Origin of the sequence: Psychromonas sp. SA13A, from assembly GCF_011378715.1 — a bacterium.
In the GTDB taxonomy this organism is placed as follows: domain Bacteria; phylum Pseudomonadota; class Gammaproteobacteria; order Enterobacterales; family Psychromonadaceae; genus Psychromonas.
On the sequence record NZ_WTKU01000021.1, the window covers coordinates 1 to 57671 of the forward strand.

56 protein-coding genes and 2 tRNA genes are annotated in these 57671 nt (G+C 37.2%); 35 read left to right on the forward strand and 23 right to left on the reverse strand.

Annotated features, from left to right (window positions below; all coding sequences use genetic code 11):
* Positions 1 to 74: 74 nt before the first annotated feature.
* Positions 75 to 680 (reverse strand): short chain dehydrogenase, encoded by a 606-nt coding sequence (locus GQR44_RS15645; RefSeq protein ID WP_166371663.1) that lies wholly within the window; start codon positions 678 to 680, stop codon positions 75 to 77.
* Positions 681 to 820: 140 nt separating this feature from the next.
* On the opposite strand from GQR44_RS15645, the gene GQR44_RS15650 reads away from it, so the two are divergent.
* On the forward strand, positions 821 to 1708 hold the full coding sequence (locus GQR44_RS15650) for a LysR family transcriptional regulator (RefSeq protein ID WP_166372646.1): 888 nt from the start codon (positions 821 to 823) through the stop codon (positions 1706 to 1708).
* Between the two features lie 23 nt (positions 1709 to 1731).
* Here the strand turns inward: GQR44_RS15650 and GQR44_RS19875 are convergent, their stop codons facing one another.
* Positions 1732 to 1869, reverse strand: a complete 138-nt coding sequence (locus tag GQR44_RS19875; RefSeq protein WP_240923673.1) for a hypothetical protein — start codon at positions 1867 to 1869, stop codon at positions 1732 to 1734.
* A gap of 349 nt (positions 1870 to 2218) precedes the next feature.
* Positions 2219 to 2422 carry a transposase gene (locus tag GQR44_RS19665; protein ID WP_205963096.1) on the reverse strand — a complete coding sequence of 68 codons (204 nt, stop codon included), beginning with the start codon at positions 2420 to 2422 and terminating at the stop codon, positions 2219 to 2221.
* Between the two features lie 172 nt (positions 2423 to 2594).
* On the opposite strand from GQR44_RS19665, the gene GQR44_RS15660 reads away from it, so the two are divergent.
* The gene (locus GQR44_RS15660; RefSeq protein ID WP_166372647.1) at positions 2595 to 4067 is read left to right on the forward strand and encodes an NAD(P)/FAD-dependent oxidoreductase; all 1473 of its coding nucleotides are present in this window, start codon (positions 2595 to 2597) and stop codon (positions 4065 to 4067) included.
* A 198-nt stretch (positions 4068 to 4265) separates the two neighbouring features.
* Here GQR44_RS15660 and GQR44_RS15665 read toward each other — a convergent pair whose 3' ends face one another.
* Entirely contained in the window at positions 4266 to 4442 is a 177-nt protein-coding gene (locus tag GQR44_RS15665; RefSeq protein WP_166372648.1) for a hypothetical protein, read from the reverse strand.
* A gap of 875 nt (positions 4443 to 5317) precedes the next feature.
* Here GQR44_RS15665 and GQR44_RS19880 point away from each other — a divergent pair.
* From GQR44_RS19880 to GQR44_RS19890, 3 genes are all read left to right on the forward strand, one after another.
* Positions 5318 to 5614: a transposase gene (locus GQR44_RS19880; protein ID WP_240923676.1), complete on the forward strand. Its 297-nt coding sequence runs from the start codon at positions 5318 to 5320 to the stop codon at positions 5612 to 5614.
* Positions 5615 to 5701: 87 nt separating this feature from the next.
* Complete coding sequence (locus tag GQR44_RS19885; protein WP_240923678.1) at positions 5702 to 5941, forward strand: hypothetical protein; 240 nt, start codon at positions 5702 to 5704, stop codon at positions 5939 to 5941.
* A 50-nt stretch (positions 5942 to 5991) separates the two neighbouring features.
* The gene (locus tag GQR44_RS19890) at positions 5992 to 6156 is read left to right on the forward strand and encodes a hypothetical protein (RefSeq protein ID WP_240923680.1); all 165 of its coding nucleotides are present in this window, start codon (positions 5992 to 5994) and stop codon (positions 6154 to 6156) included.
* 154 nt (positions 6157 to 6310) lie between these two features.
* Here GQR44_RS19890 and GQR44_RS15675 read toward each other — a convergent pair whose 3' ends face one another.
* From GQR44_RS15675 to GQR44_RS15685, 3 genes are all read right to left on the reverse strand, one after another.
* On the reverse strand, positions 6311 to 7324 hold the full coding sequence (locus tag GQR44_RS15675; protein ID WP_166372649.1) for a LacI family DNA-binding transcriptional regulator: 1014 nt from the start codon (positions 7322 to 7324) through the stop codon (positions 6311 to 6313).
* A 182-nt stretch (positions 7325 to 7506) separates the two neighbouring features.
* Positions 7507 to 8523, reverse strand: coding sequence for an ester cyclase (locus tag GQR44_RS15680; RefSeq protein ID WP_166372650.1), 1017 nt, complete (start codon positions 8521 to 8523; stop codon positions 7507 to 7509).
* A gap of 91 nt (positions 8524 to 8614) precedes the next feature.
* Positions 8615 to 9925: an MFS transporter gene (locus tag GQR44_RS15685; RefSeq protein ID WP_166372651.1), complete on the reverse strand. Its 1311-nt coding sequence runs from the start codon at positions 9923 to 9925 to the stop codon at positions 8615 to 8617.
* A gap of 328 nt (positions 9926 to 10253) precedes the next feature.
* On the opposite strand from GQR44_RS15685, the gene GQR44_RS15690 reads away from it, so the two are divergent.
* The 3 genes from GQR44_RS15690 (at position 10254) to GQR44_RS15700 (ending at position 14219) form a co-directional block, all read left to right on the forward strand.
* On the forward strand, positions 10254 to 11795 hold the full coding sequence (locus GQR44_RS15690; RefSeq protein WP_166372652.1) for a sodium/solute symporter: 1542 nt from the start codon (positions 10254 to 10256) through the stop codon (positions 11793 to 11795).
* Positions 11796 to 11806: 11 nt separating this feature from the next.
* Complete coding sequence (locus GQR44_RS15695; RefSeq protein ID WP_166372653.1) at positions 11807 to 13177, forward strand: L-serine ammonia-lyase; 1371 nt, start codon at positions 11807 to 11809, stop codon at positions 13175 to 13177.
* 322 nt (positions 13178 to 13499) lie between these two features.
* Positions 13500 to 14219 (forward strand): IS6 family transposase, encoded by a 720-nt coding sequence (locus GQR44_RS15700; protein ID WP_240923681.1) that lies wholly within the window; start codon positions 13500 to 13502, stop codon positions 14217 to 14219.
* A 175-nt stretch (positions 14220 to 14394) separates the two neighbouring features.
* Here the strand turns inward: GQR44_RS15700 and GQR44_RS15705 are convergent, their stop codons facing one another.
* Positions 14395 to 15651: a GGDEF domain-containing protein gene (locus GQR44_RS15705; protein WP_166372654.1), complete on the reverse strand. Its 1257-nt coding sequence runs from the start codon at positions 15649 to 15651 to the stop codon at positions 14395 to 14397.
* A 214-nt stretch (positions 15652 to 15865) separates the two neighbouring features.
* On the opposite strand from GQR44_RS15705, the gene GQR44_RS19990 reads away from it, so the two are divergent.
* Positions 15866 to 16000, forward strand: a complete 135-nt coding sequence (locus GQR44_RS19990; protein WP_277344393.1) for a hypothetical protein — start codon at positions 15866 to 15868, stop codon at positions 15998 to 16000.
* A gap of 265 nt (positions 16001 to 16265) precedes the next feature.
* Positions 16266 to 17738, forward strand: a complete 1473-nt coding sequence (locus GQR44_RS15715; RefSeq protein ID WP_166372655.1) for an exonuclease domain-containing protein — start codon at positions 16266 to 16268, stop codon at positions 17736 to 17738.
* A 418-nt stretch (positions 17739 to 18156) separates the two neighbouring features.
* Here the strand turns inward: GQR44_RS15715 and GQR44_RS15720 are convergent, their stop codons facing one another.
* The 5 genes from GQR44_RS15720 to GQR44_RS15740 all read right to left on the reverse strand — a co-directional run bounded on the left by GQR44_RS15720 (position 18157) and on the right by GQR44_RS15740 (position 22783).
* Positions 18157 to 19590, reverse strand: coding sequence for an anti-phage deoxyguanosine triphosphatase (locus GQR44_RS15720; RefSeq protein WP_166372656.1), 1434 nt, complete (start codon positions 19588 to 19590; stop codon positions 18157 to 18159).
* A gap of 374 nt (positions 19591 to 19964) precedes the next feature.
* Positions 19965 to 20528 (reverse strand): YceI family protein, encoded by a 564-nt coding sequence (locus GQR44_RS15725; RefSeq protein ID WP_166372657.1) that lies wholly within the window; start codon positions 20526 to 20528, stop codon positions 19965 to 19967.
* A 49-nt stretch (positions 20529 to 20577) separates the two neighbouring features.
* The gene (locus GQR44_RS15730) at positions 20578 to 21105 is read right to left on the reverse strand and encodes a cytochrome b (protein WP_166372658.1); all 528 of its coding nucleotides are present in this window, start codon (positions 21103 to 21105) and stop codon (positions 20578 to 20580) included.
* Positions 21106 to 21335: 230 nt separating this feature from the next.
* On the reverse strand, positions 21336 to 21968 hold the full coding sequence (locus GQR44_RS15735; RefSeq protein ID WP_166372659.1) for a glutathione S-transferase: 633 nt from the start codon (positions 21966 to 21968) through the stop codon (positions 21336 to 21338).
* 179 nt (positions 21969 to 22147) lie between these two features.
* Complete coding sequence (locus tag GQR44_RS15740) at positions 22148 to 22783, reverse strand: cation transporter (RefSeq protein WP_166372660.1); 636 nt, start codon at positions 22781 to 22783, stop codon at positions 22148 to 22150.
* Between the two features lie 109 nt (positions 22784 to 22892).
* On the opposite strand from GQR44_RS15740, the gene GQR44_RS15745 reads away from it, so the two are divergent.
* The 4 genes from GQR44_RS15745 to GQR44_RS15760 all read left to right on the forward strand — a co-directional run bounded on the left by GQR44_RS15745 (position 22893) and on the right by GQR44_RS15760 (position 25156).
* Complete coding sequence (locus tag GQR44_RS15745) at positions 22893 to 23300, forward strand: helix-turn-helix domain-containing protein (RefSeq protein ID WP_205963097.1); 408 nt, start codon at positions 22893 to 22895, stop codon at positions 23298 to 23300.
* A gap of 321 nt (positions 23301 to 23621) precedes the next feature.
* Positions 23622 to 24098 (forward strand): acyl-CoA thioesterase, encoded by a 477-nt coding sequence (locus GQR44_RS15750; protein ID WP_166372661.1) that lies wholly within the window; start codon positions 23622 to 23624, stop codon positions 24096 to 24098.
* A 184-nt stretch (positions 24099 to 24282) separates the two neighbouring features.
* Complete coding sequence (locus GQR44_RS15755; protein WP_166372662.1) at positions 24283 to 24606, forward strand: DUF2007 domain-containing protein; 324 nt, start codon at positions 24283 to 24285, stop codon at positions 24604 to 24606.
* 127 nt (positions 24607 to 24733) lie between these two features.
* Positions 24734 to 25156 (forward strand): GNAT family N-acetyltransferase, encoded by a 423-nt coding sequence (locus tag GQR44_RS15760; RefSeq protein WP_166372663.1) that lies wholly within the window; start codon positions 24734 to 24736, stop codon positions 25154 to 25156.
* A 402-nt stretch (positions 25157 to 25558) separates the two neighbouring features.
* On the opposite strand, the gene GQR44_RS15765 is transcribed toward GQR44_RS15760, so the two are convergent.
* The gene (locus GQR44_RS15765; protein WP_166372664.1) at positions 25559 to 25870 is read right to left on the reverse strand and encodes a hypothetical protein; all 312 of its coding nucleotides are present in this window, start codon (positions 25868 to 25870) and stop codon (positions 25559 to 25561) included.
* Between the two features lie 383 nt (positions 25871 to 26253).
* On the opposite strand from GQR44_RS15765, the gene GQR44_RS20075 reads away from it, so the two are divergent.
* Together GQR44_RS20075 and GQR44_RS15775 are read left to right on the forward strand one after the other, a co-directional pair.
* On the forward strand, positions 26254 to 26949 hold the full coding sequence (locus GQR44_RS20075; RefSeq protein WP_166372665.1) for a PilZ domain-containing protein: 696 nt from the start codon (positions 26254 to 26256) through the stop codon (positions 26947 to 26949).
* A 106-nt stretch (positions 26950 to 27055) separates the two neighbouring features.
* Positions 27056 to 28042, forward strand: coding sequence for a lipid A deacylase LpxR family protein (locus GQR44_RS15775; protein ID WP_166372666.1), 987 nt, complete (start codon positions 27056 to 27058; stop codon positions 28040 to 28042).
* Positions 28043 to 28054: 12 nt separating this feature from the next.
* Here the strand turns inward: GQR44_RS15775 and ggt are convergent, their stop codons facing one another.
* From ggt to leuS, 5 genes are all read right to left on the reverse strand, one after another.
* Positions 28055 to 29848 carry a gamma-glutamyltransferase gene (ggt, locus tag GQR44_RS15780; protein ID WP_166372667.1) on the reverse strand — a complete coding sequence of 598 codons (1794 nt, stop codon included), beginning with the start codon at positions 29846 to 29848 and terminating at the stop codon, positions 28055 to 28057.
* A 34-nt stretch (positions 29849 to 29882) separates the two neighbouring features.
* Complete coding sequence (nadD, locus tag GQR44_RS15785; protein WP_166372668.1) at positions 29883 to 30530, reverse strand: nicotinate-nucleotide adenylyltransferase; 648 nt, start codon at positions 30528 to 30530, stop codon at positions 29883 to 29885.
* 24 nt (positions 30531 to 30554) lie between these two features.
* On the reverse strand, positions 30555 to 31553 hold the full coding sequence (holA, locus tag GQR44_RS15790) for a DNA polymerase III subunit delta (protein ID WP_166372669.1): 999 nt from the start codon (positions 31551 to 31553) through the stop codon (positions 30555 to 30557).
* Between the two features lie 5 nt (positions 31554 to 31558).
* A complete protein-coding gene (lptE, locus tag GQR44_RS15795) occupies positions 31559 to 32086 on the reverse strand; it encodes an LPS assembly lipoprotein LptE (RefSeq protein ID WP_240923682.1) in 528 nt (175 codons plus the stop codon).
* A gap of 211 nt (positions 32087 to 32297) precedes the next feature.
* Positions 32298 to 34886: a leucine--tRNA ligase gene (leuS, locus tag GQR44_RS15800; protein WP_166372670.1), complete on the reverse strand. Its 2589-nt coding sequence runs from the start codon at positions 34884 to 34886 to the stop codon at positions 32298 to 32300.
* A gap of 224 nt (positions 34887 to 35110) precedes the next feature.
* Here leuS and GQR44_RS15805 point away from each other — a divergent pair, with 224 nt between their 5' ends.
* From GQR44_RS15805 to GQR44_RS15845, 9 genes are all read left to right on the forward strand, one after another.
* On the forward strand, positions 35111 to 35749 hold the full coding sequence (locus GQR44_RS15805) for a PilZ domain-containing protein (RefSeq protein WP_166372671.1): 639 nt from the start codon (positions 35111 to 35113) through the stop codon (positions 35747 to 35749).
* 131 nt (positions 35750 to 35880) lie between these two features.
* A tRNA-Ser gene (locus GQR44_RS15810) sits at positions 35881 to 35971 on the forward strand.
* Positions 35972 to 36382: 411 nt separating this feature from the next.
* The gene (locus tag GQR44_RS15815) at positions 36383 to 36643 is read left to right on the forward strand and encodes a DUF4282 domain-containing protein (RefSeq protein WP_166372672.1); all 261 of its coding nucleotides are present in this window, start codon (positions 36383 to 36385) and stop codon (positions 36641 to 36643) included.
* 462 nt (positions 36644 to 37105) lie between these two features.
* Complete coding sequence (locus tag GQR44_RS15820) at positions 37106 to 38092, forward strand: hypothetical protein (protein ID WP_240923683.1); 987 nt, start codon at positions 37106 to 37108, stop codon at positions 38090 to 38092.
* A gap of 215 nt (positions 38093 to 38307) precedes the next feature.
* Positions 38308 to 38398: transfer RNA gene (locus GQR44_RS15825), tRNA-Ser, on the forward strand.
* 214 nt (positions 38399 to 38612) lie between these two features.
* Positions 38613 to 39128 (forward strand): DUF1003 domain-containing protein, encoded by a 516-nt coding sequence (locus GQR44_RS15830; RefSeq protein ID WP_166372673.1) that lies wholly within the window; start codon positions 38613 to 38615, stop codon positions 39126 to 39128.
* A gap of 158 nt (positions 39129 to 39286) precedes the next feature.
* Positions 39287 to 39754 carry a DUF2127 domain-containing protein gene (locus GQR44_RS15835; protein WP_166372674.1) on the forward strand — a complete coding sequence of 156 codons (468 nt, stop codon included), beginning with the start codon at positions 39287 to 39289 and terminating at the stop codon, positions 39752 to 39754.
* A 96-nt stretch (positions 39755 to 39850) separates the two neighbouring features.
* Positions 39851 to 40411: a bifunctional adenosylcobinamide kinase/adenosylcobinamide-phosphate guanylyltransferase gene (locus GQR44_RS15840; protein WP_166372675.1), complete on the forward strand. Its 561-nt coding sequence runs from the start codon at positions 39851 to 39853 to the stop codon at positions 40409 to 40411.
* Positions 40412 to 40578: 167 nt separating this feature from the next.
* A complete protein-coding gene (locus GQR44_RS15845) occupies positions 40579 to 41193 on the forward strand; it encodes an FKBP-type peptidyl-prolyl cis-trans isomerase (protein WP_166372676.1) in 615 nt (204 codons plus the stop codon).
* 340 nt (positions 41194 to 41533) lie between these two features.
* Here the strand turns inward: GQR44_RS15845 and GQR44_RS15850 are convergent, their stop codons facing one another.
* Both GQR44_RS15850 and mtnN read right to left on the reverse strand, forming a co-directional pair.
* Positions 41534 to 42520 (reverse strand): cobalamin biosynthesis protein, encoded by a 987-nt coding sequence (locus tag GQR44_RS15850; protein ID WP_166372677.1) that lies wholly within the window; start codon positions 42518 to 42520, stop codon positions 41534 to 41536.
* Complete coding sequence (mtnN, locus tag GQR44_RS15855) at positions 42520 to 43215, reverse strand: 5'-methylthioadenosine/S-adenosylhomocysteine nucleosidase (protein WP_166372678.1); 696 nt, start codon at positions 43213 to 43215, stop codon at positions 42520 to 42522. The genes GQR44_RS15850 and mtnN overlap by 1 nt, the downstream gene beginning before the upstream one ends.
* A gap of 421 nt (positions 43216 to 43636) precedes the next feature.
* On the opposite strand from mtnN, the gene tyrS reads away from it, so the two are divergent.
* From tyrS to GQR44_RS15905, 10 genes are all read left to right on the forward strand, one after another.
* The gene (gene tyrS / locus GQR44_RS15860) at positions 43637 to 44908 is read left to right on the forward strand and encodes a tyrosine--tRNA ligase (protein WP_166372679.1); all 1272 of its coding nucleotides are present in this window, start codon (positions 43637 to 43639) and stop codon (positions 44906 to 44908) included.
* A gap of 11 nt (positions 44909 to 44919) precedes the next feature.
* A complete protein-coding gene (locus tag GQR44_RS15865) occupies positions 44920 to 45600 on the forward strand; it encodes a hypothetical protein (protein WP_166372680.1) in 681 nt (226 codons plus the stop codon).
* A gap of 458 nt (positions 45601 to 46058) precedes the next feature.
* A complete protein-coding gene (locus GQR44_RS15870; RefSeq protein WP_166372681.1) occupies positions 46059 to 46475 on the forward strand; it encodes a cupredoxin domain-containing protein in 417 nt (138 codons plus the stop codon).
* A gap of 4 nt (positions 46476 to 46479) precedes the next feature.
* Positions 46480 to 47352 (forward strand): FTR1 family protein, encoded by an 873-nt coding sequence (locus GQR44_RS15875; RefSeq protein WP_166372682.1) that lies wholly within the window; start codon positions 46480 to 46482, stop codon positions 47350 to 47352.
* Between the two features lie 124 nt (positions 47353 to 47476).
* A complete protein-coding gene (locus GQR44_RS15880; RefSeq protein WP_205963098.1) occupies positions 47477 to 48808 on the forward strand; it encodes an imelysin family protein in 1332 nt (443 codons plus the stop codon).
* 136 nt (positions 48809 to 48944) lie between these two features.
* Positions 48945 to 50345, forward strand: a complete 1401-nt coding sequence (locus tag GQR44_RS15885; RefSeq protein WP_166372684.1) for a di-heme oxidoredictase family protein — start codon at positions 48945 to 48947, stop codon at positions 50343 to 50345.
* On the forward strand, positions 50342 to 51373 hold the full coding sequence (locus GQR44_RS15890) for a hypothetical protein (protein WP_166372685.1): 1032 nt from the start codon (positions 50342 to 50344) through the stop codon (positions 51371 to 51373). Before GQR44_RS15885 ends, GQR44_RS15890 begins: the two co-directional genes overlap by 4 nt.
* Positions 51357 to 52271 (forward strand): sterol desaturase family protein, encoded by a 915-nt coding sequence (locus GQR44_RS15895; RefSeq protein WP_166372686.1) that lies wholly within the window; start codon positions 51357 to 51359, stop codon positions 52269 to 52271. The genes GQR44_RS15890 and GQR44_RS15895 overlap by 17 nt, the downstream gene beginning before the upstream one ends.
* Before the next feature lies 1 nt (position 52272).
* Positions 52273 to 53433 (forward strand): cytochrome c peroxidase, encoded by a 1161-nt coding sequence (locus tag GQR44_RS15900; protein WP_166372687.1) that lies wholly within the window; start codon positions 52273 to 52275, stop codon positions 53431 to 53433.
* Between the two features lie 305 nt (positions 53434 to 53738).
* Positions 53739 to 54335 (forward strand): PEP-CTERM sorting domain-containing protein, encoded by a 597-nt coding sequence (locus GQR44_RS15905; RefSeq protein WP_166372688.1) that lies wholly within the window; start codon positions 53739 to 53741, stop codon positions 54333 to 54335.
* An 85-nt stretch (positions 54336 to 54420) separates the two neighbouring features.
* On the opposite strand, the gene ettA is transcribed toward GQR44_RS15905, so the two are convergent.
* Entirely contained in the window at positions 54421 to 56100 is a 1680-nt protein-coding gene (gene ettA / locus GQR44_RS15910; protein WP_166372689.1) for an energy-dependent translational throttle protein EttA, read from the reverse strand.
* 468 nt (positions 56101 to 56568) lie between these two features.
* Complete coding sequence (locus GQR44_RS15915; protein ID WP_166372690.1) at positions 56569 to 57255, reverse strand: hypothetical protein; 687 nt, start codon at positions 57253 to 57255, stop codon at positions 56569 to 56571.
* Positions 57256 to 57671 lie beyond the last annotated feature (416 nt).

A 57671-nucleotide genomic window follows, 5' to 3' on the forward strand; every position in this document is an offset into this window, starting at 1 on the left:
GATAACATAAAAAGCTGAGGATAACGTGATGATTTATAATAAAAAGCGACCCAAATGGATCGCTTTTAACTTATTTAAGCATCAACAACAATGACTTCACCATTAATGAAACCATCAACTGATCGCTCAAACGCTTTACCAACTAACTTCCCTGGTACGGGTTCAAAGCCAGGCATCATTTCTCCGTAGACATCCCATGCTTCAACTAACACAGTTGGATTGACTACATTGATACGTATATTTCTTGGCATTTCTAAAGAAACAATTTTAACGAAAGTATCGATTGCACCACTCGTTGTAGCATCTGCAATAGCGTAAGGGATAGGTTTTTTATTTAAAATACCACTAATTAAAGTAAATGAGCCTGCATCTGAGATGTATTCTTGTCCAATACGTACTAAGTTAATTTGGCCCATCATTTTACTCATCACGGTGGTCATCCATTGTGCCTCAGTCATCTCTGTGAAATTAGCATATTCACAAAAGCCAACAGTATTAACAACCGCGTCAAAAGCACCTACTTTTTCATAAAGCGCTCTAATTGATTGTTCATTCGTTATATCTACAATGTGGTCAACATCGCCAGAGCGACCTGCTGTAATCACATTATGATTGCCTAAACCAGTTAACGCGGCTTGACCCATTTTACCTAGTGCACCAATTAAAATTACTGTTTTCATTTTCTTCTCCGTTGATTTATTTTGATGGGATGATATTAAACAAAAAATTAAACAATTAAAAACAAACCTTTTTTGTTAGTGTTACAGGTATTAATGGTTAAGTGTTATCTTATAAATAACATAACAAGAGAGAGATAAATTTGAGTAAATTAGATAGATTAGATATTAAGCAGCTACGTGTGTTTCAAGCGATAATTCGTGAGCAAAGCGCATCGAAAGCAGCAGCTCAATTGGGGCTTACACAGCAAGCTGTGAGCGAGCACTTAAAAAAATTACGTGATGTTTTTGAAGATAGGTTGTTTCTTCGAAAAACCAGTGGATTTATTGCTACCCCCTTTGCACAAACGCTATCGTTTAGTGTTGATAAACTCCTTAATGATTTTAATGCTTTATTATCACCTACCCACTTTGACCCTAATACTGTAGAAGGGTCATTTGTTATTGCTGCAACCGATTATGCACAGCAAATAGTATTGCCTGCGTTGATTTCAATAATAAGGATACAAGCGCCTAATTTAAAATTGATAGTTAGAGATTTTGAAATTGATAAGCTCAATGAATTGATGGAAAGTGGCAACGTTAACTTAGCGATTGCCTTTCCGGATTATATTCCAGATAGTTATCCTATTTTAAAATTATTTGAAGAACACCATGTTTGTGTCGCTTCACAGGGCGCTTCTATTTTACAAAGTCAGCCCTCGTTAGCTGAGGTTGCTCAATATCCAAGCATTATCGCATCTCCTTCAAGGCCTAACTTTAAAGGCTCTATTGATGATTGGTTCAAAACATTTGGTTTTAAAAGAAATGTAGTGGTTTCTGCACCTTGTTTTTCAATAGTGCCAATGTACCTTGAAACAACGGACTCTATTGCTTTTTTGCCCTCGCGTGCAATTAAAGGATTGGATTTAATTGAAATAAAACTTGAAGAGTCTCCCGATAAATTCGATGTTATCGCTGCTTGGCATCCGCGCTACACTGAAGATGCGTTGCAACGTTGGGTGATATCTATGCTTCAAGTTGAGCCATAAAATAAATGGGGTCAGAGTAAACTTTATTTTATTATCTTAAAAGGGCGTCCCATTTTCTTTGGATGCATGATGTTACCCGTTAGTTTTTCTATTTGGTCTTTAAATGTGTCGCTGCCGATTACCATGCCTTTATTGGTTGCTTGACGAATATCGTTAATCATTTTTGCATCTAATTGATGTTGAAATAGGGCTCGGTAAGATGATTGCCTTGCTTGAGAGTCGTTGCTTATTGAAGTAAACCTGATGTGGAGTACAAAGCTGAGAGGTTTTACCTAGGGCGTTGATTTGATAGCTTGACCATACGTATTCGGCAGGGGCATTAACCATATTGCTCTCACAGGGTTGAGTTCAATATAACGATATAGTTGGATTAAGTATTCTTCGGTTTGCACTAAACAAGATTTGAAACGACGTTCCCAAAGTGTTCTGGTACGTTTGTATGTGTAATTAAAATATCTGACATATTGTCTACCAAGTGATTGCATCATAAGGCTAACAGCATTGGCTTTTTTAAGGAGTAAAAAGCAAATGAACATGATTTGTCATCAATACCCACGCGTGAATTTCAACATTAAATTTACGTGAATGCTCTTTTAGCCATCTAGCATATGCTTTAAAGTCTTGTTCAGACGTGAAGCAAAGGTGGCGATTATTACCTCGTTGAATAACGTGTTGAGGAATACCGATGGGGCAAATTCTTTGGGATCTTGGCATGTGCAACTTCCCTGTTAAAATGACTTGAACTAGAGAGTATAGCTGATAAATTTAAGTTTACTCTGACCCCATTTATTACAACTGACTTAAATTAACAGCTAGCCTCAACGTCAGTCGTATCGGCTGATATTTTTCTTATTGAAGGGAATTAAATAAAGAGTGGGTAGAATTGATGAGAAATGAAGATGATAACTGGACTATTTGTCCTGAATGTCAGGGATGTGGCACAAAAAGTAAGGGGCTGCGCAAGAAAGTGAGACTCCGCTACCAGAGCGAGTTAGCGCAATTTGAAAAAACCAACAGCCAAGGGGCAGCACCCGTTCGTCCTAAGAGTCACCGCGATACATGCGTGAACTGTAAAGGATCAGGGTTGATTCATTCTGCGACTCTTCCTTTAGCTGATAAAGAAAACTACCCACACCTTGCCATTATTGGCGCGGGAATGGGCGGGGTGGCTCTTGCCGTAGCTTGTTTGCACCGTAGAATTCCTTTTACTCTTTATGAACGTGATAGCGCCTTCGATACTCGTTCTCAGGGCTATGGGCTCACGCTGCAACAAGCGGCTAGAGCGATCGATGGATTGGGAATTTTATCGTTAGAAGAGGGAGTCATTTCAACTCGACATGTGGTTCATACGATAGAAGGCAAAGTGGTCGGTGAATGGGGAAAAAGAAAGTTGGGGCTGTCAGATGAGAAAACTTCACCGAAGCGCACCAATGTGCATATAGCCAGGCAGTCGTTGCGCTTGGCTCTGCTTGAGCAGTTAGGTGGAGATGATGCGGTGCAGTGGGGGCACCATTTGGTGGATTTTACAGAACGTCAAGACGAAGGTGTGGATTTGAGCTTTCAAGTAAATGGGCAGATGAAGCTCGCCAATGCGGATCTTGTTGTGGGGGCGGATGGCATTCGTAGTTCGGTGCGCAGGTTGTTGATTGGTGAGGAGGTTTCCCCATTATGTTACTTAGGTTGTATTGTGATTTTAGGGATTTGTCCTTTGGCTGATATTGAAGGTGCGGGAGAAGGTATTGATAGTGCTTTGCTGGATTCGGCCACGGTATTCCAAACAGCCAATGGTAATGAGCGGATCTATATGATGCCTTATACATCAAACTCGGTGATGTGGCAGCTGAGCTTCCCACTGTCAGAAAAAGAGGCTAAGGCGTTGAGTGCTCAAGGAACTCAAGCACTCAAGGAAGAAGCATGTCGACGATGTCAGTGGCACGATCCTATTCCCCAGATTTTAACAGCGACGCGGGTAAATCAGATTTCTGGTTATCCCGTTTATGATCGAGCACCAATCGAGGCTGACTTATTGGCGAAAGGGGATAAGGTGACCTTGATCGGAGATGCGGCTCACCCGATGAGTCCATTCAAAGGGCAGGGTGCAAATCAAGCTTTGCTGGATGCGCTGGCACTGGCTAGGGGGATCAAAAAAGGGTGTAGACCCTTATCGAAATGGCGAAAAGCAGGCGTGAGGGAAAGTGTATTGACTGGGTTTGAAGCAGAAATGTTAGAGCGCAGTGCTATTAAAGTTAAGGGTTCTGCAGAGGCTGCACAGTTTCTGCATTCAGAAGTCGTGCTCCATGAGGGCGACGAACCGAGAGGACGGTGCCTAAAGAGAAAAGGAAAAAATGCAAAAGAATAAAGAGCAACATGACGGTGAACCGAAATAATTGCTATCAATAGATCATTAAATGAGCATAGTCTTTACCAATAAAAGTGACAATGTTGCTTATTTTCTTGTGTTGTTGGCATGAAATAAAACTAGCTACGGGGGGGGCGTTAGTGAGTTAGCTTTGTAAGGCGGAGAGGAGAACATTGCTACTTAGAAATTTTGCATTATTTATTTATTGAGATCACCATATTTACGCTCGCTTTCTCCCAATAGAGAGCGTAAGTAGCAAAAGGCAAGACACGACCCCATTGATTCTCGTTTCTCAAAAAAAATACCAAACTCATCGCGAAGACGCTTCGCTTCACTGAGGGCACGAAGAAAAGGACTCGATCTTGGTTGATTCATAATTGTGCATAAGAGACAGCGGAGACCATGAGAATGAGAGTATATTCAATTAATGAATCGGCAAAAAATTTCCACGGAGACCATGGGAACGAGAAAAATAGTTATTTCTGTATTATAGTATCTCAGTTTATTTTTTATTATTTCGTGTAACCAATTACTTCCTAGATTCGCATAATAAGTGCAATTTTAGTTTTTTTAATATTTGAAATAATTGAATATATAATTCCATGCAACGCATGATGTTACGCCAAAAATAAGACATAAATGGTTTCATTACTTGTTAAAAATCACTTAGGTTTTTCTCGGGTATGTTAGGTTTTATTGGTGAAGAGTGTAAATAAGTAGGGGCAAAGTAAACTTTATTCTATTACCTTAAAAGGGCGTCCCATTTTCTTTGAGTGCATACTTTTACCCATTATTTTTTCTATTTAGTCTTTAAATATGTCGCTGCCGATTACCATGCCTTTATTGGTTACTTGACGAATATCGTTAATCATTTTTGCATCTAATTGATGTTGAAATAGGGCTCGGTAAGATGATTGCCTTGCTTGAGAGTCGTTGCTTATTGAAGTAAACCTGATGTGGAGTACAAAGCTGAGAGGTTTTACCTAGGGCGTTGATTTGATAGCTTGACCATACCTATTCGGCAGGGTCATTAACCATATTGGCTCTCACAGGGTTGAGTTCAATATAACGATATAGTTGGATTAAATATTCTTCGGTTTGCACTAAGCAAGATTTGAAACGACCTTCCCAAAGTGTTCCGGTAAGTTTGTATGTGTAATTAATGCACAATGGGGTCAGGTCTTTCATTTTGAATTTGTTGATTATTTAGCCTATATTTGCGATGTGACTGTTAATTTATAGGGGTATTTATGAGTCGTCCTTTACGTTTAGAATTTTCAGGTGCGCTTTATCATGTTACATCGCGTGGTAATGAAAGAAAGGTTATTTACCTGGAAGGCAGTGATTTCGAGATATTCCTTAATTTATTAAATACCCTTTGTTCACGTTTTAACTGGGTTATTCATGCTTATTGTTTAATGGATAACCACTACCACCTACTTGTTGAGACTCCCGATGCTAATTTGAGTAAAGGAATGCGCCAGTTAAAGGGTGTATTTACGCAATCAATTAATAGAAAGCACGGCCGAGTAGGACACCTTTTTTAAGGGCGCTATAAAGCTATTCTGGTTGATAAGGATGCTTATTTATTAGCACTCTGCCGTTATATTGTTTTAAATCCTGTGCGTGCAAAAATGGTTGATACGCCTGATGAATGGTTGTGGAGTAGTTGGCATTGTATGGTTGGAAAACAAGCCTCCCCAAACTGGTTAGCAACGGATGCATTGTTAAATTATTTTGATAAAAATCGGTCAGTAGCGGTTGCAGAATATATTCACTTTGTAGGAGAGAGGGTGAATAAAACCATCTGGGATGATTTACAGCATCAAATATATTTAGGTGATGATGCCTTTGTAGAAAACATCAATTATTAAAAGAGTTATTTGAAGGGGATGTATCTGAAATCCCGTTTAAACAACGTTCTATGTCGCCACTGACGTTAAAAAGTTATCAAGAACAATCAGATACTCGTAATGAAGCGATTATGAAAGCTTACCAGTCAGGTAGATATACAATGGAAGAAATTGGCACTCATTTCAAAATACATTATTCATTAGTTAGCCGTATTATATCGGCAGATAAAAAGTGATCGTTAGAAAATTAAAAATGAAAGACCTGACCCCATGTTAAAACGTGTCTTTGACCCGTATTCGGACTTTAGTCCGTAAAACTAAACCATCTATTTTAGTAGGTGATTATTGATTTTCGTCGCTAGTAGGAACATAAATCTTTCGAAGTCTTGGTTATCTTTTATATTGGGTTGTTTTTCGTTCTATAAGAGTTGCTGGAATCATTAGTTTTACAAGACTCGTTTCTTTTTTTGTGATGTGATCAATTACAATTTTAACTGACTCTCGTGCTAAACGTTTAAAGTCTTGTTTAAAGGTTGTAAGTTGATAATTAAGCCATTCTGTTTGTGGTACATTATCGAAACCAATTACTTGTATATCTTCTGGTATACGTAGCCCAAATTCTAAACGTGCGATATCCATTAAAGCCATTGCTAAATTATCCGTAGCACAAAAGATTCCATCAGTGTTTTTATTCTCAGACAAAAATGTACGGATCATCTCTAATGAATCAAGGTAATCGTAATTTGCTTCAATGACACATGTTTTTTGACCAGTCAGATCTTCGAATTCGCTAGAGAATCCTGCATTTCGTTCATCATTAGTAAACGTTGGCACATTACCTGTCAGATAAGCTGCAGACTTCACTCCGCAATGATAGAAGTGATTTGCAGCGATTTGTCCTGCTGCATAATTGTCACTAATCACATGGCTACCTTTAGTTCCTTCGACAACACGCGCAAATTGAACAATCGGAATATTAAACTCTTCACACTCTTCGTATAACGATTTATTAAGAGTTGCTGACGCCGCTATTACACCATCAACACGGTATTGAAATATATTAGGAATGGAGTGCTGCTCTTGTTCATTCACCATCCATGGAATCAAAACTGCTGAATATCCAATTTTTTGCAGTTCACTGGAAATTAACTGAAGTGTTTTCATATGAATTGGGTAATCGGCATCTGGAAAAACTAGGCCAATTAGCTTTGACTCACTAGTCGTTAAACTACGTGCGAAAGCATTCGGACGATAGTTTAAAGTCTTAGCTGCTTCAAAGACCTTTTTTTTTGTTTTTTCTGCAACTGAACTACCAGAAATAAAAACACGAGATACAGTAGATTGGGATACACCAGCGAGTTTCGCAACATCTTTTGAAGTAATAGGAGGTGGAGATATGTTCATAAATATATTAACTTTAAATAGATAGACGGAGAATAGAATAGCATAAAAAGGGTGCGTATTCATAAAAATAAAAGCCCTATTCTTCGTGAAATAAGGCTTTTTGGTTGTGACAAATTTCTTTATAAATTTTACCCATAATTAAATCTAAAATGAGTAAAACCCTACATCTAACTTTTTAGATTTTAAAGAGAAGGATTTAAAATTGATGCAGTCCGTTCAAACACATCTAAACCTTGTTGTTGTAACCAGTAGGGGAGATCGATAAGCACCCAATTTTCAGATAATTTATCGCCGTCACGATAATAAATATCAACTACTTGCATATTCGCTCTAACTTCCCCCCCTGTCATACCTAAGAAACCACCTGTCGGTGTATTTGAAAGATTTGGCCAACCGAAGAAACAAGAAAAATTACCTTCAGCAAAACGGCAAACGTGACCATTGAATTTTTTATCTTTTAAGTTATTACGAAAAGGTAATTGATGCTGTTGTTGATAACGAGGGATGGTATAAGACGCTCCAATACCACATGGGCCATACCAAATCATATCTTCAGACCAGCTTTTGGCGAGAACTTCAGGCGGGCATCCCATCGCACCACTGTCGTTCAAGGCTGATAAATCATCAACCATTTTATTCACAAGTGCTAGTGTTGCAACGCCTTCTTCAGGTTCTGCATCCGCAAAAAGTAAACCATCATGATTTCGTGGTCCAGGGTAAATAAAATGCTTACCAGTTGATGGAGGAAGTGGGTAACTCCCTGCTTGATCCATCATACCTAATAGATCTAAGAAAAGACCTGTTTTGGTTATTTTTCCATCTTCTACACAATTAAATTCTGCATAGCGAATATTCATTATCTTACCCGTAGGTCGCACCCCTAAAAACTCTCCATCAAAGAGTCCCATAAAGTGCCCCATACTCATTACCCAAGTTTCTCCTTCAGTCACTTCATTTTCTCCAGCAATAAAAATGTCTTGACGGCGTTGCATACGCGTCATTGATTTCATTAAAGGAGACCAGAAAACATCAGCCGTGGCTTGTGCACCTTCTTGTTCACGAAATGGATAAACACCACGCCATAAATAATCTTCAGAAGTATGATTTTTTAATACTTCTCCCACGTTTGCATGATTTGCATTTTCAATAGCATCAAAGTAATGACGTACGATGCGTTTAGCTTCTTGGAATTTAGACATTGAATTTACTCTAATTGTTTATGAACCATAATTTTGATTCAACTTGAATTTTTTGTGGCAAGCATCATGCTTACCACACCTTTATATTCGATTAATCACTTACTAATTCAGCATTTTTTGCCTTAGAAGACTTTTCTTTATGAAATATGCCACCTTTTAATGTTTCAGGTAATGTCAGCCATAATAACCCCGCCGCGATCCAAACGATTGGAGAGCCCCACATTGCCGTTTCTAAGTCTGAACGTTCTTTGATAAAGACCAAAACCATTGGTGCCCACATTCCTATAATACGTCCACCATGGAATAAAGCTGCGCCATAATTACGCAAGTGCGCAGGGAATAGCTCAGAAAAGTAACCTCCCCAAACTGCTGATGCGGAAAGACCGAAATTATAAACAAGCCCCAAAATAGCTAACATGTTAAAGCTACCAATCATTACATCACTTGGTGCAACAAAAAATACCGACGCCATAATGCCGGCAAGAATAAAACCAAAAGCGTTAATTTTACGTCCGTATTTATCGGCAATTGCTCCCCATACCCATGCTCCAAATAATGAGCCAAATGCAGATATAGAGAAAATGATTCCGATCGTCGCACCATCAAATTGTCGTACGTCTTTTAGGTATGTTGTTACAAACCCACTAAAAAATTGATATCCGTAGAAGTTAAGACCCGCAAGCAATAAACAAGTGACTGTGATTTTTCGATATGGGCCACTTAACATTTCTCCCCAAGAACCTTTCTTTTGAGTGATACCTGCTTCACTTTGTTTTTCAGATTCTTCTTCACCATATGCAATTATTTTTTTATCGCTTGGGAGGATAAAAATCATAATAATAGCGGCAACTAAAGGAGGGACACCACCAACCCACATCAAACTTTGCCATGGTGCATCGATACTAGTAATAAATGCGGCATAAGCGCCCATTACCATTAATGCAACCGAAAACATACTTGATGCGAAAGCAGTTAATTTGCCACGAACACCTGGCGGAAATAGTCCAATCATCATAGACACTGCAACTGTAAAGTACCCTCCTAAGGAAATACCAATAATTAACCGCATTAAGGCCCATGTGGCGTAATCAGTGAACATCATATTAATAATTGTTGCACCACCATTTAATGCAGTGATTGCAATTAAAGTCGATTTTTTACCAAAATTAGTTGCGACCCATGCACACCCAAACGCCCCGATTAGCGCACCTACAGATTGCCAGGTATAAAACTGAGCAGTATCAGCGAGGGTGATACCTTCGTATGACTCAACAATGTAAGGGCGTACGTAGTCAATAATTACAAAGTTGTAACAGTAAAAAAAGTAACCTACCAAAATGGCAAAGTAGGCAGTGGCTCGTTGAATTAGTGGAACTTCACTCATGTGCTTACGTTTAATCATCCTAAATAAACCTTTTAATCAAGTAGTTATTTGTTAGTTTAGAGTTAGATAGGACAGTTTAATTATCCTTTCCCCTCCCTAGCTTGAACAGATAATAGTTTTTTTTATACTGTGTCGTCTGTGATCAATGTCATATTAAAGTGAATACGCACCCATTTTTATAATGGAAAGAGGTAGGTCGCATTATTGATATTATTAAGTATACAGATGCTTTCCACTGATTTTATGAGATTGATGTCACATTTTCTTTGGCTTTACGACCAGTTATTGATGTTTTATGGGTAAAATAAGCAAGTTACCCAAGAATTAAAAAAACAAGGAAGATTAAATGGTTACGTACTCATCGTTTGTCGTGATAGCGCTTTATATGTTAATTACCTTATTGATAAGTTACTTGGTTAACCGTCGAGGAAGTGCTCAGGGAGATTTTTCAACGGGTGGTAGACAATTTAGTTGGCTAACAGCAGGGGTATCGATTCTTGCTACTTATATTAGTGCAATGACATTTGTCGGTATGCCTGGTTGGGTTTACAGGTCTGGCTTGGAAGCAATGAGTGTCCACCTTAACTATCCTATTGTAATCTTTCTTGCAATAACATTTTTTGTGCCTGTGTTTTACAAACTTAAATTAACATCTATTTATGAATATCTTGAATTACGATTTGGCGTATATGCGCGCACTATAAATTCAATCGTATTTATTCTTGTCCAATGCATCTCGGCAGGTGTTATTTTATATGCTGTAAGCTTAATTCTAATACAAGCAATATCCATTTCGATATCAGAAGCAATTATATATATCAGCTTATTTACTGCGATTTATACTTTTGCAGGTGGTATTTCAACTGTCATTTGGACTGATGTATTGCAATCAATAGTCCTGGTTATTGGAAGTATTTCAATTTTTACCATACTTATTATGGATATTAATACTGGTCAACACTTATCACGTGAAAACCTAACGATTATTAATACTAGTTTTGACCTCGGAGTAGATACCACCCTTTGGGCTGGTTTAGTGGCAGTGAGTTTTTTGCACCTTAGTGTCTACGGAACTAATCAATTGATAATACAAAGAACTTTGGCAACTAAAAGTGTCGAACATGCACAAAAATCTATGTTGTTGTGTGGGTACGGTGCATTTTTCATTTATCTTTTCTTTTCAGTTATGGGAGTTTTACTAAGTATCTTTTACCAAGGTACTGCTTTTGCTAATAGCAATGAAGTAATTCTTGATTTTGTTTTTAATCATACTAACCCAATACTTATTGGTATTATTATTTCTGCCATACTTGCCGCCGGAATGTCTACATTAGATTCAACATATAACTCAATAGCCACTGTTGCGACCTTTGATATATACAAACGCTTCATTGATAAAAATAATTCAGATAAACATTATGAAAAAGTCGCTCGACGAATGTGCATCGTTGCTGCAGGGGGGGTAATTATTCCTGCAATATTTGCAATATCTAATGAATCAGTATTAAAAACAATTGCTAGCCTAACGTCCATTTTTGTTGGAATTAGATTAGGATCTTTTTTACTCGGACTTTTCTTTCATAAAGCAAATGAAAAAGGAGTTGTTATCGGTAGTATTTTAAGTGTTGTTGCTGTTTTTACTGCACGTTATATAGACATATCATGGCCATGGTTTGCACCAATTGGTACATTTATATTTCTACTCTTTGGAATCCTTACTAGTCACTTCTATGGTGAGAATACACCTGAACAAGAAATTTTCATTTTAAACCAAAAGAAATTATTTTCTAAACCTTTAAAGAGCCATTATGGACTGCTCATTTTTGCAATCGTGACTGTTGCAACATGCGAAGTGATACCTGATTGGCTTTATGTTGCTCTTTCATAACGGATATTATTATGCTTTCTATTTTTGATATATATAAAATTGGTGTGGGACCTTCTAGCTCACACACAAATGGCCCTATGATTGCTGGTTATAAATTTACTCGCATCGCTGAGCCGAATCTTTCACTTGTCAAAAGGGTACAAGTCGATCTCTATGGTTCCTTATCATTAACAGGTATTGGCCATCACACTGATCGAGCAAGCATTCTTGGGCTACTCGGAAACAAGCCTGACACTATAAAAATAACCAGTGCTAATGAATATTTACATAAGGCGATGACAGATAATAGCCTGCTATTCAATGGTACTCATGATATCTCTTTTAATTATAAAACCGATATGTTGTTTCATTCAGAAAACCTACCTTTACATGAAAATGGGATGAAAATTAGTGCGTTTGATATAAATGGAAATATACTTAATTCCGAAGTGTTTTATTCCATTGGTGGAGGTTTTATTGTGACTGAGAAGGAATTAACAGAAGGCAATAAAGTATCGGAAGTGCAGGTGAAATATCCTTTTAAAAGCGCAGATGAGATGCTTGCTTTAGCAGACAAAAATGGAATGAGTCTGGGGGGACTGATAATTACTAATGAGTTGTCTTTTAATGATATTGAGGTTATTAACGAGAAAGCCGATCAAATATGGCGAGTAATGAATAGGTGTATGGAAAGAGGTTTTGAGACGGAGGGAATCCTTGAAGGTGGTCTAAATGTAACTCGTAGAGCACCAAATTTGTTAAAAAAATTAGAAGCGAATAGCTCTCACGATCATGATCCTATGGAAATTTTGGATTGGGTTAATTTATTTGCCTTTGCAGTTAGTGAAGAGAATGCATCAGGTGGACAAGTTGTTACTTCTCCTACAAATGGTGCAGCGGGAGTTATTCCCGCAGTACTTACTTACTATCATCGATTTATAAAAAAGTTAAACACTAAGCAACTCAAAGATTTTTTAGCTGTCTCTGGAGCAATTGGTATTTTATATAAAACAAATGCATCTATTTCTGGTGCAGAAGTTGGCTGCCAAGGTGAAATTGGAGTTTCGTCATCTATGGCAGCTGCTGGCTTAACTGCCTTAAGAGGTGGTAGTAATGAGCAAATTTGTATTGCCGCTGAAATTGCAATGGAGCATTCTTTAGGTATGACCTGCGACCCGATGGGGGGATTAGTTCAAGTTCCTTGTATCGAACGAAATGCGATGGGAGCAATGAAAGCAATTAATGCTTCAAGAATGGCTTTAAAGCGAAACAGTAAATCTTTAATTTCATTAGATAAAGTTATCGAAACTATGTACCGAACAGGTAAAGATATGAATAGAAAGTATCGCGAAACATCACTTGGTGGATTAGCTTTGATTCATCTTGCACCGCCATGTGAGTAGTAAACCAATTCGTAATACTAGATTTGTAATCGCTAAGGCATCGTTAGCATCAGTTTTTGACCTTGGAGGAAACCTTTTAATTTTTTTGGGCTAATTATTCTGACCTCATGGCCAAACTAGCTCACATCCATAAACTTTGGCCAATATTTATAATCAACCTATCTTTTAGTGATGCGGTTTTACATACTCGGAGGTAGTTGGTTATGACTCAATTTCGACAGTCCAAAGTATCGCTTGCCGATACGCCTTATTACCATTGTATATCTCGTTGTGTTCGTCGAGCTTATTAACGGTACTGTCAAGTTAACAACTGCCTCACCAATTGTGCGATAATCTGCCGATGAAAAATCCAAATATCTATGCAGGTTATCGTTATCCTGCACAAATCATCAGCCATACCGTTTGGCTTTATCATCGTTTTACGCTCAGTTTTCGTGATATTGAAGAATTGCTCGCCGCTAGAGGTATCGTTGTCAGCTATGAAACGATCCGGCAATGGTGTAAAAAATACGGTGCCATCTATTGCAACAAACTCAAAAAGAATAGCGGTAAACTGGGTGATACCTGGTATTTGGATGAGGTTTTCATCAAAATAAATGGCGTATTGCATTACCTTTGGCGAGCTGTTGATCAAGATGGTGACGAGATAGATATTTTGGTTCAGAAACGAAAGAATAAGACTGCTGCGATGCGCTTCTTTAAGCGACTATTGAAAGGGCAGGGAGGTACGTCGTTAAAGGTTGTGACAGATAAACTCGCAAGTTACTCTGCTGCCAAAAAAGAATTAATACCAAGTGTCGAACACTCAACTGTTCAGTATGAAAATAATGGTTGTGAACTCTCACACCAGCCTACTCGGCAACAAGAACGACAGATGAGAAAATTTAAATCACAGGGGCGTGCCCAACGGTTTTTAAGTTGCCACGGAGTGGTCAATAATTTGTTTCGTTTTGGTCGTCATCTAATGCAAGCAAAACATTATCGAGTATTTCGAGATCGCTCCTTTTCTGAATGGATGGGGGTTAGTGCGTCCCAAATTTAGATTAAGGCTAATTTAATAGCCTTTAGTCGTCCTAGTTACATAAGTTGACAATACCTATCGAAGACATAACTTGAGCACTCTGTGGTCAATATTCTGTTTCGTTTTTGGCGTCATTTAATGCCGGTATAACATTATAGGACGTTGCGAGATTATTCCTTTTTAGAATGAAAGTGAGTTAGGTTAAACTCGTAATACTTATCGTGTTTTTACCATGACTTTTAGATGAATAAAGCGCTTTATCTGCACAAGTTAATAACTGATTTGCAAGGTCATTTATTTTTAGATATGTGGCCTTCGATTTTACCATTCCAAAAGAACATGATGCAGTGAATTGATTTGAAGTATTCCCAAAATAGGCTGCGGCGATATTGCTCCTAATGCTCTCTACAATAGTAATAGCCTCATTATCTTCTTGCAAATCACACAATAACAGAACAAATTCATCTCCGCCTAATCGAGCAAAGCTATCACCAGGTCGAATAGTTTCTTTTACAATATCAGAAATACCTTTTAGAAGCTGATCTCCACAAGCATGACCATAGGTATCATTCACTTTTTTAAAGTTATCTATGTCTAAAAGGCAAACATAAAATCCATTACAAATTCCTTGGCCCATTTCAGTTATCGCAGTGGATAAACGAATTTCAAAATAACTACGGGAGAGGGCTTGTGTAAGATGGTCATGCATTAGTTGGTTGCTTAACTGACTTCTATCTTTATAAAGGTTATCAATATGAAGAATTAAAATCCAAGAAATGCTACATGTCACCAGTAAAGCTCCAATCCAAGCCGATGGAGGTAAATCAATCAGTTGTATTCCTGTCAGTGCATCACCTAAACCCGTTATCATCCATATGCTACCCGTTATTAATAATAGCTTTATTGTATTAAGAGATTGCTTCTTTTGGTCCTTCTGTCTTATCCGATAAATTTGAATGAGAGTTCCCAAGCAATATAAAGATAATAACAATAACCAGGCGCCCCAAAGTTGAAATAATGGGCCATAGACTAACCCAGTATAATATTGTGATGTCGGGTAAAACTCTTTCATCAAAAAATATTGATTCGGGAAAATGCATAATAATGAAAAAAAAGTGTTAATGGCATAGCACCATTTCAGTGATTTTTTAGCAGGGTAATCAAAGAAAAAAATATAGAAATGCATACTAAGAAGAACCGTAAACATTGAAGTGATGATGGTGACTCGATTGGCTATATTAAGATATTCAAGGTTTTCGCCTGAATTAATCAGAACAGCAAAAGCGGCCAAAAAAATACCAGTTATTAATGCAGACATTGAAAAGATAAAGTAAGAGTGCACAGGCTCTTTATGGCGAGTATTAAGTAGCTTATATAATAATAAAAAAAATCCAGCTAAAAAAACACTAAGACTCGAAGTGATAATAAATGGTAATGATAACAGTTGAACCATGTAGTCTTCCCATGCAGAAATACGATCCCTTTTTTTAGAAATCTAAGTTATCAAGATTAACAGAAAAATAAAAAATAAGAAGAAGTCCCTTTAAAAAGTAATCACGCAAACTAGCACTAATCACAAATAAGCGCACATCCATAAACTTTGGCCAATATTTATAATCAATCTATTTTTTAGTGGTGCGATTTTACATGCTCGGAGGTAGTTTGTTATGACTGAATTTCGACAATCCAAAGTATCGCTTGCCGATATGCCTTATTACGATTGTATATCTCGTTGTGTTCGTCGAGCTTATTTATGTGGTAAAGGTAAATACACAGAAAAATCATTTGAGCATCGACGCTAGTGGGTGATTGAACAAATGTATTATCTAGCCTTTACCTTTAATATTAATATTTGTGCTTATGCGATGTTGATAATTTAAGTTAGATTTACATTGTTTACGCTTAATTTATAAGATGATGAGTCGTTCGTTATGTTTAGAATTCATTCATTCCACATAGTTACTATATTGTTACAAAATTAGAATTTTATTATGATATTTTATCGAACGAAAAATTAAGAGACCTCTGTAAATATGCGTCAATTAAATAATAAAGGTGTACATAATTATGATTGATTTTAGTCGACTGGTCTATGTCGATCTTGAAACTACAGGCGGTAAGCCAACCCGAGATAGTATTACCGAGATTGCCATCGTACAAACCCTAGATGGGTTGGTAACAGATAAGTGGCAATCGCTGGTGAGCCCTGATACTTATATTCCGTTGATGATTCAAAAACTGACCGGTATTACGCCGGAAATGGTTGCCGATGCACCGACTATAGATGAGCTGATTCCGACCATTATTAAGATGTTTGAGGGACATGTTGTTGTCGCGCATAATGCCCGATTTGACGTGAGCTTTTTACGCAATGCCTTCAAACAATATGGGGTTGAATTTAAGTACCCAATAGTCTGCACTGTTAAGCTCTCTCGGAAAATGTACCCTCAATTTAAAGTACATAACCTTGATAGTATTATTAAGCGATTTGGCTTAACTTGTGAGGCTCGACATAGAGCAATGGGGGATGCAGAGGCCCTTCCTCAGTTAGTGTCGCGTATGATAGATGATTTTAATGAGAAAAACGTATTCGCTGCGATGCAATTACAGCAAAAACTATCTAGCATTCCACCTCATTTAAACCCTAAACTATTCGATAAGATGCCAAACGAACCTGGGGTTTATTTATTCTACGGTGAAGGTGGTGACTTATTATACGTAGGTAAAAGTGTAAAAATTAGAGCCCGTGTTATTTCTCACTTCTCTAGTGATCATCGCCATGATCGAGAAATGCGCATGGCGCAACAAGTGCATAATATTGAATGGATTGTCACTGCTGGTGAGTTTAGCGCGTTGATTTTAGAGTCAGAATTAGTGAAGTCGCGTTCGCCTTTATTTAACAGACTGCTACGTAAACAAAAAACCTTGTTTACTCTGTATTGGGAAAATGATTTAAAGGATAATGTTTCAGCCCCCAAGATTATTGATATAAACAGCCTAAGCACTGAGTCAAAAAAAGCATCATTGAAAAATACCTATGGACTTTATAAAGGGCGAAGAGGAGCAAATGAGTCACTGCGTAAATTGAAAGACGAACATAATTTATGCGCGATTCAACTGGGTTTAGAGAAAGGCAAAGGGCCTTGTTTTGCCTACCAACTTAAAAAATGTAAAGGGGTCTGTTGCGGTAAAGAAAATCCATTGATTTATCAAATGCGGATGCAGCAGGCCTTAGCACCAATCAAAATTAAAGGTTGGCCATATCGAGGTGCTATTGGCATAAAAGAATACAATGAAGAAAGCGATATAAGTTGTATTCATATTATTTCACATTGGCTGTATTTAGGTAATGTTAGTAATGAAAGTGAGTTGGCAGGTTTTGATTTTAATACGATGGTTAAACTCGATACCGATTTTTATAAAATATGTATCTCTCAACTGCAAAAAAATCATACGCTTATCACCTTAGAAAATATTGATAATACTCTTGATAGTGATAGTGATAGTGATAGTGCTATTGCGAATGCTATTAAGAATTAAGTCCGATTAAGTAATATTGATGAAAAAGCACAAGTTTACATTAACCATATTTGCTATGTCGTTTAGTGTTGCAAAGCATCTTATGACCTGTGGTTAATATTTTAGATTAAACAATCTAGGCATAAAGTAAGTAGGAGGACCTCAATCATTTAAAATTCTATAAAAATTGCTTTTGCCTTGCATTTTATACTTCTACAATATTTTTAGAACACTTTCTGATTTATGTTTTATTAAATGACTCACTTTTTGATGATTATTTGGCTGTCAAAGTTCAAGGATGTTTAACACTTCATTTTTTGTGGATGTCAACGCAAAGGCCGTTAAGGCGTTTTGGGGTGTAAGTGAGTTGCTGATCTTTACTTTCTCTGTTGTTCAGAGAAAGTAAAGTCGCTGACAAGGCGAAAACGATTCTTCTCGATTAAAAAGCATGTTCGCCAATCATTGGAGCGGTTTGATTGCTACTAAACAAGCTGGCATGTAAACGCAGCGCATGGTTATCCGTTAAGCTAGATATATAATCTGCGATAACTCGTTGTTCACGTGATGTATCGCCATCTTGAGCTTTCCATAGTTGTTTTGCTCGTTCAGGTAAAAAGCGTAACGGTCCTGCCTTAAATGCTTCAAATAGTTCCATCACAATTTGCTGACCACGATATTCTAATATTTGTAAATCCGGACTTTTAATCACATAGTTTAAAACAAAGCCTTTTAGTATCTCTAATGCTTTAAACATCGCTGGATCTAAGTAGGCGTTGTAGGCTAATAAGGGCTCGATAAATTGTTTATTAACACGTTGAATACTGATCGATGTGATCAAAGCATTAACTAAAGCACCAATCGCATCTTTACGTTTGAAATGTTGCAATGAAAATAGATTATCAGTGATCTCTTGCAGGTTATCGCGCAAACAAAAATCTTCGATGGAGGATAACTGGTTGAGTACCTTTTCTTGCCATAATGGTTTATTAATAATGCCCATTGCAATTGCATCTTCAAGGTCATGTACGCCATAGGCAATATCATCTGCAATTTCCATTATTGAACAATCTAATGATTTGTACTTAGATTTATGGTGCTGTTTTGAATCATTAACAGGTGTTCTTTTACTACCAAATAAAAGTCGATCACTATTGCATAAAGGTGCAAGAACAGACTCTAATAGTGCTTTATCGTGGTCATAAATACCTTTAGCTGGCATCCATTCTTCGGTTTTTAATTGGCGAAAGTTACGGCTATTATCCACTGGATAGGAGGTGCTAATTTCGCTCAAGCAAACGGGATACTTTAATAAACCTAACAAACTACGACGCGTCAAATTCATGCCGTTATGCTCAGTGTATTGTTCAAGTTGAGTTAATATTCTAAAGGTTTGACCGTTACCTTCAAACCCACCGTGTTTAATCATCATATAATTAAGTGCGGTTTCTCCGCCATGACCGAATGGTGGGTGCCCAATATCATGGCTTAAGCATATAGTTTCGATTAAGTTATTGCCGGGTAAAATATCTTCAAACTGTGGTTGAATAATTTTTAAATTAGCAACAATACCAGTGCCTATTTGTGCGACTTCTAAGGAGTGTGTTAAGCGAGTACGATAAAAATCACTGAGACCATTATTATGAATTTGAGTTTTAGATTGTAAACGACGAAAAGCAGCAGAATGTAGCACACGCGCTTTATCTCGTTGAAAGGGAGTGCGTTGGTCTAAACGTCTTTTTTTATTGGGTTCTTCAATTAAGCGTTCAAGCCATTGCTCAGAAACGCAAAGCGGTGAAGTTAACTGATGACTGTTAGCATCAACTTTATTTGAAATAGTATTTTTATCTATAGCGGTATTTTTTTCTAAACTCATATTTCCACCGTTGTTTGCTAAGTACACAAAAAGTGTAACGTGTTTTTATGCTGAAAAATACCACTAAGTTATTGTAACAAGTGGTTGTAACAGAAAATATAAAGGCGCTAGAAAGGATCAAGGTCAAATATTATAGTCAAATTATATAGTCAAATAATATAGTCAAATTATATCGTTCAATACCATTGAGTAAGGACAGCGGGAAAGCTGAAAGTAGCTAAGCATTTATCTGGATAACAGATGTCGCTAATAAACAGTCAATATATTTTTTAGATGTAGAAAGTGGTTATTAAAAAATAATATATAAAAAGAGCAACAGAAAGCTTTCTGCTGCTCTTTTTATTAACTTATTAAGATTTGAATCTATTGTTATATTACTGACGAATACCTTCTAAAACGATATCCAAATCAACGTAAGTTGATGCACCTTGTACATTCATACCAAAATCAGTTAATTCTAAGCGTGTTGTTCCTTCTAAACCCGTACGGTAATTGCCCCATGGGTCGTCGCCTTGCCCGATCACTTTAGCATCAACAACAACCGGTTTAGTCACTCCATGGAAAGTCATATCTCCAGTAATTGTTAAACCGCCATCAGCTGTTTCAGCAACGCTTGTACTAACAAATTTTGCCGTAGAGAATTTACCCGCGTTAATGTAGTCATCACTTTTAAGATGCTTATCACGCTCTGCATGGTTTGTATCTAAGCTAGTTGTATCAAGGTTAATAGAGACTTTAGACGCAGCTACATTTTTGTCATCGTAGCTGAACTGTCCTTCAAATTTATTAAAGCGTCCTTGAATAAAGCTGTAACCTAAATGACTAACTTTAAAGTTAACGAAAGCATGGGTTGTATCTACTTTATAATCTGCTGCGATTGCGCTCATTGGTAAAGCTATTGCTGCGCTTAAAGCTGACGCGATGAGTACTTTTTTCATGGTGTTTTCCTTGTTGAGTAAATTTAACGTAGAACTGGGTTTGAAATAACTAAAGCATTTTTTTCAGTGTATTATCTTTATCAATGAAATGGTGTTTCAAAGCAGCAAGCGCATGTAAGCCTGATAAACCGATTAATATATAAGCTGCATATTCATGGACTTGCCCTGCAAGATCTTCTTGGTTTTCAATAAATGAGCCTAATCCAGGCACTTCGAACCAATTAAAGACGGCGATACCACGCCCATCTGCTGTAGATATTAAATAGCCAGATAAAAACATGGTGAATAACAATATGTATATCAAATAATGTGCGTAGGTTGCGGCTTTTTTTTCAAAAGCTGAACCTTCAATTTTAGGTGCATTTGATATTAACTTCCATATCAATCGTCCTAAGGTGATCACCACAAAGCATAAACCAAATGATTTATGCCAATGTGGTGCCTTTTGATACCATTCACTATAATAGCTAAGGTCTACCATCCAGTAACCTGCTGCAAATAATCCAATGACCATAATGGCTGAAAACCAATGTAATAGCTTGGCTAGTTTATTATATGTTGTGAGTGAGTTGCTCATTTTAAAACCTTGTCCATAAAATCAATCATTGAGAGTAGTTAACCTTGGGTTAAAAAAACGTTAAGAAGAATACTATCACCACTAATCGTTTACTTTTCTTATTACTAAAGAACGGATTGTGGACTTATAAATTTCACAAATAAAACAATAAGTTATTTTAAACTGTGTGGTGTTTTGTTCGCGACACAAAATTTGTGATACTTAAGCGTTCAAATTAAGTTAAATAATGGTTAAGGAAATTCAACTGCTTTACCTGAATCTAACCACGTCGGGTATTTTTTCATGCAAGCATTAAATAAATCGCTACCCATTAAACCTGCTAACCATTGTTTGACTTGAGGATACGGACTTTGTTCAAACCAAGTTTTATCAACGCTGGCAAATTGTCTAATAAAAGGAAAAATAGCTATATCGGCAAGCGTGATATGTTCGGCAAAAAGGTAAGGTTGATGATTTAATCGTAGCTCTAACTCCATTATAAAATCTTCAGCTTGCTCACGATAATAAGCTTCACTTTGTTCTGGATGTCTATCGGCATATTTATATTTATCTAACCATGGTTTAAATTCATAATCGTTGCTATCGATTAAAGTTAGCATCTGCGGTAATTGATCCGTTAACCAACGTTCAGGATCATGCTTAGAGAGTGCCCAGACCATTATCTCCAAACTTTCAATCAACACCTGATTTTGATCAATCTGTAACACAGGAATTGTTTTATTTGGAGAAATAGCCAGTAGAGCTGGTGGCTTATGTTTTAATACGATTTCTCTTAATTGTACCTTTTGCTCACTAATCGCAATAGCTAACCTTGCGCGCATGGCATAAGGACAGCGACGAAATGAATATAAAATAGGGATCATAAGTGCTCTCTTCAAAAAAGTGATAATTGATTGTGGCAAATTACGATCAGAAGTGCATGTTAAATATTTCTGAAGTGGGGGGTAAGTTATTCATTAGTTTAACTATATATTTCCTCATTCAGCTAAAACTGCTCAATAGTGAATGAGAAAAGTTGGTACATTTTTTATTTTAGAAGCGGTTAATGTTGATGATGCTTGGCATCCGCCTGTTGTTTTTTCTCGCTATTAGCTTGTTGAATGATTTGCTTTGCTGAACTTAAAAATAAAGTCGCTAAAAATGCAGCAACGATTAAGTCTGGTAGCGCACTTTCTGTGACCCATACACCGGAGGCAGCCACTAATACTACTAAATTACCAATTGCATCGTTACGGCTGCATAACCAAACAGAGCGTATATTGGCATCTCCATCTTTATATTTCATGAGTAATAAAACACTGACCACATTCGCGATAAAAGCGAGAATAGCGATGCTGCCCATAATGCTTGCATCGGGGGTTTCTATGAACCAAAATTTATACAATGTGGATGATAAAACCCATATTGCCATGGCTAATAAGCTAACGCCTTTTAACCATGCAACACGACTACGTAAAGATAATGATTTGCCGATCACCCATAAGCTAATACCGTAGGTTAGCGTATCACCTAGAAAATCCAAGGCATCAGCCTGTAGTGCTTGAGAGTTTGATTTTACTCCCGCAAACATTTCCACAAAAAACATGATTGCGTTAATAAGGATCACAGCCACTAATATTCGTTTATAAGCGGGATCCATACCTGTAAAATCTGCCTTATGATTGCAACATCCTGCCATAAAATAACCCTTTTAGATTGTAAAATGATTTTATGAATTTAATATATAAGCTCTAGTAACTAGAGGTTCAAGCATTTTATTTAGTTATTTTAAAATATATAGGCATCTAATGATTTATACGATTGGACAATTAAGTAAAAAAACACAATGTAAAATACCCACCATTCGTTATTACGAAGAGATTGGGTTGTTAGATAAAGCAATGCGCAGTGCTGGTAATCAACGGCAATATACAAGTTCACAATGCCAACGATTACATTTTATTCGCCACAGCCGTGCATTAGGTTTTAGTCTCGACGAAATTAAACAATTGATCCATTTGCAAGACTGTAAACGCCATGACCCTCACCAAGCACATCAAGTCGCGCAACATCACTTAACTGATGTGAGAAAAAGAATTGAGCAGTTAAAGGCGTTAGAGGAAGAGTTATTAACCATGATTGATAATTGTGCAGGTGAAGATGCTGAAGATTGTTTAGTTTTGAAAAGTTTAAACGATGTGCCTGAGAAAAACTGAGATTCAAATAATAAGTGATTAACTTAATCTTGTAATCAACAAAAGTGGTGAGTAATTTTTTATCGTGGAAATAATATGTGAAGTTACAAATTTGATGAATAAGAAGGGGGCTAAATCGACTATATGAAGTAACTATGTCTTAGTACTTTATTCATCAATTTAAGAATCAATGCCGATTCTACTAATAATCTTCTCTTATGAGCGAGTCATATTACTAATTATTGATGAATAGCATAATTAATTATTTGCTAACAGGTTATTTAGACGATAAATTCATCTAGACTATAAACTCATTTAACTTACCCTATTTAGAGAATACCTATGAAAAAACCGCAACGCGATATTACCCTTCGATTTTTAGCTGAAACACAAGATGTTAACTTTGGAGGCAAAGTTCACGGTGGTGCTGTTATGAAATGGATCGATTTAGCAGCTTATGCCTGTGCGGCAGGGTGGAGTGGTCGTTATTGTGTTACGGCATACGCGGGTGGTATTCGTTTTGTTGCACCAATTCATGTTGGCAGCTTGGTAGAAGTACTTGCAAAGGTAATTTATACCGGTAAGTCATCGATGCACATTGCCTTAGAAGTGAATGCTTGTGATCCAAAATCTCTCAACAAACGAACAACTACACATTGTATTGTGATCATGGTTGCTGTTGATCAGAATGGTCAATCAGAGCAAGTACCACAATGGATACCAGAAACAGAAGCTGATATTAAGCAGCATGATACAGCCATGAAACTAATGGATATGCGTAAGCAAATTGGTGAAGAAATGGAAATATTTGTTGATTAATTAATTGCTTTGAAAATTAGTGAGCCAATTAAAATTATTAGGTTAAATTTAGTTGGCTGATTACTTATTGGAAGCTTTGGTTATACAAAGATTAATAATCACTGCCTGTTTAATCATCGATAAATGAGCCTAGATTCAATAAATATGGTTGGTAATCTGAACTATAAAATGATGAGTATAAAAAATGAAATTAGTATTCAGTAATGAAAACCACTTTATTGTAAATAACGTAAAAAACTTAATTGAAGCTCAATCGATCCAAGTATTTATCAAAAATGAATTTGCACAGGGTGCCTTAGGTGAGACTGCCGCATTCGATTGTTGGCCTGAAGTTTGGGTGTTTGATGATGCTGATTTTGAACAAGCAGAAGCTATTGCCAATGAATCACAGTCTGAAAAATCAGGAGCCGATTGGGTTTGTAAAAATTGTAATGAAACCAATGCATCTTCTTTTGATATTTGTTGGCGTTGTCAATGTGATAAAGCCACTAACGTAAATGATCAGTAAGTTTCATTTTACAAGTAACTATTTTACAAGTGATTATTTTATAAAGTATCGGCTTTGAAAGTAATGACTCCGCTAGTAACTAGTCTTTAAGTAACTTATTCACAAATAACTATTTCGAAAAATTAAGATGGCAAATATATTCAATCCTCAAGTTATCAAGTTAAGCTGGCAACAAACAATCCCTGTTCGACATCAGGTGCTATGGCCTAACGAATCACCTGAATTCTGTCAGGTAGAAGGTGATGCAGAAGCATTACATTTTGGCGTGATATTAAATGAGCAGATAATTTGTGTAGCTTCACTTTACCTTGAAAAAAATAGAGCGAGATTGAGGAAGTTTGCAACGCTTGAATCTTATCAAGGAAGGGGGATCGGTTCATTAATGTTAAATCACCTGATTGAATCATTAAAAATGGTGGATATAAACTATTTATGGTTTGACGCAAGAGCCTCTGCATTACCATTTTATCAGCGCTTTGGTTGTACCCAAAGTGGTGATGTATTCTTTAAAAAAACCGTACCCTATTATAAAATGCACATTGATCTTTAAAGTATTTTTTCCCGTCGCTTATAAATGTTAACGCACATATCAGGTGCAATTAAGCTTAATTATCGCTGGTTTTAATGCTTAGTGGGTAATTGGTTGGTAGGTTATAAGGTTATAAGGTTATAAGTTTATAAGTTATTAGTTAGCGGGTAATAGAGGGCTTACCTATTTCACTTATATAAGTTCCAAACTTTATATATTCCAGCTTTAATTGGCCTATTACTTACTCTCTAATATTAACTTTATAATGCAAAATCGATTTAAATAAGTTGAATATTTGACTTCAGTGCTCAATGAAACTATTGATCAAATTATCTGTAGATCAAAGTATACGAAGTTATCAACTTGCAGCTGGTCTGAAATTGCAAGTTGATATAATAAAGGAATAGCTAAATCTTATAGAAGTTAGTCACTAAAACCTTGGTGGATGAACTGCTTTCTTAATTGCACAAAATTTTCCTCTGTGCATTGTAAAAATTGCATCGCAAAGTTATATCCCTCTGGTTTAAATTTATCAAGCTTCGCTAATTCATACTCATTCATAATGATATGCATTGCTTCCTGTACTAGCTCTGCTTCATCTTCACCAATCAAGGTTTCTGGTGGATCAAAGTGTGTCACCATCCAGTCTTGAAGTTGTTCATTATCAATTTTGCTTTGTTCCCATAGGGTCAGGGTATCAATCAGCTGTTTTTTTGTAACAATAGGTTGAGTCATTTTGTATCTCTCTGCTGGTCTTGAATATTGGTCATTAAGGTCGATCATAACTGATCATAGGCGTGATAACTAATTGCTGATCATGGCCATGCCATTTAACCAAGTCTAAAAGGAGGGAAATCGATGTTTGTGTAAGGTAGCTAATAGTTAATATTGCTTTAACGTACTTATTTATGATTTATATCGTATTTAAGCCTCTATTATTCAAGGAACTATTATGCGCAAATGGGTTTTTTAGGCATAATTAACGACTATCTCTTACTGAAACATCACTTTCACCTTGAATCTCTTTTGTAGAACAAGGTTAATTTGTTCAGTAATGATGATAAGTGATTGAATAAATTAATTGATGAAGCAGTAACAACAAAAATGAAGGGATGCTAGTGGCTGAAATAGATAATCGGGAGTTTGTTCGCTTAAACCAAGTGAATTGTGGTGAGCTTGTACATTTACAAATTATTACCGCCACTAAACCGATACGTTTAAAAACACGTTTAATTGGTGTTGATCCTAATATGTCAGTTATTTTGGCATTTGGTAACGATGCTACCTGGGAAAAAGCCGCGCCTCATATTAAAGAATCAAAAGACGTTATTGTGCGCTTCATGAATAATGAAGATCAACAAGCCAGTGTGATTGCATTCCGCTCTTCAATACAAAAAATAATGACCATTGCAGGGCGTTGGTTAGTTTTAGACTACCCTAAAGCTATTGAATCTGCCGAATTACGCCAACATCTTAGAGTCGCTGTAAAAATAGAAGCTTCTTTACTAGATAGTGATGCTAACTCAGTCCTTGTTACTGGTCTTTTAAGTGATATTTCTATTCAAGGTTGTGCTTTTATTACTCGTCAAAAAGAAGCATTGGACTTACATAACTTATACCGTCTTTCGATCTCCATTGAAGATGAAAGCGCTAACAGTAGTGCAGATAAAAGTGTTCAGCTATCTGTGGCTTTAAAAAATATTCAAACATCAATTGCTAATGGCCATACACAGTATGGACTTGCTTTTATGACCCCAGAAAAAGAGACCAAAGTAAGCATTCAAAAATTACTTTTACACCATTTACAAAAATAGCATTAGTTCTCTCAATCATTATTTGAAGCTGTATCGCGATGCTAATACAGCTTAAATTAAAAATCCTCAAGTTGAAGTTACTCATTATTTTAATACAGGGAAGTCTATGAACTATTTTATTGTATTTATCATCAGTCTATTCACGATGCCGGTTATTGCTTCAAGCGAGGAACTTGATTATTTTGGTGGTAGCTTTGAAAACGATCTCTTTTTTGATGACGATGGAGGCTATAGTAATGGTTTGATGGTGAACTGGGGATATTATGATATCGATGCCCTAGACAATGATAGCTTGCCTAATTGGATCGTATATTTAACGGATAGAACATATTTAAGCTCCCTAGCAAATAGACAATACGCAATTCATTACAATCTTGGTCAATTTATTCAAACACCTGTCGATATTAAACAAACCACGCTCATTGAAGAAGATGCTCCCTATGTTGGTCTTCTAGCTTGGGAAGTCAATATACTTGCTTATAATCAATCTATTATCGATGACCTCAGCTTAACAATTGGCATTGTAGGTCCTGCAGCTGGTGCCAAAGTGGTACAAAAGTCGGTCCATGAACAACTCAGTGCCAATCAGCCCATGGGCTGGGATAATCAAATAGATAATGAAGTTGTTGTAAGGTTACAACTAAAGCGCTTATGGCGTAATGCTAGCATTGACTTTGAAAGTTCTGAGATTGATTTTATTTCTGGCCTTAGTGCAGGAGCAGGGAACTTATTATCCGATGCAAGTGTTGGGGTTGGGGTTCGCTGGGGACAGCAATTACAATCGAGCTTTGCTTCGAGCACGCCTTTTCCGATACAGCAATTAAAAGGGCAAACGCCTAATGCAGCTGGTTGGTATATATTTGCTAATTTATCAGGGTCTTATGTATTAAATGACATCTTTATCGATGGTAATACTTTTAACAGTAGTCATCATGTGGATTTAATTCATTGGCAAACTGCAGCAACGGTGGGGGCGGTGTTTAATATTTCTCACTGGAACTTGATGTATAGTCTGACCTATTCTTCCGACCAATATAAAGATCAGTCGGAAGATAGTCGTTTTGGCACACTTTCAGCGGCCTATCACTTTTAATAAACTAATAAACTAATAACCCATACTTAATGAAGAAGGGGTACGGGGATCGGAAGCACCAAATAATCCGGTGTCTTTTTTCATGATACTTTGTGTACTACCCATGGTAGATTGAAGTTTTAGTTTATGTCCTTTCGCTTCTAATAGTTTGATTGTATCGGCATTTAAACCTGATTCAATACGAATATAATCCGGTAACCATTGATGGTGAATACGTGTTGCTGAGGTTGCCTCTGCGACATTCATACCATAATCGATAACGTTAGAGATAACTTGCAATGTGGTGGTAATAATACGAGAACCGCCGGGTGTACCTGTCACCATAAATAACGCGTTATCTTTTAAAATAACCGTTGGACTCATTGAGCTAAGTGGGCGCTTACCTGGTGCAATCGCATTTGCTTCTCCACCAATTAAACCATAACCATTAGCATGGCCGGGTTTAGCTGAAAAATCATCCATTTCATTATTTAATAAAACACCTGTTCCCTCTGCAACAATACCCGACCCGTAACTATAATTTAACGTATAAGTATTAGTTACTGCATTGCCCCATTTATCGACAATACTAAAATGTGTTGTTTGGTCACTTTCATAGGGTAAGTTAGCATCAGGTTGTACATCTTTGCTTAATGTTGCTTGATCTGGATTAATAGCCGCAACTAACTGTTTTGCATATTTTTTACTGATTAATGTTTTTACTGGTACTTTTACAAAATCACTATCACCTAAGTGTAAACTCCGGTCTGCATAAGCACGGCGCATACTTTCGACTAATGTATGTATATGTTGTGCACTATTGTGTCCCATTGCGGTGATATCGTAATTTTCAAGCATATTAAGAATCTGTACAATATGCACGCCGCCTGAAGAAGGTGGTGGCATAGAGAAAACTTGATAACCACGGTAAGTGCCTTTAATGGCTTCACGCTCTACTATGTTATAATTGGCTAGATCTTCTTCATTGACCACACCGTCAGCTTCTTTAATACTGTTAGCAATCGCTTTTGCAACAGGACCCTGATAAAACCCTTTTTCACCTTGTTCACTGATTAAAGTTAATGTTTTTGCTAAATCAGTTTGTTTGAGTAGATCACCCGCTTGATAATTTGAGCCATCTTTTTTATAAAAGATGTTACGCGTGTTTGGCCATTGACTAAGACGCTGTTGCATTGCTGTCAGCGAGTTAGCTAAGTCTGCAGTTACCTCGATGCCTTGTGCAGCTAGCTTAATCGAAGGTGCCATCAGTTGTTCACGAGATAAGCTTCCGTAAGTTTTACGGGCATGCTCTAAGCCCATCACTGTGCCCGGAGTACCAATCGCTAGACCATGAAATTTAGAAAGGTCAGGTACCACTTCACCTTCTGCATCAAGATACATATCACGTGATGCGCTAGCAGGGGCTTTTTCTCGATAATCAATGGCGATCACTTGTTTTTTATCTGCAAGGTAGACCAACATAAAACCACCACCGCCTAGGTTACCTGCTCTTGGCAAAGTGACTGCTAATGCATAGCCCACTGCAACGGCTGCATCTACTGCATTACCGCCTTGCTTTAAAATATCGAGACCTATTTGAGTGGCTACTGCCTCTTGTGTTGCGACCATGCCACTTCTTGCCCACACTGGGTGATGAATAGACATTTGGCTATAAATAGCGGGTTGCGAAGCAGGAGGCGTAATGATTGGTGTTTCAGTCACCACTGAGGTGACTGCAAATACACTTTGGCTTACGGATAATAACAAACAGGATATGACGATATTGTTGAGGGGCTTGCTTACTGTCTTTTTAATCAGAGCTAACATAATGTTGTTCCTTATTTGGCAGTGGTGCGATAGGTTATTTATAACATCGTTGTTCTTTTATATAAGCGCATACAGGTTGTGGAGTTAAAAAGTTAATACTTTTATTTGTTGCGAGTAAATCGCGTATTTCAGATGACGATATAGCCAACTGTGTTGTACTTTGAAAATAAATATGACCCGACAAAAACTGATGTAATGGGGCAGGGTCACTTATTTGATGTTTTCTTAATAATTCACTGATAACACTATTGAATTGTGGCTCCCAGCCGGGTCGGTGGCTGACAACTAAATGACAATAGCTCAATATTTCTTGATATCGATACCAAGAATCAAATTGAATCAGTGAATCCATTCCCATAATAAAGCACAAAGGAGTCTCGGGATACTGTTGTCTTAGCAGTTTTAAGGTGTCGATCGTATAACTGCGAGAAGGTCGTAAAAGTTCTTGTGTTGTGAGTTGCAAAGTGGGTGTATCTTGAATAGCTAATTGCACCATATCAATACGTTGTTGTGCACTTGCCAAGCTTTTAGATTTATGGGGAGCGATATAGTTAGGCATTAAGTACAAAGCTTGTAAATCTAAAGCTTGTTGAATTTCGAGTGCAGGGCGTAGGTGTCCAAAATGAATGGGGTCAAAGGTGCCGCCTAAAAAACCTATTGCTGTTTGGTTGCTTTTGTTCATCGCAAGGTGTCCTTAGGGATGGCTTTATTTTAAAAATTGATAACAGATTGCATCTAACTGTAACCAAGTATCAGATTTATTTTCAACCTTAACCGAGACCTCTAACTGCGCACATTGAATCAGCATATTTTCTAATTGCTTGGTGTTTAGTCGGGTTAAAGCATTCGTGAGTAAGGCTTGTTTCGCAGGCCACAGTTTTGGCTTTTGTTGCGCCAATAAAGTTGTTAGTGGCTGTTTTTTGAGTTGATATGCATAGGAAAGTAGTTTTTGTATTTCACTGCTTATCGTTGCACTGAGTAACAATAACTCAGTGCCTTCAGCATGCAATTGTTTAATGATACGTGCATTACGTGCTTTATCTCCAGCCAAGAGGCTATCCACCCATTGAAATAAACTAAAGTGATTATGGGTAGTAATACTTTGTTCCACTTGCGCAAGATGTAAATGTTGCTTAGGAAATAAAATAGAGAGCTTTTCTATTTCTTGTTTGGCGGCTAATAAATTACCTTCAAAATGTAACACTAGAAAATCGATGACTTCCGAATTAGCAGTTAAGCCAACAAATTTAAGGCGCTGAAATAACCATTGTGGAAAGCGCTGTGGTAATAGGGCATTGGTTGAAATAAATAAACCTTGTTGCTCTAATTTATTAAACCATACACTCTTTAGTTGCTGACTATTCAGCTTAGGGCCTTTTAACACCAATAGAATATCTGTATTTAATAGCGGAGTGATCTCGCGAATAAAGTCAGTATTTTCTTTTGTTGTTTTAGACAGGGTGAGTTCAATAATTTGCTTTTCAGAGAACAAAGATAGGGTATTAAACTGGCTAAATATTTGGTCTTTATCAAAGCTGCCATCCAAACTATAACTAAAACGTTCTAGAAAGCCTTGATTTTTGGCATGAGATTGAATTTGTTCAAAAGCTTCAATGGACAATAAAGGCTCATCGCCGAAGATTAAACAACAGCTGGGCAGTTTTTTTTGAATATGGCTGCTTAATTGCTCTGGATAAATGCGCATTGAAATTACTCAGCCGTTGGATCTTGCATGCTTAACATAGTCGAAATAACATGATCTGCCGCCACTGCGCGTAGCTCTTTGGTCAACAATTCCGCTTCTCTAGATTTAGCTAAGGCTTGTGTTGAATCGTCAAGAAAATCTCGATACAAATTAACGTTAAAATCACGTGGAGTATAATTAGGCAACTTCAAAGAGTACGTCATGACATAACCAATTTCTTTTTCTGCATTCTGAGCATTTGCATATAAAGAGATGGTACGTTCACTTTGACGTTCTGACTTAAGGTGTAATATTGCAGAACTTGGTGATGATTCAGTTAAAATTTTAATGTTTGCACCACGTAATCGCAATCTCACTAAGCGAGCTAATTCACCCTTTGGATTATTAGTTTGTAAGTAAATTTCTGGAAACTTTTCAACTAAACCATTGTTGTGCTTAAGGTGGAATCCGCAACCACTGAGTAAAAGAGTCATGACTAAGGTTGTTAAAAACAATCTATGACGATACAAAGCTTGAAGGTTAAATGAGTGCATAAACAGCCTTTTGATAGCATTTAATTGAGGTTAGAGAACAAACGACGTTTGCTATTCTATTTAAGAACAAACCCCTCAATCTAATTAAATAAAGTGAGAGGTTTGTTAAAATAAACGAGTAATGCTCGCTATTAAAGTATTACTTATTAACGTTAATTACTCATTAATTCTACTTACTAACAGCTCGTTAGCAATGATTAATTAGCAACGATTAATTGGCAACAATGTTAAGTAGTTTACCGGGTACATAAATAATTTTACGCACCGTTTTATCTTCAGTAAATTTGCTAACATTCTCATCTGCATTAGCAAGTGCTTCAACATCTGCTTGTGTTGCATCAGCAGCGACAGTTAATTTTGCACGCAGCTTGCCATTTACCTGAACAATAATCAGTTTTGAATCTTCAACTAGTGCTGATTCATCAACCGTTGGCCAAGGTGCTGACAAAATGTCATCTTCTGAGCCTAGTAGGGTGAATAACTCAGCACAAATATGTGGAGTGATAGGCGATAACATTTTAGTCACTGCTACTAATGCTTCTTGTAAAATAGCACGATCTTGCGCTGCTTCAGTTGGCGCTTTAGCTAGTTTGTTCATCAACTCCATAACTGCTGCAATCGCAGTATTAAAGGTTTGACGACGACCGACATCATCGCTTACTTTAGCAATAGTTTTATGTAACTCACGACGTAAAGTTTTTTGATCATTGTTGAACGCTTTAATATCTAAGGTCGCTACTTCACCTAACGCTACATGTTCAAATGCTAATCTCCATAAGCGTTTAAGGAAACGTAATGAGCCTTCCAATGCGGAGTCCGACCACTCTAATGTTTGTTCTGCAGGTGCTGCAAACATCATGAATAAACGTACGCTGTCTGCGCCGTATTTATCAATCATCACCTGTGGGTCAATCCCATTATTTTTTGATTTAGACATTTTACTCATGCCATCATAAATAAGGACTTGTCCTGCGGCTGTCTTAGCAGAAATAACTTTACCTTTAGCATCAGTTTCCGTGATTGCTTCAGTTGGAGATACCCAAACTTTACCGCCTTTAGCATCTTCATAGTAATAAGCATCTGCTAATACCATACCTTGCGTTAGCAATTTTTTGTAAGGTTCATCACAATCTACTAGTCCAAAATCACGTAGTAATTTATGGAAAAAGCGTGAGTATAAAAGATGTAAAATAGCGTGTTCAATACCACCAATGTATTGATCAACCGGTAACCAGTAATTCGCTTTAGCTGGGTCTAACATTTTATCGTCACTTTGCGGTGAGCAATAGCGTGCGTAATACCAGCTTGATTCCATAAAGGTATCAAACGTATCAGTTTCATGAGTCGCAGGTTGGCCGTTATAAGTCGTTTTAGCCCACTCTAGGTCCGCTTTGATAGGCGAAACAATGCCGTTCATGGTGACATCTTCAGGTAACACAACCGGTAATTGATCTTCGGGTACAGGTACAACAGTACCATCTTCAAGTGTTAATGTTGGGATTGGCGCACCCCAGTAACGTTGGCGAGAAACACCCCAGTCACGTAAACGGAAGTTAACTTGTCTTTTGCCTTTATTCTCACTTACTAATCGTGTTTCTACCGCATCAAATGCTGCAGTAAAGTCTAAGCCATCTAATGCAGTAAATTCACCAGAATTAAAACAAACACCTTTTTCTGTATAAGCTTCGTTACTTACATCTACATCTGCATCAGCAGGTTTGATCACGGCTTTAATATCCAGACCGTACTCTTTGGCAAACTCGTAATCGCGTTGATCATGAGCCGGCACCGACATAACCGCACCAGAACCATAACCCATTAATACAAAGTTAGCCGTCCAAATAGGTACTTCTTGTCCAGTGATCGGGTGGATCGCTTTTAAGCCTGTATCAACACCTTCTTTAGGCATAGTTGCTAATTCAGCTTCCGCTAATTTAACGTTCTTACAGCTTTCACAAAATGCGGCTAATGCCGGATTAGATTTTGCAGCTTCTAGTGCAAGTGGATGCTGTGCAGCGACAGCAACGTAAGTTACTCCCATAACGGTATCTGGACGAGTAGTATAAACAGAGAAACTTTGATCGCTGTTTGCTACTTTAAAGTCCATCTCAATACCTTCTGAGCGACCAATCCAGTTACGTTGCATAGTACGTACTTGCTCAGGCCATTCGTCTAGTTGATCTAAATCGTCTAATAATTCTTGTGCATAGGCAGTAATTTTTATGAACCACTGTGGAATTTGTTTTTGCTCAACAACTGCACCAGAACGCCAGCCGCGACCGTCAATAACTTGCTCGTTAGCGAGAACAGTTTGGTCTACAGGATCCCAGTTAACCGTTGCCATTTTTTTGTACACTAAGTCTTTTTCTAATAATTTAGTGAAAAACCACTGTTCCCAACGGTAATATTCCGGTTGGCATGTTGCTAACTCACGACTCCAGTCATAACCAAAACCTAACTGTTTAAGCTGTGTTTTCATGTAAGCAATGTTTTCATATGTCCAACCTGCTGGTGCAGTGTTGTTTTTAAGTGCAGCGTTCTCTGCAGGTAAGCCAAATGCATCCCAACCCATTGGTTGCATTACATTTTTTCCTTGCATACGTTGAAAGCGAGAAACTACGTCACCTATGGTATAATTACGCACGTGTCCCATGTGTAACTTGCCGCTTGGATATGGAAACATTGAGAGGCAGTAATATTTTTCTTTTGATGGATCTTCTGTCGCTTTAAATGATTGATTGTCATCCCAATACTTTTGGAATTTCGCTTCAATTTCTTTAGGGTTGTATAATTCTTGCATATTCAGTCTGCCTGCAATCAAAAATGGAATGATAATGATGCGCTAGGATACAGGAGCAGGCGCTTGGCAACAATATTTATGAAGAATGAAGCTGATTTTTTTAAAAAAAATGAATTAATGAGAACAAGAACGGTCAAAAATGATAATTAATTGATCATAATATCTGAAAATTGTCGTAAGGTTATATAGTTAAGGATTTCCCCGACTTTAAACATGGAGGCCACGTGGCTAAATTACATCAAGAGTTACTAGTAAACGATCAAGAGTTCGAGCTGCTATCTGAAATGTTGCTTGAAACTGAAATCATGAATGGTAAAGAACATAAGTATGATATCTCAGGTCAATCCGGTGGCAAAGAAGCGCTATTGTTTCAGCTTGGGTTAGCAGATGATTTGCAATTAGTTGCAAATTACGGCGATCACCACCTTGTTTTTCCAGTACAAATGGAAATGGGTGACTTCAGTAATTTTAGCATGTCATTAAAGTCTCCAAAAATTTATGAAACAGGTGAACATTTACGTTCTTGGCGTTTAGCTGCCGACAAAACCATGAGTATTGTTAATGAGGCAGGTGAGCTCTTGCCTTATCATGTTAAAGACTTATCCGCGTCAGGTATTTCATTATTAATTGAAGATGATGAGAATGCTGCACTACCCGAAGTCCTTAATAACCTGTATCTACAATTACCAGACCGTGAACGCCTGCCTATTTGTGGTTCGCAAATTCGACGTATCGATCAGCATACTGTTGCTTATTCATTGGGTAAAGGAACAGACGATGAGGTGTTATCTTCATTAACTGAATACTTATTCGAATGCCATGCCGAGCAACATCCTGAAGCGCATATAAGTCGATTTAAGTAATTGTTTTGTTTGTAATTTAATCTCAATGTTGTTTATTTAAACTGTTTGTTCGATTATTCGGCAAACAGTTTTTTTTTGTTAAAATAAACTTTACAAGCAAGCCTTTAAGTCTGTATTATTCGTTCCGTTCCGGAGGGGTGGCAGAGCGGCTGAATGCACTGGTCTTGAAAACCAGCGAGGGTTAATAGCTCTCCGAGAGTTCAAATCTCTCCTCCTCCGCCACATTAAAAAAACCACTTGCAGTTTTACTGCAAGTGGTTTTTTGCTTTTTGAATATAAAATTTTAAAACAATTAAAAAATTCAAATCTCTCCAACATCATCTTCTTTAAAATGATCTTCTAGTAATCTTAGTCTCCTTAATCGTTAAAATATAATTTCTGCATTGTATCCAACCTTAATAATGAACTGTCTACCACTTTAAATATTCATTATTGGCTATTTTATTTACTTTTGTGTGATTTATTTGTTGCCTTGATATTAAAGTTAAGTAATATATAAATGCTTTTAAATCATCAACTTTTTCCTACTTTTCTTGGTTAAAGTGATGTTTTATAAGAACAATCAATATTGGGCTTATAATAACTCCACAGCCTGACCTAAATAGACTGGAGTTAATTAAAAAGGATTTACCTGTGAAAGATATATTTTTCTTTGATTCAATGCTAACACCTAAAATAATTACATTTATATATTGGCTACTTTTATTGTCAGCAGTCATCACTGGTTTTATCACTATGTTTAGTGGTTACTCAGGTTTAACATTTTTTACTTTTCTAATGGGAATGCTATATATGGTTGGCGGGGCTGTTGGCGCACGAATTTGGTGTGAATTACTGATTGTCTTATTTAAAATTCACGAAAACTTACAGAAAATTGCTAATAAGTCAGAGTAACTAGTCTCATATCTAAATAGGTGTCGCTTATCGACACCTTTAAACCTCCTTCTTTATTTCGTTAAATTATCAAATGTAGAATACTAATTAGTTGAGCTTAATTGAGTAATAATATTTTTATCATTGTTAAAGCTAATTAGTATTTTTAACAATGAACCATATATACTCGATGTGTTATTTTGTTCTTTACTACGATTTCATTTAATATTTTAGCCTTTTAAATTCAGTTATTTATAATATAAAACCGAACGATTAATTTTTTAGGTTAATAATGTCTATTTATTTGTTGGTGATCTCATAAAGATAATAAGCATTTATATCCATTTTCGATTTATATTAAATGACTTTTCAGTGTGAAATTTAAAAAGTAGGCCTAATGTAATTGCGCTTATTCGTTATACTTTTTTAATTATTTCGCTTTAGGTATCTCCTTTTAGTTAATTTACTTTTGTAAGGTATTTAATGATAAAAAGATCCATTTATTCAATTGCTTTCGTCAGTATTATTATTATCGTCATACTAGCGTCGATTGCTACTCAGCAACTTTATAGTTCGAAAGTAGGCACGTTAGATATTTCACTTAAAGAGATATCTGGTATTGAATATGATAAAAATGGCAATTTGTGGGGGATTAATGACGGGGATAATAGTGCGCAATTACATCAAATAGAAAAAGATGGTAGCGTCAGTAGAAGTATTACTATTACTAATGCTAAAAATCTAGATTGGGAAGATATGACTCAAGATGATTTTGGCCATTTTTTTATCGGCGATTTTGGTAATAATGACAATATACGAAAATGGTTTACTATTTATAAAATTGAAAGCCCTATTGATATTAAAGGCACTGAGACTGAAGCTGAAATAATTAAGTTTACTTTTCCAAAACAATTACATTACCCCCCTAAAGCCTCAGAGAAAAACTTTGATTTTGAAGCCTTTGTCTTTTACAAAAAACATCTTTATATGTTTTCAAAAAATCGCACTAAACCTTTCGATGGTGATACTAATTTATATCGAATAGGGGACCATGCCGATAACTATGAAGCCGAGTTTGTTAGTAACTTTAATACCTGCACAACTTTAGAAGAGCTTTGCTGGATAACGTCGGCTGCATTGAGCCCTGATAGAACTAAATTAATTTTATTGGATTCAGAACGGTTATGGTTATTTGAAAATTGGCAAGGTGATGACTTTTTCTCAGGTGATGCCTATAAAATAAATTTAGGAATCGTTACTCAAAAAGAAGCGGTTACATTTTTTGATAATAATACGGTTATTTTTACTGATGAAGAATTCAATGGAATAGGGCGCAACTATTACATGATTCAACTCGATAAAGTAAAGAAAGAGAAAATAATTAAGAAGGAAGTAATTGAATCCGATGTGCAAAATAAGCCTTTAAAAGATGAATCTATAAAAAATGAACCTGTAAAAATAGAAGAATGAGTTTAGCAATAAATTACAGCCCTAAATCATCTAGTGTGACTTCTATTTTTCGAACTGCATTCTCACAAAAAATATAATGGCTGTTTTTTCTCATGGATAAAAGGCTAATAGGGGGTAATTTATTAATGCTGTTGGTTTATCCGACAGTTAGTCTCTTTTAAGGCTCAATTATTTTACACTCAAATTATTTTACTATACTATTCCTTTCGTTCTGCGGAGGGGTGGCAGAGCGGCTGAATGCACTGGTCTTGAAAACCAGCGAGGGTTAATAGCTCTCCGAGAGTTCAAATCTCTCCTCCTCCGCCACATTGAGAAGCCTTTTTTCGTTTTAAAAGATTATTACCTACTGCTTTAAAACCAAATTCTCTGCCGTTTAATGTTCATAAATTTATATAATCATCAGCTTTTTCTTATGTTAAATTAAACGATTTTTTATTTTTTGTCTCCCGTCCACACTTGTATGGTTTGCATTTTGTTTGTGTTATTTTGTTCTCCCTATCTTTTATACCAAGGAGTCAATATGGCGCAGGAACCACAACAGAATAATCGTTATCAATTTCGGTTTCATAAACCCTTTGCACACCTTTTTCCTGTATTTGGAAATGATTGGTTCTCTCTAAAAGCAGAGCAGTTTGCTCGTTTTTTTGGTACACCAGTTTTTCTAGTATCTCAAACGGTGGTGGTGGCTGCTTGGATTGCATTGAATCTACTGGGTGTGTTTTCCTTTGATTTATATCCCTTTATTCTATTAAATCTCGCGTTTAGTTTGCAGGCGGCTTACGCTGCACCGTTGATATTGTTAGCACAAACTAGACAAGCGGATAGAGATAAAGCACAAGCGGAAGCTGATGCACTCCATCGAGAAGAGTTATCGTTAGCAAGTGAAAAAAGAGAATTATTATCTAATCAGCAAACAGAGAAATTGCTTGAGTTGATGGAACAGAATACTATGCTCACGGAAGTGACAAGGGAGTTAAGTGAACGTGTTGAGTTATTAACGCAGGAAATTCACAAGCGTATAGTCAAAGATAACTAACTCAATCACAGTAAATAATTTTATTAGTTTGATGAATCAAACTATTAACGTTTTGTGTTGTAAATTTTGCGAAAGGCGTTACGAAAAAAGCGACCACGTATCAAGTTGCTTTTTCGTTTCAATTTGTTCCTTTGTGATTGTTTAATAAAGAGATTATTATGGCATCACCCCAAAAAGGGTTAAAAGCCGTTGCTATTTTAGAGGCAACAAAAGGCATACTGGCATTATTAGTCGGATTGGGGTTACATGTGTTGGCTGGTGAAAACTTACAAATGGTAGCCGAAGCGATTGTGGATCACTTACATTTAAACCCGACTAGTGAATTACCAAGCATATTTATTCATGCAGCGAGCACAATAACAGACAGTAACGTTAAAATTTTTGCCATCGCGGCGGTATTTTATTCGGTTGTTCGTTTTATTGAAGCCTATGGTTTATGGCGTAGTTTTGTATGGATTGAATGGTTTGCATTTTTAAGTGGCGCCATTTATTTACCCTTCGAAATTTATGAAATAGTGGCTCACCTGAGTTATTTAGCTATTGCTATGTTTTTAATTAATATAGTCGTAGTTTGGTATATGGCGCGGACATTGTGGCAGGGTTATCGACATCGTAGACCTACTTAGTAAACTATTAGCAATGATATAAAAAATATGTTTGATCTGTAGGTAACCTCATTTTTATAATAAAAAATGGTTTTTTTAATAAATAAAGGAATGAGCATGATCCAATTATTTATTGGCGGAGTGCGAAGCGGTAAAAGTGATGCTGCTGAGAATTTAGTCAATATGCTACTAGAACAAAACCCAATTTTAAAACCAGCCTATATAGCCACAAGTTTAAGTGTAGGGGAGGAAAGCATTGAACGCATAGAAAGTCATAAAGTAATGCGCCAGAAGCGTTTTCAACAGGCAGTGACAACCTATGAGCTAAATTATTTACAAAAAGATTTATTGTCTGTATTGGCCGAGCTGAATCATCCTGAAAATATTGTGCTCATCGAATGTCTTTCAACATGGGTTGGTTGGTATTTGACGGTGAGTGATTCTTTGCAAGACAACTTGATAGTTTTTGGTGTTCAACAGGAAGCTTTTCTCACTTTTCTGAAACAAGCACAATGCCATATAGTGATTGTAACAGGGGAGGTTGGTTGCGGATTAATTGGTGAAACTACTTTACAAAGACGCTATGCTGATAAATTAGGTGAATTAAATCAAAGAGTCGCTGCCTTGTCTGAACATGTTTTTTTATTAACCGCGGGTATTCAACAAGTGCTTAAATAAAAGCGAATAGTCTTATTAAGATTGCTTAATGTCGGGCACATAAATTTAATTATTTTAAAAAAATATAATTTTTTGTGATTTTTCCCTTTAAATCTTATTTTTGCTCCCCATATTATTAATTAACCTAGATGGGGAAACCCAAAATTCATTAAAAAAAGAGAAATATTATGTCTGAATATACGACTCAAGAGCAACAAGCAAGTTACGGTATTGGTTTACAAATGGGTGAGCAACTTGCTTCAAATCCTTTTGAAGGCCTAGAGATCTCAGCAGTTTCTGCTGGTATTGCTGATGCTTTTGCTGGCGCAGAAAGTAAAGTTTCTCAAGAAGATCTACAAGCGGCTTTCCAAGTGATTTCTACACGTATGCAAGCAGCTGCGGCAGAGCAAGCTAAAGTATTAGGCGCAGCTGGCGAAGCATTCCTAGCTGAAAACGCGAAGAAAGAAGGCGTTGTTGTAACTGAATCTGGTCTTCAATATGAAGTTATTGCAGAAGGCGAAGGCGAAAAAGCAACAGCTGAATCTACAGTAAGCGTTCATTACCACGGTTCTTTAATCGATGGCACTGTATTTGACAGTTCAGTTGAACGTGGTCAACCTGCAGAATTCCCAGTTGGCGGTGTTATCGCTGGTTGGACTGAAGCACTACAGTTAATGTCTCCTGGTGGCAAAATGAAATTAGCTATCCCTGCAGACCTAGCATACGGCGAACGTGGCGCAGGTGCTGCAATCGGTCCACATGCAACATTAGTATTTGAAGTTGAATTATTAGCAATCAAATAATTGATTGATTAAATTAATCTTCTAACATGGTGTGTTAGGCGAATCAAAAAAGCCCTTATTGGTTATCCGCTAAGGGTTTTTTTATAGGTAAATTTAATGGAGGAACGGTTAAAACCTTTATTGATGTATCTGTTAACTTTTTATCTCTATAACAATGTATCTCGTTAAATATTTCTGTCTTCCTAATCACTTAACGTTACTTTTTAAATACTTAAACTGGTAGTCGATACATCTACATTAATACGCTGTTAACTGCCTAAATTAACCTGCTTGAGATTGGTTAAGTTTGGTTATTGTTGATAACCACTCATCCATTATTTTGAGTTTACTTTAGTTACTGTTAATACCCACCGCTAAAATACTCAAGTAGCTGTGGTAAAAACTCATAGCCGGTTATGCACAGCAGCCAAAACCACGCACTTAAGCTTAAGCGCTGTGCTGCTAATGATAGCGTCTCTAAATCAGGTGTGTTGTTTTGAGCGCTAGTATTGCCTAGTTTAGTAAACGTAATTTTATCGGTTTCATAGATCCTTACCCCACCTAATTGCGTTTGAATACTCAATGCAAAACTACTAAGTAGAAGTCCAGAGGAAAAGTGATGCCAATCTGCGCTTTGCTTAAACTTAGTGACGATTCCGGTTAAGGGTCTGTCGTAGAGTGGAAAAGTAAAACTTAATAATAGGTGTACTGGCATCTGTAGTAGTGTGGTGATAAAAGAAGCTATTTGCCCAAGAACATTGAATTGAGCTAATTTACAATTCCATTGTTGAGCACATATTGTGAGTAATTGATAAAATAATGCACCGTAAATGCCGCTCGCCAAGTACCAAAAAATCACACCGAACCAACCATTAGCAAGACGTAATACCAATGATTCAATCATCGCTTTGTAAATGCCTAATAGCGAAAGTGGTTTGGTATCACGTAAAGTAAGTTGTGCGAGTAATAACTTTGCTTTTGCTAAGTTATTACCTTGTAAGTTATTACTAATGCTTTGATAAATTTGTATTTTATCGTGCCAAGATAACAGTACATAGATAACGACAAAGTCGATAATAAAAGGTTTATAAACCACTAAATATAGCTGACTTATGATCAATGCAATGGGAAAAAAAATGAGAGTAAATGCCAGTAAACTCGCTAAGCGCTTATACCCATCACTGCGTTCCGGCAAGTTCACTTTCTTACCTATTTCTTGAAAAATAAGTGAAAAAGCCGAAAGTGGGTTAAGGTCGGTAGGCAGTGAAAAGAAAAACGAACACAGCGCAGCAAAAATAAAGCTGAAGTAAATGCTGTGTTGTTCAAATAGCGCTAAAGCAGTTTCCATTAATTCAATCTATCTACAATCGCAGCTACTAAAGTAGAAGCATTTTTAGCGGCAACAGGTAAAAACTCTTCAAAAGACAGTTCTGATTTTTTACCGGCAATGTCAGAGAGAGAACGAATGATCACAAAAGGTACTGAAAATTGGAAACAAACTTGCGCTATCGCTGCGGCCTCCATTTCACAGGCTGCCATAGTAGGGAAGTTCTCGCGTGCGATAGCCGCTTTGGTTGGGTCAGCCATAAAAATATCACCGGTACAAATTAACCCTTTAATAATATTCAATCCAGGTAATGTGCTAGCAGCCTGCTCTGCTACGTCAATCAAAGCTGGTGTTGCTTCAAAAGCGGCTGGTAATTGTGCCATTTGTCCTATTTCATAACCAAAAGCAGTTAAATCTACATCGTGAAAACGCACTTCTGTTGAAATTACAATATCACCGACGTTTAAAGCAGGATCAAAACCACCGGCAGAACCTGTATTAATAATGGTATCTGGTGCAAATTTTTCTAATAATAGGGTAGTTGCGACTGCAGCTGCTACTTTACCAATCCCCGATTTTGTTAGAATGACTTGTTTTCCGTTAAGGTCACCTTGGTAAAACTCACAACCCGCCACTTTTGTGGTGATCACGTTATTCATCGCGGATTTAAGGATGCTAACTTCTTCATCCATTGCGCCAATAATGCCTATTTTCATATCTTCTTCTCTTTGTTATCTTAATTAAAACGTAATGCTAACATATACCCGTTACCATTCAATATGCAAAAATCAGCAAGCCGTGAAGTGGGTGGGTTCTGAGCATAAAGGTGAAAGTCTTGTAGCTTAAATTATGATATTTATAACAGAATCAAATATGTCCACCTCAAAACTTGCCCTGCGGGTCGCTAACTCGAAAACCAATCCTGTGTTGTAACATTCGACAAGGAATGGCCATTTTCTTCATGTTACGCCTTGTCTTGGTGTCCGAGTTAGTGACTGAATAATACATTTTGATTAGTAACGGGTATATAGTTTGTTATATCTTCACTCTAAGGTTTTTTTGTGGCAACTAACTGTGTAAAATCTCGCATAATTATTTATATTATAAGCAGTAAACTAGCAAACTAGGAAAAAATAAATGAATGCCTTACTCGAAGATTTAAAAGCGCGCGGCCTAATTGCCCAAACAACCGCAGATGAAGAACTACATGAACATTTATCGAGTGCAAGCCGTACTTTGTATTGTGGCTTTGATCCTACTGCTGATAGCTTACACATTGGTAGCTTAGTGCCTTTATTAATCCTTAAACGTTTTCAGGAAGCAGGCCACAAACCTTTAGCTTTAGTGGGCGGTGCAACTGGTTTAATTGGTGACCCAAGCTTTAAAGCGGCAGAGCGTAAATTAAACAGTGATGAAATTGTCGGTAACTGGGTGGATTCAATTAAAAAACAAGTTAGTGCTTTTATTGAGTTTGGTGAGCACGATAATGCAGCTGAAGTGGTGAACAATCTAGATTGGATCGGGAAAATGGATAGCATTTCATTTTTACGTGATGTAGGTAAACACTTCAGTGTTAATGCCATGATCCAAAAAGAATCTGTAAAACAACGAATTGACCGTGAAGGTGCAGGTATTTCATTTACTGAATTCAGCTACATGTTATTACAATCTTATGATTTTGCTGCATTGAATAAAGAAAAAGCCTGTACGTTACAAATCGGTGGTTCTGATCAATGGGGTAATATTACCGGCGGTATCGACTTAACTCGTCGTATGAATCAAGAAAAAGTGTTTGGTATTACTATGCCATTAGTGACTAAAGCAGATGGCACTAAGTTCGGTAAGACTGAGTCTGGTACTATTTGGTTAGACCCGACTAAAACATCGCCATACGCATTTTTTCAATTTTGGATCACCACGCTAGATGCTGATGTTTACAAATTTTTACGCTACTTTACCTTCTTATCAATTGAAGAAATTGCAGCAATAGAAGAGACAGATAAAACAATCAAAGGGCGTCCACAAGGCCAAGCTATTTTAGCGCGTGAAGTAACACGTTTAGTACATGGTGAAGAAGGGTTAGCATCTGCTGAGCGTATTACTGAAGCATTATTCTCTGGGAACTTAAGTAGCTTAAGTGAGTCTGATTTAGCGCAATTAGCACAGGATGGACTACCAGCGACTGAAGTGACGACAGACAGTGCTTCAATTGTTGAATTATTAACAAGTTGTGAATTAGCGGCATCAAATAAAATGGCCCGCGAATTTGTTAATAACGGTGCTGTAATGGTTAATGGTGACAAAGTCACCGATACAGAAGCAACTATCGAAAAAGTAGATGCTTTATTTGCTCGTTACACATTAATAAAACGTGGTAAGCGTTTATTTAACTTATTTATTTGGAAATAAAAGTGAATAATATGATTTTAAAAAACTCATTATTAAAAGTATCAATCGGCTCATTAGTTAGTGCATTTTCTTTATCGGCGATCGCTGCTGATAATACTGACACTTGGGTTGATATGAGTGACCCGACTGCGGTTTATTCTAATGCGAGTATTGGTGGTGGTAATGAAGGTATTGATTTATCTGCTACCTACGGTGGTTATTTAAGTGGTGTTTATAAACATAGCTTTACCGTTGCAGCCAAGCAAGATTTTGATTTTTATGAAGTCAATTATCTGTTATTAAATTCAGCCACTAAATCAGGTGTCACTTTTGATAGCACATGGGATAAAGATATTCGTATAGATCATACTGATTATGATGATGTGAATGATACCTCTGCCGGTGTATTTGCTAAGCTTGGTTATTTGAATAACCGTTTAAACTTTTATCCTAAAATAAGTGTTGGTTTTATGTGGGCAAACCACATGGAAGATACAACTTATGTAAAATTTGATGCGACAACGCGTTATAGCTTTGACCGTCGTTTTTGGGTTGGTATTACACCAACCTATGCGCATGGTATGAAGGGCGTTAATTTCAACGAGTGGACAGCAACCATTGATGCCGGTGCACAATTGTCTGATTCATTTGGGGTTAGTTTAAGTGCTAATGACGATGAAGAATTTACCGCTAACGTTACCTTTGCTTTTTAATAGATAGCAGTTCTACTAAGCGGACAATGTTAAATTAAGCCTTGTGTTAATTAAACATTGTACATCCAATACTAAAAGCCTGAATCTTATTCAGGTTTTTTTTGCTTTAAAATAAATAATATTAAGCATCTAATTTTAAATGACCGATTTAAGATTGGTGTCAGTTCAGCGTTAAAACCTGACTAAAGAAAATAGCTAATCACTTCAATCGATGTATTGGATTAAACGTGATGCTAAGTCCTACCTAATGTAAAAGCTAATTGAATTAGCTTAAATGCACTTAACTATTATTAATCATTCATAAATAATATTAATCATCGATAAAAAATAGGCGTGTATTTACTTGCGCGGTATTGCTAATGATAATCGGAATCGTTATCATGTTGCTTTGTGAGAGTTCGGTTTTTATCATCTTACATTATAAACAATTTTTCACTGACAATATTTGGATATTTTTAATGAAGTTTACCCAAACTGTATTTATCGCATTATTTTTTGCACTTATTACCACTAAATCATCGGCTGAAACGAGCCAATCCACAACAAGTGTAGAAACAGATAGCAATGGCTTCAGCCAAACCTTTAATGACCCTCGCTATACCAAATTAAAAACTTACCTTATTGAAATGAAAGACGGTGAGTTGATCCCTGCACAACTAGTGATCCCAGAGAAAACTAAAATTCGTCTTGTGGTCCGTAATATTGGTAATAAACCTGCGGAATTTGAAAGCAATCAATTACGCCAAGAAAAAGTGTTATTCATGGGGGCGGAGACAACCTTAGTGATTATCCCATTAGATGCTGGCAGTTATGATTATTTTGATGATTTTGCGCCAGCAACACACGGTAAAATTATTGTTAAAGCAAAAGGGTAAATAAATGGGACAAACAATTTTTGTTGTCTGTAGAGAGAGCATTGAAGCACTCTTAGTGATCGGAATTCTTTATGCTTGGATGGATGGAAGAGCGGACGCTACAACAGGTAAAAAATGGTTGTTTTCCGGCGTGTTAGCTGGTTTTGGTTTGGCGGCATTATTGACGTTAACACTGATTGGTGTATCAGATTTATTAGGCGGCGAAGGGCGTGCTTGGTTTGAAATCGGCATGTTGGCATTTGCCAGTGCCTTGATTGTTCAAATGGTGATGTGGATGCGGGTTCATGGTCGCACCTTGAAAAAAGAGCTGGAAACAGGATTAGAAAAAAGCCTGCAAGGTAAAAAAAGTTGGTGGGGCGTATTTTTCTTAGCAATGATTGCGGTAGGTCGTGAAGGTTCTGAAACCGTTATGTTCCTTTATGGTTCTCTTTTACAACTTGGTACGCTTGCTTCTTACATTAGCTTTTTCACTGCGGTGGCAATTGGTCTAGCACTTGCGATGGTGTTGTTCTATGCATTGCAAATAGGCGGTCGATTTATTTCTTGGAAATGGTTCTTTCGCGTAACCGAAATTATGTTGCTTTTCCTTGGTTCGGCACTGTTTTTGACTGCATCAGAAAAGTTATTAAGCGGCCCTTTAGCGGCGACAGATTTACCGAGTTGGTTATACAGCAACATGTGGGACATGAGCAGTGTATTAAGCGATGGTTCTATTTTTGGGAACTTACTGGCTTCGTTATTTGCTTATCGTTCACAACCCATTGGTTGGGATGTGGCAGTGCTAGGTACTTATTGGCTGGTGGTCATGGTAATACTGAAGTGGCAATCTAAAGACAAAACTATTGCTATTGCTCAAGTGACAGCAGAACAAGTTTAAACAAACTATTTATAACAAATTGCAGAATACGATTAACTAAGTTGCAGGAAGCAATTAACCCAGTGAGTTTTATTCATCAATTTAAAACTCACTAACGTTTTAATGTACATCAGGAGTAATGAAAGTGAAGAAAACAATTTTAAGTACCATTATCGCAGGCGCTGTATTAGCTTTTTCTGTACCAAGCCAAGCAGCTGTTTCACAGAGTGATAAATTAGCAACCTTGTCTACCTATGCAAGCATTGCTTCTGTTAACTATTCAGATGCTGTTAAAGATGCAAAAGCATTACAAGTTGCGATTAGTGCTTTTACTGCAAAACCAACTGCAGAATCATTACAAGCAGCTAAAGATGCTTGGTTAGTGTCTCGTGAAAGCTACGGTACAACAGAAATTTTCCGCCTTTCAAATGGTCCTATCGATGCTGAAGATGGTTGGGTAGCTGAAACCTATGGTGGTGTTGAAGGTGAGCTTAACTCTTGGCCGCTAGATGAAAACATGATCGATTACACAATTGATGCTAATAACAAGCGCACTAGTGGCAATATTATTGATACTAAAGGTTTATTCACGCCAGGCGGAGAAGATGTTACTGCGGTAGACGTGACAACAATCACACCTGCGGTATTAGGCGACTTAAACACAAATGGTGGCGATGCAAACGTTGCTGCAGGTTACCACGCCATTGAATTTATGCTCTGGGGACAAGATCAAGATTACAATAACATGATTGAAGATGCTATCAGCAACGGTGCAATGACTGCTGGACAACGTCCACTGTCTGACTTCACCACTGATAAATTAGCAAAACGTCGTCTTGATTACCTTAATGCTGTCGCAGCTAAAATGGTTGATGATTTATCAGTCGTATCTAGCGCTTGGGAAGCCAACGTAAGTGGTGATAAAGGGCTATACCGTGCTGCTTTATTAGATAAATTAACAGGCGAGCAAAAATCTAAAAATATTGAACCTGCTACTTCTTTAAAACAAATTTTTGCCGGTGTTGGTGTTTTCTCTAAATCAGAATTAGCTAACGAACGTATTGCCGTTGCAGTATTAACGCCAAGTGAAGAAGACGAGCATTCATGTTTCTCTGATAATACACACCGTGATATCGCATTAAACTATCAAGGTATTAAAAACGTATTATTAGGTGAATACAAAGGTAAAAAAGTAGGTCCTGCTTTTATCGATAATGTATCAGATGAAGAGCAAGCTGAAATTGCTAAACTGATGGCTGATATTGAAATGCGTATTGCTAAAATTAATACATTAGCAACAACGACTATGCATTTTGATTACCAGATTCGTCCAGAAAATGAAGAAAGTGTACAAAACATTGTTACGCTTAAAAACCAACTACGTCGTCTAGGTGATCAAATGGTGATTGTTTCTAAAGCCTATGGTATTTCGTTAACAACAAATGATGTTACCGATGCAGAAGAAACACAACTATAAAGCGATGAACTGATAGCTGTTGTTATTGAAGTTAATGACCTTCTAGCATTAATTAGAAGGGCATTATGATAAACGCCACTAGCCGAAATCGGTCGGTGGCGTTTCTCGTCCCAGTCATTTATTTTGAAAGTGATGTATGAAAATTAATGGTAGTAAGGTCTCGGAGTATCTGCTTCGAAGTGTATTTTTGTTTTTAGCATGCAGCCATTTTGCCCATAGTGAAGCGAGCAATGTCAATATAGAACAATTTACTAATGCGGCCGGTAGTAAACCTTTTTCTGTTCCTATGAAAATGACAGATACAGAGTTTGACCAGTATATTCTGGGGCGTTCTTTTTTCACTATCCCATGGGTTGAAGCACCGAGTGCAACTACTGCACGAGACGGGTTAGGTCCTCATTTTAGCGCCAATACCTGCGCCAGTTGTCACATCAATAACGGTAGTGCGCCGACGCTCAGTGATACAAACCAACCCTTACGCAGTTTAGTCTTCAAGTTAACTCAGCCAAGTAAACATTCATTACGTTGGTTAGTAAATAATATAGATACCCCTATGCATGATAATGTGCCGGATCCCATTTATGGTGTGCAGGTATCAATAAGAGGCAACGGTAAAGTAAAACCAGAAGCGCAAACAAGATTAAAAATCGAATCAATACCTTTTACATATCCTGATGGTGAATCACTTATGTTAACTAAGTTTATTCCTTATTTAGATAAGTTAGGTTATGGGCCATTAGCTGAAGAAACAACTATTTCGCTAAGGCAACCTCCTGTTTTGGCTGGTTTACGATTAATAGAGCAAGTTTCAAATGAAGATATCCTTGCGTGGGAAGACCCATCAGATGATAATGCTGACGGAATTAGTGGCCGTGCGAATTGGTTAAACTCCCCACAGCAAGATGAAAAAATATTAGGGCGAATGAATTGGAAAGCTAGTGCTGCCAATATTATTGCGCAAACGGCAAACGCTGCAGCACATGATCTTGGTTTAACTAACCCTTCTTTTCCTGATGAGCTTTGCCAACCTGCACAAGCTGACTGTATAGCGGCACCTAAAGGAGACAATACAAGGTTAGGAAGTTTAGACTTACCTATGTTGCGTTTACAAGCGATTACCTCTTTTATTAGAGACCATAAAGCACCTAAAACCGTCAGGTTAGATGCGCAAGGTCAGCAAGGTAAAAAACTATTTACAGAAATTGGCTGTGCTAGTTGTCATCGTTCGACATTAAGCACAACGAAAGGCGTTAAATTCCATCCTTATTCTGATTTACTGTTGCATGATATGGGGGAACTGTTAAAAGATGGGCGTCCAGAATTCCTTGCCACTGAGCGTGAGTACCGCACTGCGCCTTTATGGGGAGTAGGTGAACGGGTTCGAGCACAACATCGTTTTTTACATGATGCACGCGCGAAAACACCGGAAGAGGCAATTCTTTGGCACGGTGGAGAAGCTGAAAAGGCAAAATCAACATTTATACAATTAGACCAAGCACAGCGCTTGGCCTTGTTACACTTTTTGGAGCAATTATGAAAATTTTTACCCCCCTGTCAATTCTGTGTTTACTGAGTGTGCCAGCGCTAAGTCATGCTGAGCAGACTAATACGGTGGTCAATGATGCAGAGGTCAATAATGAAGTGGTGAAAGACCCTTATGCTTCTATTTACGACAATGTGCTGCAGCATAATGCCGATAACGCAGTGCTATATTGCGCAGAGTTACAAACTTCGTTAGAAAGCAAATCAAGTGATGTGCGTCACCAAGCATTTGTGCAACTTGCGGAAGGGTGGGGACGAGTACAAGCTAGTTATATTCTTGGTGACTACGACATGAATGCAATGGATTACCCATTAATGGTGGATTACTTCCATAGTGGTAATGAAGATATTCATGAAAGCATTGAACGTCTAGTGGGGCGTGACTCAAAACCGTCAACCGCATTATATAAAAATTCATATAAAACCATGGGCGCAATCGACTCTGTTATGTTCAGCGGTGAATGGTCTGAACGCAGAAAAGCCTTTGCTGAAGTAATGGTCGCGAACGTTTGTAAGCGATTTATACAAATTAGTGATGGCTATAAAGCCAATCGTGATGAATTTCTTTTTGATGTAGATAGAGGTTTGTCTTTAGTTGTGAATGCTGAGATTGAGCATATTTATAAAACAAGAGATTGGCGTATTGCTCAAGTCAGTGGGTTAACAAAAGCTAATCTTGGTGAGACTAAACCAGAGCATCAACAATACCCTTACAGCGAAGCATCTTGGGCATTTATCGGTGGGGTTTTAGAAACTAATAGACAATTGTTAGCGGAAGACCAGCAACCTAACGTGGCAACTATTGCCTATGAAAAACATGGTAAAGAGGGGATTAATGCAGTGCAAGCCGCGTTAGAAAACTCATTACTTGCTTATAAAAACACACCTGCAGACCATAATTTTAATTTAAACGACATGATCCCAATTTTCCAGGGATTGTTAGATGTTCAAAAAGCCTTTTATAGACATTTAGTGAGTCAGATTGGCGTATCGGCGAATTTAATCGATGCAGATGGCGATTGATACACCTTTAGCGGCATTTATGAATGGTAGTGACCGCATATTCTGGGGCTACCTTGTTGTTAGCGGGATCATTGCCATTGTTTGGTATGTCTTCAAAGTGGGGGCTATTTCAGCACCCCAATTAAAGGCTTATTGGTTTAATGCTGACTCAAAATTAGATTATCGTTATTTTGTATTTAATTGGGTATTCAAGGCACTGTTTATTGTGCCTGTTTTACTGTCAGCGAACACGGTTGCGCTGTCGACGCTGAATTGGTTGAACTCGATATCGGATCCCTTGTTTTTGTCCTGGTATTATCGCGATATTATTGTCGCGTACACTTTCAGTTTATTTGTACTTGGCGATTTTAGTCGCTATTGGTTGCATCGTTGGTTACATACTAATCGATGGTTATGGAAGTTTCATCAGGTACATCATAGTGCTGAATCATTGAACCCATTGACATTTTATCGCTTACATCCTGTGGAAATCATGTTGTTTGCACTACGTAATGCATTGGTTGCTGGTGTTGTTACAGGCATTTTTGTTTTTTGTTTTGGCGCGCGTATTAATCTTTATTCGGTATTAGGTGGCAATGCCTTTGTTGTGATCCTATTTTCTTTTACTGGCAACCTGAGACATAGCCATATTCGCTTGAGTTATGGGCGTTGGTTAGAGCGTTTATTAATATCGCCAGCACAACATCAGGTGCACCATCAACAGAAATATATACACAAAAATTTAGGCAGCATCTTAGCCTTGTGGGATTGGCTCTTTGGTACATTAAGGCTATCAAAAGACGTTCCTTTAGATCAAAAATTTGGTTTAGGGCGCGGTAAAAGAGAAAAATTTGATGGCATTATAAAAATTATTATTCAGCCATTTTTTGATATTTACAGAAGTATTAGACGGAATTGAAATGAAAAAAATATTTTATTGTTTACTCGCATTAATCGCTTGCACAAACGTAGCTAACGCCGCTGGTCAATTGACTGAAGCACAATTAGGACAAATCTTGTTTCTTGACTCTAACTTTTCTGTTAATCGTACTATGTCTTGCGCAACTTGCCATGATCCTTCGAAAAGTTTTAGTGACCACCGTGAAAATGTAGGACTTGGTATGGTTTCATTAGGAGACGACACTAAATCTCTCGGTACGCGTAATACTCCCATGGCAACATACGCCAACACATCACCATCATTTCATTTTGATGAAGTATTAAAAGAGTATGTTGGAGGGCAATTTTTAGATGGTCGTGCTAACACATTATCTGACCAGGCAATGGGGCCGCCACTTAACCCTGTTGAAATGGCCTTACCCGATGCCGAAACGCTCGTTAAACGCTTACAAGAAAACCCTTTCTACGTGTCTACTTTTAAGCGCTTATACGGTGAAACCGTATTTGACTCAAAGCAATCAGATACAGTTTTGCCTGCTTTTGATGGTTTTTCACGTGCACTACAAGCATTTGAAAAAACAGATGCCTTCTCTAGTTATGACAGTAAATATGATCGCTTCCTAAAAGGCGAGTACGACCTGACAGTCTTAGAAGATCTTGGGCGTACTTTATTCTTCTCGAATAACAATGTTAACTGTAATAGTTGCCACATGTTAAAAACTGAAGACAGCCCAAAAGAACCATTTACGAATCATCAGTATCGTAATATAGGTGTGCCTTCTAATGATCAATTATTAGCATTAGGTCATATAAAAGAAGACTTTATTGACCACGGTTTATTAGAGAACCCAGCAGTTGATGACCCAAAATATGATGGTAAGTTTAAAAACCCGTCGTTACGTAATGTCGCAGTGACAGCACCTTACATGCATAATGGTGTGTTTAAAGAGTTGCGAACGGTGATGGAGTTTTATGATCATTACAATAATACAGAACGCACTATTAATCCTGAAACTGGTAAACCTTGGCGTTCACCAGAAGTGCCTACGACCGTTGATAAAGAAGATCTTACCGCTCATGCTTTAACAGATCGGAAAATAGATGCCTTAGTTGCCTTTATGAAAACGTTAACGGATAAACGCTTCGAACCTTTATTGATGCTTGATAAGAAGTCGAAATAAAATTAACTCAGTAATTATTGTTATGATAATTAATACTTTTATACCCGTTACTATTCAAACTACAACAATCAGCAAGTCTGAAGTGAAGCTATTTTAGGCGTCAAGCTTAAGAGTTAACGGGTTACATCATAGTGATAGCACACATTAAAATAGTTGATTTAGGCCACAAAAATATTATTGCTGCAATGCGGTGTTTTTCAAGAGAGTGTCAGTCATAGTGCTTTACCTTTATTTCTTGGCATGATTAGTGCTTTTAATCCTTTGTAGGTAGATATCTGCTTATTTAATTTAAAAGGAATGTATTAATGAGAAGAATAATCTTAATTTTGGTGCCGTTATTATTTTCAGTAACTGCCCAAGCAACATTGATGAGTGCTGAAACCATTGGTGCTGTAACTACTAATAATGGTAGTTTTATTATAGATTCAAGCAATGGCAAAAATAAAAATAAAGTAGCGCAATTGACCGGCGTAGAAAAGAACGCTTTTAATAGTATTGCGACGGGCAACGTAACATCTGGCTCAGCTTATAAAAATACCGTTGCAGTTGATGCAGGTTCAACTTTTTCATTTGATTGGAAATGGTTGAGTAATGAGGGTTCAAACTCTTGGTACAACGATTTTGCATTTGTTAACTTGAGCTTAGGTAGTCTAGATTGGCTTGCTGATACGTCGACGCCTGACTATACAACAGGCAGCTTTGCTTGGACCGCAGCAGAATCTGGTTGGTTAACTTATACCATTGGTGTATTTAACGTTAAAGATTCTTTTGCTAATTCAACATTAACAGTGAACAATATTTCAGTGTCCAATCCTGTATCTGTACCAAGTCCTGCTTCATTCGGTATATTGGCAGTGGCATTAGTTGGATTGATGGTTAGTCGCCGTAGAAAACAGGTATAATTACAACTGTTAGTAACTTGCATGATAACGGATATACAAAAAAACCATTCAATATTGAATGGTTTTTTTATGTTTTCAGTTTATTTTAACTAATACGTTTGTATTTAATACGATGAGGTTCAACCGCTGCTGCACCAAAGGTTTTCTTCAACCACGCTTCATAATCACTGTAGTTACCCTCGTAGAAGTTAACTTGACCTTCATCGCGGTAATCAATAATGTGTGTTGCAATTCTATCTAAGAACCAACGGTCATGTGAAATAACCATGGCACAACCAGCAAAGCCTAATAGGGCATCTTCTAGTGCACGTAAGGTTTCGATATCTAAGTCATTGGTTGGCTCATCCAGTAGTAACAAGTTACCGCCAGATTTAAGCAGTTTAGCTAAATGCAAACGGCCACGCTCACCACCGGATAAATCGCCTACTATTTTAGATTGGTCAGAACCTTTAAAGTTAAAACGTCCTAAATAAGCACGGCTAGGAATTTCAATATTACCAACTTGAATAATATCGCTACCGCCAGACACTTCTTCAAATACTGTCAACTTGTCATCCATGTGGTCACGGAACTGGTCAACACTGGCCATTTGAACCGATTCACCAATGATGATTTCACCTGAATCTGGTTTTTCTGTGCCGTCCAACATTTTAAACAGCGTTGATTTACCCGCACCATTGGCACCGATAATACCGACGATAGCACCTTTAGGAATACTAAAGCTTAAATCGTCAATCAATACACGCCCATCAAAGGATTTAGTCAAGTTATTGACATCAATTACTTGATCACCTAAACGTTGCCCAGTTGGAATAAATAATTCGTTGGTTTCATTACGTTTTTGGAAGTCTTGATTATTAAGCTCCTCAAAACGTGATAAACGTGCTTTGCTTTTAGATTGACGACCCTTAGCATTTGAACGAACCCATTCCAGCTCTTGTTCAATTTGGCGTTGGCGTGCTTTCTCTTGTCCGGCTTCTTGTTTTAAACGCTCATCTTTCTGTTCAAGCCAAGACGAGTAGTTACCTTCCCATGGAATACCGTAACCACGGTCTAATTCCAAGATCCAGCCTGCTACATTATCAAGGAAATAACGGTCATGGGTAATCGCCACAACAGTTCCTTCATAATCATGTAAGAAACGTTCTAACCAAGCAACAGACTCTGCATCCAAGTGGTTAGTTGGTTCGTCTAGTAACAGCATGTCAGGTTTTTCAAGTAATAAACGACATAATGCAACACGGCGACGTTCACCACCAGATAGGACTTTGACAGGTTGATCCCAAGCCGGTAGACGTAGTGCATCGGCAGCACGCTCTAATTGGTTATCTAAGTTATGACCATCGTGGGCTTGAATAATATCTTCAAGTTGACCTTGGCGTTTTGCTAAGGCATCAAAGTCTGCATCTTCTTCTGCGTATGCAGCATAAACCGCATCTAACTCTGTTAACGCAGATTTAACTTCAAAAACTGCTTCTTCGACGACTTCACGGACATTCTTTTCAAGATCTAATACAGGCTCTTGCGGTAAGTAACCAATTTTAGTACCGGTTAATGCGCGTGCTTCACCATCAAATTCTTGGTCGATACCGGCCATGATACGTAACAGGGTCGATTTACCTGAACCATTCAGACCTAAAACACCGATTTTAGCGCCAGGGAAAAAGCTTAATGAGATATCTTTTAAAATAGTGCGCTTAGGTGGCACTATTTTAGAAACGCGAGACATAGAATAAATGAACTTATCAGGCAATGGTTGAGCCATGGTGGATCCTTTATAATGAATAAAATAATTGAGAGCTATTGTAGAGTATCTACTAATCAACAAGCAACAGATGGTAATGTCTTAGGTCATCAAAAATAACCAAAGCATACTAATGAGTAAAAAAATGAGCGCTTAATAGTTAACTGCTTACCTTGTTTAGCCATCTAAGCTTTGTACTAAGTTGAGTAGTAGGATATTTAGCAGTGTGACAAATAAGAACCCTAATAAGCATGGTGTTAACCCTATTTGATAAGTGAAATATAATCGTATTATTTATAGGGGGCTATTGGATAGAGTATTAGATAGATTGTTAACCGAGCTGGTTCAGTCTACATTTACAGGGTCTTACAGTGATAGATGAATAAAGTGCTAGATGAAATTCCCTTATCTATTTAGATTAGATAATAAATACGACAGAGTCCTGTCCTAAAGGGGTTCATAGGAACTTTTAAGTGCAAAAAATATGGCCTATTTTTCTATTTTTGCTTTAAGTTGAAGTACATCCAAAATTAGATTGCTTTTAAACAAGTCATAATAGAGATATTCCCAGATAGTGAATTCATCAGTTCTTATGTATTCATTTAAATCATTTGACGTCATATCAATTTGGCTAATATATTGCTCTATTTCTTCTCGTTGCTTATCCCAATCAAGTTCTACTTTATGTTTGTTTTTCTCCCAATTACGTTCATCAACGGTTGCTTGCACTGCATCTTTAAGCTCTTTTTTATTATAGAAAAACTTGGTTAGTTCGGTTATATCAAAGGACTCAAATGCTTCAGATAATGGTCCATGTTGCTTATCATTTGGGGTTCGACTTACTGTTGTCGCTAAATCGACTATTTCCTGATGGTCTAATGTTGGCCATCGGTCGACAATAATAGTTTGAATAAATGTCCAATAATTTCTACAAATGGCAACTTGCCATCCGAGTTCATTCATTGCTTCTATTAAAGCCCAACGTTCCGTTGCTGAAAAAATACTGCCTGATATCGAGGCTATCTGTGTTTCTAGCATTTTAAACTTGCTGTATGCATCGTTATTGGTGGTTTTAGCTATTTTTTTGTTATTTTTTAAAATTAATATAGCTGTTTGGTGAGGGGTTAAAATACGTCGTCCCATTGTTGGTGGAGTGTAATAGCTTCTAAAGGTCATCATTTTTCCTTAATGTTGAATACATTCAAAGACTAATTCCTTAGATTAGGTATTGTTTAGGTATAAAAAGAAGGTTTTCAATGAATGTAAATTACTTGTGTAGTGTTTTGTGTGTAGTTGTGTAGTTGTGTAGTTGTGTAGTTGTGTAGTTGTGTAGATCTATAAATAGAGGATTTTGTTGAACAATCAAACTACCGGTTTTAAATACCAATATCAAGGCTCAAACGTACAATTTAACTTACAACTTTCTATTAGTTCGATTATGCATGCGATGATCTATTAATAAGGGGAGCTAAGGTAAAGCATCGCTGTTATAAAAATGTCTAATAATAGTGATTTATTAGTAACATCGGCATGTCACTTAATAATTGGGATAACGCGCCAACAGTTATAACCCTATTGCAACATAGTTATTT

Coding starts and splice junctions, on each gene's coding strand:
- ggt (WP_166372667.1), bottom strand. CDS start 29,848: ATGTTAGCTCTGATTAAAAAGACAGTAAGCAAGCCCCTCAACAATATC.
- lptE (WP_240923682.1), bottom strand. CDS start 32,086: ATGCACTCATTTAACCTTCAAGCTTTGTATCGTCATAGATTGTTTTTA.
- GQR44_RS19990 (WP_277344393.1), top strand. CDS start 15,866: ATGACTGAATTTCGACAATCCAAAGTATCGCTTGCCGATATGCCTTAT.
- GQR44_RS15725 (WP_166372657.1), bottom strand. CDS start 20,528: ATGAAAAAAGTACTCATCGCGTCAGCTTTAAGCGCAGCAATAGCTTTA.
- GQR44_RS15675 (WP_166372649.1), bottom strand. CDS start 7,324: ATGAACATATCTCCACCTCCTATTACTTCAAAAGATGTTGCGAAACTC.
- GQR44_RS15870 (WP_166372681.1), top strand. CDS start 46,059: ATGAAGTTTACCCAAACTGTATTTATCGCATTATTTTTTGCACTTATT.
- GQR44_RS15645 (WP_166371663.1), bottom strand. CDS start 680: ATGAAAACAGTAATTTTAATTGGTGCACTAGGTAAAATGGGTCAAGCC.
- GQR44_RS15850 (WP_166372677.1), bottom strand. CDS start 42,520: ATGGAAACTGCTTTAGCGCTATTTGAACAACACAGCATTTACTTCAGC.
- GQR44_RS19885 (WP_240923678.1), top strand. CDS start 5,702: ATGGTTGATACGCCTGATGAATGGTTGTGGAGTAGTTGGCATTGTATG.
- GQR44_RS15695 (WP_166372653.1), top strand. CDS start 11,807: ATGCTTTCTATTTTTGATATATATAAAATTGGTGTGGGACCTTCTAGC.
- GQR44_RS15915 (WP_166372690.1), bottom strand. CDS start 57,255: ATGACCTTTAGAAGCTATTACACTCCACCAACAATGGGACGACGTATT.
- GQR44_RS19665 (WP_205963096.1), bottom strand. CDS start 2,422: ATGCCAAGATCCCAAAGAATTTGCCCCATCGGTATTCCTCAACACGTT.
- GQR44_RS15875 (WP_166372682.1), top strand. CDS start 46,480: ATGGGACAAACAATTTTTGTTGTCTGTAGAGAGAGCATTGAAGCACTC.
- GQR44_RS15660 (WP_166372647.1), top strand. CDS start 2,595: ATGAGAAATGAAGATGATAACTGGACTATTTGTCCTGAATGTCAGGGA.
- leuS (WP_166372670.1), bottom strand. CDS start 34,886: ATGCAAGAATTATACAACCCTAAAGAAATTGAAGCGAAATTCCAAAAG.
- GQR44_RS19890 (WP_240923680.1), top strand. CDS start 5,992: ATGTCGCCACTGACGTTAAAAAGTTATCAAGAACAATCAGATACTCGT.
- GQR44_RS15685 (WP_166372651.1), bottom strand. CDS start 9,925: ATGATTAAACGTAAGCACATGAGTGAAGTTCCACTAATTCAACGAGCC.
- GQR44_RS15840 (WP_166372675.1), top strand. CDS start 39,851: ATGATCCAATTATTTATTGGCGGAGTGCGAAGCGGTAAAAGTGATGCT.
- holA (WP_166372669.1), bottom strand. CDS start 31,553: ATGCGCATTTATCCAGAGCAATTAAGCAGCCATATTCAAAAAAAACTG.
- GQR44_RS15690 (WP_166372652.1), top strand. CDS start 10,254: ATGGTTACGTACTCATCGTTTGTCGTGATAGCGCTTTATATGTTAATT.
- GQR44_RS15680 (WP_166372650.1), bottom strand. CDS start 8,523: ATGTCTAAATTCCAAGAAGCTAAACGCATCGTACGTCATTACTTTGAT.
- GQR44_RS15760 (WP_166372663.1), top strand. CDS start 24,734: ATGGCAAATATATTCAATCCTCAAGTTATCAAGTTAAGCTGGCAACAA.
- GQR44_RS15715 (WP_166372655.1), top strand. CDS start 16,266: ATGATTGATTTTAGTCGACTGGTCTATGTCGATCTTGAAACTACAGGC.
- GQR44_RS15665 (WP_166372648.1), bottom strand. CDS start 4,442: ATGAATCAACCAAGATCGAGTCCTTTTCTTCGTGCCCTCAGTGAAGCG.
- GQR44_RS19875 (WP_240923673.1), bottom strand. CDS start 1,869: ATGATTAACGATATTCGTCAAGCAACCAATAAAGGCATGGTAATCGGC.
- GQR44_RS15820 (WP_240923683.1), top strand. CDS start 37,106: ATGATAAAAAGATCCATTTATTCAATTGCTTTCGTCAGTATTATTATT.
- GQR44_RS15775 (WP_166372666.1), top strand. CDS start 27,056: ATGAACTATTTTATTGTATTTATCATCAGTCTATTCACGATGCCGGTT.
- GQR44_RS15745 (WP_205963097.1), top strand. CDS start 22,893: ATGATTTATACGATTGGACAATTAAGTAAAAAAACACAATGTAAAATA.
- GQR44_RS15890 (WP_166372685.1), top strand. CDS start 50,342: ATGAAAATTTTTACCCCCCTGTCAATTCTGTGTTTACTGAGTGTGCCA.
- GQR44_RS15895 (WP_166372686.1), top strand. CDS start 51,357: ATGCAGATGGCGATTGATACACCTTTAGCGGCATTTATGAATGGTAGT.
- GQR44_RS15900 (WP_166372687.1), top strand. CDS start 52,273: ATGAAAAAAATATTTTATTGTTTACTCGCATTAATCGCTTGCACAAAC.
- GQR44_RS15750 (WP_166372661.1), top strand. CDS start 23,622: ATGAAAAAACCGCAACGCGATATTACCCTTCGATTTTTAGCTGAAACA.
- GQR44_RS15720 (WP_166372656.1), bottom strand. CDS start 19,590: ATGAGTTTAGAAAAAAATACCGCTATAGATAAAAATACTATTTCAAAT.
- GQR44_RS15830 (WP_166372673.1), top strand. CDS start 38,613: ATGGCGCAGGAACCACAACAGAATAATCGTTATCAATTTCGGTTTCAT.
- GQR44_RS15705 (WP_166372654.1), bottom strand. CDS start 15,651: ATGGTTCAACTGTTATCATTACCATTTATTATCACTTCGAGTCTTAGT.
- mtnN (WP_166372678.1), bottom strand. CDS start 43,215: ATGAAAATAGGCATTATTGGCGCAATGGATGAAGAAGTTAGCATCCTT.
- nadD (WP_166372668.1), bottom strand. CDS start 30,530: ATGAACAAAAGCAACCAAACAGCAATAGGTTTTTTAGGCGGCACCTTT.
- GQR44_RS15845 (WP_166372676.1), top strand. CDS start 40,579: ATGTCTGAATATACGACTCAAGAGCAACAAGCAAGTTACGGTATTGGT.
- GQR44_RS15755 (WP_166372662.1), top strand. CDS start 24,283: ATGAAATTAGTATTCAGTAATGAAAACCACTTTATTGTAAATAACGTA.
- GQR44_RS15885 (WP_166372684.1), top strand. CDS start 48,945: ATGAAAATTAATGGTAGTAAGGTCTCGGAGTATCTGCTTCGAAGTGTA.
- tyrS (WP_166372679.1), top strand. CDS start 43,637: ATGAATGCCTTACTCGAAGATTTAAAAGCGCGCGGCCTAATTGCCCAA.
- ettA (WP_166372689.1), bottom strand. CDS start 56,100: ATGGCTCAACCATTGCCTGATAAGTTCATTTATTCTATGTCTCGCGTT.
- GQR44_RS15865 (WP_166372680.1), top strand. CDS start 44,920: ATGATTTTAAAAAACTCATTATTAAAAGTATCAATCGGCTCATTAGTT.
- GQR44_RS15905 (WP_166372688.1), top strand. CDS start 53,739: ATGAGAAGAATAATCTTAATTTTGGTGCCGTTATTATTTTCAGTAACT.
- GQR44_RS15740 (WP_166372660.1), bottom strand. CDS start 22,783: ATGGCAGGATGTTGCAATCATAAGGCAGATTTTACAGGTATGGATCCC.
- GQR44_RS15735 (WP_166372659.1), bottom strand. CDS start 21,968: ATGATCCCTATTTTATATTCATTTCGTCGCTGTCCTTATGCCATGCGC.
- GQR44_RS15835 (WP_166372674.1), top strand. CDS start 39,287: ATGGCATCACCCCAAAAAGGGTTAAAAGCCGTTGCTATTTTAGAGGCA.
- GQR44_RS15765 (WP_166372664.1), bottom strand. CDS start 25,870: ATGACTCAACCTATTGTTACAAAAAAACAGCTGATTGATACCCTGACC.
- GQR44_RS15730 (WP_166372658.1), bottom strand. CDS start 21,105: ATGAGCAACTCACTCACAACATATAATAAACTAGCCAAGCTATTACAT.
- GQR44_RS19880 (WP_240923676.1), top strand. CDS start 5,318: ATGAGTCGTCCTTTACGTTTAGAATTTTCAGGTGCGCTTTATCATGTT.